General features: G+C 69.5%; 42 protein-coding genes, 1 tRNA gene and 2 pseudogenes (1 of these 45 running past the window's edge). 23 read left to right on the top strand and 22 right to left on the bottom strand.

The features are described 5' to 3' along the window. The 7 genes from asnB to G4D86_RS48755 form a co-directional block, all read right to left on the bottom strand. A protein-coding gene (gene asnB / locus G4D86_RS48785; RefSeq protein WP_164002447.1) for an asparagine synthase (glutamine-hydrolyzing) crosses the window boundary here: on the bottom strand, positions 1 to 315 show its 5' portion. The gene continues 1,665 nt to the left of window position 1, outside the view; 315 of the gene's 1,980 nt are visible here — the first part of the coding sequence; the start codon lies at positions 313 to 315; its stop codon lies off the left edge, out of view. A gap of 14 nt (positions 316 to 329) precedes the next feature. Continuing rightward, entirely contained in the window at positions 330 to 584 is a 255-nt protein-coding gene (locus G4D86_RS48780) for an acyl carrier protein (protein ID WP_164002445.1), read from the bottom strand. 85 nt (positions 585 to 669) lie between these two features. Further along, positions 670 to 1,260 carry an acyltransferase gene (locus G4D86_RS48775; protein WP_164002443.1) on the bottom strand — a complete coding sequence of 197 codons (591 nt, stop codon included), beginning with the start codon at positions 1,258 to 1,260 and terminating at the stop codon, positions 670 to 672. After that, entirely contained in the window at positions 1,257 to 1,802 is a 546-nt protein-coding gene (locus G4D86_RS48770) for an acyltransferase (RefSeq protein ID WP_164002442.1), read from the bottom strand. Before G4D86_RS48770 ends, G4D86_RS48775 begins: the two co-directional genes overlap by 4 nt. A gap of 1 nt (position 1,803) precedes the next feature. Continuing rightward, positions 1,804 to 2,658: a hypothetical protein gene (locus G4D86_RS48765; protein WP_164002441.1), complete on the bottom strand. Its 855-nt coding sequence runs from the start codon at positions 2,656 to 2,658 to the stop codon at positions 1,804 to 1,806. A 175-nt stretch (positions 2,659 to 2,833) separates the two neighbouring features. After that, positions 2,834 to 5,236 (bottom strand): ABC transporter permease, encoded by a 2,403-nt coding sequence (locus G4D86_RS48760; protein WP_164002440.1) that lies wholly within the window; start codon positions 5,234 to 5,236, stop codon positions 2,834 to 2,836. Positions 5,237 to 5,460: 224 nt separating this feature from the next. Beyond that, positions 5,461 to 6,141, bottom strand: a complete 681-nt coding sequence (locus G4D86_RS48755) for a hypothetical protein (RefSeq protein ID WP_164002439.1) — start codon at positions 6,139 to 6,141, stop codon at positions 5,461 to 5,463. A gap of 370 nt (positions 6,142 to 6,511) precedes the next feature. Here G4D86_RS48755 and hppD point away from each other — a divergent pair, with 370 nt between their 5' ends. From hppD to G4D86_RS48740, 3 genes are read left to right on the top strand one after another with little or no spacing between them, the layout of a single operon-like run. Continuing rightward, positions 6,512 to 7,585, top strand: a complete 1,074-nt coding sequence (gene hppD, locus G4D86_RS48750; RefSeq protein ID WP_164002438.1) for a 4-hydroxyphenylpyruvate dioxygenase — start codon at positions 6,512 to 6,514, stop codon at positions 7,583 to 7,585. 32 nt (positions 7,586 to 7,617) lie between these two features. Beyond that, positions 7,618 to 8,931, top strand: a complete 1,314-nt coding sequence (gene hmgA, locus G4D86_RS48745) for a homogentisate 1,2-dioxygenase (protein WP_164002437.1) — start codon at positions 7,618 to 7,620, stop codon at positions 8,929 to 8,931. A 9-nt stretch (positions 8,932 to 8,940) separates the two neighbouring features. Further along, positions 8,941 to 9,318 carry a Rieske (2Fe-2S) protein gene (locus tag G4D86_RS48740; RefSeq protein WP_164002436.1) on the top strand — a complete coding sequence of 126 codons (378 nt, stop codon included), beginning with the start codon at positions 8,941 to 8,943 and terminating at the stop codon, positions 9,316 to 9,318. Between the two features lie 9 nt (positions 9,319 to 9,327). On the opposite strand, the gene G4D86_RS48735 is transcribed toward G4D86_RS48740, so the two are convergent. Both G4D86_RS48735 and G4D86_RS48730 read right to left on the bottom strand, forming a co-directional pair. Next, positions 9,328 to 10,725: an MATE family efflux transporter gene (locus G4D86_RS48735; RefSeq protein WP_164002435.1), complete on the bottom strand. Its 1,398-nt coding sequence runs from the start codon at positions 10,723 to 10,725 to the stop codon at positions 9,328 to 9,330. A gap of 132 nt (positions 10,726 to 10,857) precedes the next feature. Continuing rightward, the gene (locus tag G4D86_RS48730; RefSeq protein WP_164002434.1) at positions 10,858 to 12,354 is read right to left on the bottom strand and encodes a mechanosensitive ion channel family protein; all 1,497 of its coding nucleotides are present in this window, start codon (positions 12,352 to 12,354) and stop codon (positions 10,858 to 10,860) included. A gap of 83 nt (positions 12,355 to 12,437) precedes the next feature. Here G4D86_RS48730 and holB point away from each other — a divergent pair, with 83 nt between their 5' ends. The 4 genes from holB to G4D86_RS48710 all read left to right on the top strand — a co-directional run bounded on the left by holB (position 12,438) and on the right by G4D86_RS48710 (position 17,594). Then, complete coding sequence (gene holB, locus G4D86_RS48725) at positions 12,438 to 13,472, top strand: DNA polymerase III subunit delta' (protein WP_164002432.1); 1,035 nt, start codon at positions 12,438 to 12,440, stop codon at positions 13,470 to 13,472. After that, positions 13,469 to 14,788 carry a DNA polymerase III subunit delta gene (gene holA / locus G4D86_RS48720; RefSeq protein ID WP_164002430.1) on the top strand — a complete coding sequence of 440 codons (1,320 nt, stop codon included), beginning with the start codon at positions 13,469 to 13,471 and terminating at the stop codon, positions 14,786 to 14,788. Before holB ends, holA begins: the two co-directional genes overlap by 4 nt. Before the next feature lie 98 nt (positions 14,789 to 14,886). Next, complete coding sequence (locus G4D86_RS48715) at positions 14,887 to 15,348, top strand: hypothetical protein (protein WP_164002427.1); 462 nt, start codon at positions 14,887 to 14,889, stop codon at positions 15,346 to 15,348. A 335-nt stretch (positions 15,349 to 15,683) separates the two neighbouring features. Further along, positions 15,684 to 17,594: a M4 family metallopeptidase gene (locus G4D86_RS48710; RefSeq protein ID WP_164002426.1), complete on the top strand. Its 1,911-nt coding sequence runs from the start codon at positions 15,684 to 15,686 to the stop codon at positions 17,592 to 17,594. Positions 17,595 to 17,711: 117 nt separating this feature from the next. Here the strand turns inward: G4D86_RS48710 and G4D86_RS48705 are convergent, their stop codons facing one another. Next, positions 17,712 to 18,524: an NRDE family protein gene (locus G4D86_RS48705; protein WP_164002424.1), complete on the bottom strand. Its 813-nt coding sequence runs from the start codon at positions 18,522 to 18,524 to the stop codon at positions 17,712 to 17,714. A gap of 115 nt (positions 18,525 to 18,639) precedes the next feature. Between G4D86_RS48705 and metG the strand changes: the two genes are divergently transcribed. The 3 genes from metG to G4D86_RS48690 are packed head-to-tail and all read left to right on the top strand — an operon-like array spanning position 18,640 to position 22,533. Next, positions 18,640 to 20,784 (top strand): methionine--tRNA ligase, encoded by a 2,145-nt coding sequence (gene metG / locus G4D86_RS48700; RefSeq protein WP_164002422.1) that lies wholly within the window; start codon positions 18,640 to 18,642, stop codon positions 20,782 to 20,784. 1 nt (position 20,785) lies between these two features. Then, entirely contained in the window at positions 20,786 to 21,760 is a 975-nt protein-coding gene (locus G4D86_RS48695) for a HEAT repeat domain-containing protein (protein ID WP_164002420.1), read from the top strand. After that, complete coding sequence (locus tag G4D86_RS48690; RefSeq protein ID WP_164002418.1) at positions 21,757 to 22,533, top strand: TatD family hydrolase; 777 nt, start codon at positions 21,757 to 21,759, stop codon at positions 22,531 to 22,533. The genes G4D86_RS48695 and G4D86_RS48690 overlap by 4 nt, the downstream gene beginning before the upstream one ends. Here G4D86_RS48690 and G4D86_RS48685 read toward each other — a convergent pair. From G4D86_RS48685 to G4D86_RS48665, 5 genes are all read right to left on the bottom strand, one after another. Next, entirely contained in the window at positions 22,520 to 24,493 is a 1,974-nt protein-coding gene (locus G4D86_RS48685) for an HD domain-containing phosphohydrolase (RefSeq protein ID WP_164002416.1), read from the bottom strand. The two genes, G4D86_RS48690 and G4D86_RS48685, sit on opposite strands and share 14 nt — an antisense overlap. A gap of 15 nt (positions 24,494 to 24,508) precedes the next feature. Continuing rightward, positions 24,509 to 26,068 (bottom strand): 3'-5' exoribonuclease YhaM family protein, encoded by a 1,560-nt coding sequence (locus G4D86_RS48680; RefSeq protein WP_205520394.1) that lies wholly within the window; start codon positions 26,066 to 26,068, stop codon positions 24,509 to 24,511. Positions 26,069 to 26,117: 49 nt separating this feature from the next. Further along, the gene (locus tag G4D86_RS48675; RefSeq protein WP_205520393.1) at positions 26,118 to 27,257 is read right to left on the bottom strand and encodes a class I SAM-dependent rRNA methyltransferase; all 1,140 of its coding nucleotides are present in this window, start codon (positions 27,255 to 27,257) and stop codon (positions 26,118 to 26,120) included. Between the two features lie 163 nt (positions 27,258 to 27,420). Then, positions 27,421 to 27,789: a hypothetical protein gene (locus tag G4D86_RS48670; RefSeq protein WP_164002411.1), complete on the bottom strand. Its 369-nt coding sequence runs from the start codon at positions 27,787 to 27,789 to the stop codon at positions 27,421 to 27,423. Between the two features lie 26 nt (positions 27,790 to 27,815). Then, on the bottom strand, positions 27,816 to 29,411 hold the full coding sequence (locus G4D86_RS48665) for an NAD(P)/FAD-dependent oxidoreductase (RefSeq protein ID WP_164002481.1): 1,596 nt from the start codon (positions 29,409 to 29,411) through the stop codon (positions 27,816 to 27,818). Between the two features lie 321 nt (positions 29,412 to 29,732). Between G4D86_RS48665 and G4D86_RS48660 the strand changes: the two genes are divergently transcribed. Next, complete coding sequence (locus G4D86_RS48660; protein WP_240360915.1) at positions 29,733 to 29,936, top strand: hypothetical protein; 204 nt, start codon at positions 29,733 to 29,735, stop codon at positions 29,934 to 29,936. Positions 29,937 to 30,029: 93 nt separating this feature from the next. Here the strand turns inward: G4D86_RS48660 and G4D86_RS48655 are convergent, their stop codons facing one another. Then, on the bottom strand, positions 30,030 to 30,725 hold the full coding sequence (locus tag G4D86_RS48655; RefSeq protein ID WP_164002409.1) for a diacylglycerol kinase family protein: 696 nt from the start codon (positions 30,723 to 30,725) through the stop codon (positions 30,030 to 30,032). Between the two features lie 78 nt (positions 30,726 to 30,803). Between G4D86_RS48655 and G4D86_RS48650 the strand changes: the two genes are divergently transcribed. From G4D86_RS48650 to G4D86_RS48625, 6 genes are all read left to right on the top strand, one after another. Continuing rightward, positions 30,804 to 33,698, top strand: a complete 2,895-nt coding sequence (locus G4D86_RS48650) for a golvesin C-terminal-like domain-containing protein (RefSeq protein WP_240360914.1) — start codon at positions 30,804 to 30,806, stop codon at positions 33,696 to 33,698. A gap of 100 nt (positions 33,699 to 33,798) precedes the next feature. After that, positions 33,799 to 34,809 (top strand): type I glyceraldehyde-3-phosphate dehydrogenase, encoded by a 1,011-nt coding sequence (gene gap / locus G4D86_RS48645; RefSeq protein WP_164002407.1) that lies wholly within the window; start codon positions 33,799 to 33,801, stop codon positions 34,807 to 34,809. 39 nt (positions 34,810 to 34,848) lie between these two features. Further along, positions 34,849 to 36,036 carry a phosphoglycerate kinase gene (locus G4D86_RS48640; protein ID WP_164002406.1) on the top strand — a complete coding sequence of 396 codons (1,188 nt, stop codon included), beginning with the start codon at positions 34,849 to 34,851 and terminating at the stop codon, positions 36,034 to 36,036. 47 nt (positions 36,037 to 36,083) lie between these two features. Beyond that, positions 36,084 to 36,857, top strand: a complete 774-nt coding sequence (tpiA, locus tag G4D86_RS48635; protein ID WP_164002404.1) for a triose-phosphate isomerase — start codon at positions 36,084 to 36,086, stop codon at positions 36,855 to 36,857. 99 nt (positions 36,858 to 36,956) lie between these two features. After that, positions 36,957 to 37,412: a preprotein translocase subunit SecG gene (gene secG, locus G4D86_RS48630; protein ID WP_164002402.1), complete on the top strand. Its 456-nt coding sequence runs from the start codon at positions 36,957 to 36,959 to the stop codon at positions 37,410 to 37,412. 86 nt (positions 37,413 to 37,498) lie between these two features. Further along, positions 37,499 to 37,580: transfer RNA gene (locus tag G4D86_RS48625), tRNA-Leu, on the top strand. 47 nt (positions 37,581 to 37,627) lie between these two features. Here G4D86_RS48625 and G4D86_RS48620 read toward each other — a convergent pair. From G4D86_RS48620 to G4D86_RS48615, 3 genes and pseudogenes are all read right to left on the bottom strand, one after another. Further along, on the bottom strand, positions 37,628 to 38,161 hold the full coding sequence (locus G4D86_RS48620; protein ID WP_420821896.1) for a glycosyltransferase family 2 protein: 534 nt from the start codon (positions 38,159 to 38,161) through the stop codon (positions 37,628 to 37,630). After that, a pseudogene (locus G4D86_RS54455) lies at positions 38,160 to 38,399 on the bottom strand (glycosyltransferase family 2 protein); the annotation flags it as partial. The gene G4D86_RS48620 and the pseudogene G4D86_RS54455, both read right to left, overlap by 2 nt. Continuing rightward, complete coding sequence (locus tag G4D86_RS48615; RefSeq protein ID WP_275899241.1) at positions 38,396 to 38,623, bottom strand: SPASM domain-containing protein; 228 nt, start codon at positions 38,621 to 38,623, stop codon at positions 38,396 to 38,398. The pseudogene G4D86_RS54455 and the gene G4D86_RS48615, both read right to left, overlap by 4 nt. A gap of 267 nt (positions 38,624 to 38,890) precedes the next feature. On the opposite strand from G4D86_RS48615, the gene G4D86_RS48610 reads away from it, so the two are divergent. After that, positions 38,891 to 41,830, top strand: a complete 2,940-nt coding sequence (locus G4D86_RS48610) for a CHAT domain-containing tetratricopeptide repeat protein (protein ID WP_164002397.1) — start codon at positions 38,891 to 38,893, stop codon at positions 41,828 to 41,830. 539 nt (positions 41,831 to 42,369) lie between these two features. Here G4D86_RS48610 and G4D86_RS48605 read toward each other — a convergent pair. Then, the gene (locus G4D86_RS48605) at positions 42,370 to 44,529 is read right to left on the bottom strand and encodes a PKD domain-containing protein (protein ID WP_164002395.1); all 2,160 of its coding nucleotides are present in this window, start codon (positions 44,527 to 44,529) and stop codon (positions 42,370 to 42,372) included. Positions 44,530 to 44,749: 220 nt separating this feature from the next. On the opposite strand from G4D86_RS48605, the gene G4D86_RS48600 reads away from it, so the two are divergent. Both G4D86_RS48600 and G4D86_RS48595 read left to right on the top strand, forming a co-directional pair. Beyond that, positions 44,750 to 48,265, top strand: a complete 3,516-nt coding sequence (locus G4D86_RS48600) for a CHAT domain-containing tetratricopeptide repeat protein (RefSeq protein WP_476705417.1) — start codon at positions 44,750 to 44,752, stop codon at positions 48,263 to 48,265. 202 nt (positions 48,266 to 48,467) lie between these two features. Then, positions 48,468 to 48,965 carry a hypothetical protein gene (locus G4D86_RS48595; RefSeq protein ID WP_164002392.1) on the top strand — a complete coding sequence of 166 codons (498 nt, stop codon included), beginning with the start codon at positions 48,468 to 48,470 and terminating at the stop codon, positions 48,963 to 48,965. Between the two features lie 49 nt (positions 48,966 to 49,014). Here G4D86_RS48595 and G4D86_RS48590 read toward each other — a convergent pair whose 3' ends face one another. Next, complete coding sequence (locus G4D86_RS48590) at positions 49,015 to 50,367, bottom strand: serine/threonine-protein kinase (RefSeq protein WP_338050655.1); 1,353 nt, start codon at positions 50,365 to 50,367, stop codon at positions 49,015 to 49,017. A 620-nt stretch (positions 50,368 to 50,987) separates the two neighbouring features. Here G4D86_RS48590 and G4D86_RS48585 point away from each other — a divergent pair. The 3 genes from G4D86_RS48585 to G4D86_RS53605 all read left to right on the top strand — a co-directional run bounded on the left by G4D86_RS48585 (position 50,988) and on the right by G4D86_RS53605 (position 56,354). Then, positions 50,988 to 52,031: a toll/interleukin-1 receptor domain-containing protein gene (locus G4D86_RS48585; RefSeq protein ID WP_164002388.1), complete on the top strand. Its 1,044-nt coding sequence runs from the start codon at positions 50,988 to 50,990 to the stop codon at positions 52,029 to 52,031. Between the two features lie 134 nt (positions 52,032 to 52,165). Then, positions 52,166 to 52,987 carry an aminoglycoside 6-adenylyltransferase gene (locus G4D86_RS48580; RefSeq protein WP_164002386.1) on the top strand — a complete coding sequence of 274 codons (822 nt, stop codon included), beginning with the start codon at positions 52,166 to 52,168 and terminating at the stop codon, positions 52,985 to 52,987. A gap of 199 nt (positions 52,988 to 53,186) precedes the next feature. Beyond that, positions 53,187 to 56,354 carry a S8 family serine peptidase gene (locus G4D86_RS53605; RefSeq protein WP_240360912.1) on the top strand — a complete coding sequence of 1,056 codons (3,168 nt, stop codon included), beginning with the start codon at positions 53,187 to 53,189 and terminating at the stop codon, positions 56,352 to 56,354. 201 nt (positions 56,355 to 56,555) lie between these two features. Here the strand turns inward: G4D86_RS53605 and G4D86_RS48555 are convergent. Beyond that, positions 56,556 to 57,467, bottom strand: a pseudogene (locus G4D86_RS48555) (IS3 family transposase); the annotation flags it as partial. Positions 57,468 to 57,671 lie beyond the last annotated feature (204 nt).

Genomic DNA, 57,671 nt, shown 5'->3' with positions numbered 1-57,671 from the left:
GTCCGAGCGGGTGCGGAACGCGTAGTGCGCGGAGAGCTGCTCGCGCAGCTCCACGTGGTTGAAGATTTCACCGTTGAAGACGACGGTGAGTCCCGTGCGGGCGTCCCGCATGGGTTGGTGGCCGCCCTCCAGGTCGACGATGGAGAGCCGCGTGTGGCCCAGGCCCACGCCGTCCAGCATCAGGGCCCGCTGCGCGTCGGGGCCGCGGTGCTTGATGCTGGCGGTCATCCTGCGCAGCCGCTCGGCGGACTCGTTCCGCTCGGCTGCTCCGGCGCCCCCGCCCGCCGGAAAGGTGAAACCCGCGATGCCACACATGGTGGTGCTCTCTCTCAGCCCACCTGCGGCAGGCGCTGCTGCTTCTTCTTCTCCACGAAGGCCACCACGCGCGTCAGCGAGTCCAGGTTCTCCGGCACCAGCTCGCGGTCCTCCAGCTTGAGGCCGAAGTCCTGCTCGAGGAACGCCACCAGCTCCATCATGCCGGTGGAGTCGATGAGGCCCTTGCGGAGGAAGGAGTCGTCGTCGGCGAACTCGTCCACGAAGAAGGTGTCGACGATGAAGCTGCGGATGCGCTCACGAGTGCTCATGGTGTTTCAGTCCTGTCTGGAATGACGTGTGGATGGAAGTGGCCGGGGCTCGGGCGTCCGCCCCGGGGTGAAGAAGGAAGGGCGCTCAGGTGCCCGACTCGCGGGCGACCAGCTCCAGGCTCATGTTGCGGGCGGGGTTGCCCATGGCGAGCGAGTCCGGTGGCACGTCCTGCGTGACGATGCTGCCGGCGGACACCACCGAGCGCGCCCCCACGCGCACCCCCGGCATGATGATGGCGCCATGGGCCACCCAGACGTCCTCGTCGATGACGATGGGCGCGGTGCGGTGCCCGTCACGGTCTCCCACGCGCACGAACGAGGCGAACATGCACCGCTCGCCGATGGAGACGGACTCCCACGCCTCCAGCGAGACGCCGTAGTTGAATTGCGTGTCCGAGCCGATGGAGAGCCGCGCGCCGGGGTGACACACCAGCGAGCTGGGCATCATGCCGCCCACGAAGGTGAGCCGGTCTCCCAGCTGAATCGTGCCCTCGTTCTGCACGCTCATGGAGCCGTACGCGGCCACGTTGCGGCCCACCGACTGCACCGAGCGGAACAGCCAGCGCGCGCGCGCCAGGGCCAACGCGCGCTCGGCGCGGGGCTCCACGGCGTTGCGCAGCCCCTGGAGGTGGTTCATCCACGTGGACAGCGGAAGTGCGGAGAGTCTCGGGTTCATCCGGCCACCTCGCGGCGCAGCACCCGGGCCGGTGAGCCGCCCACCGTCACGCGGGGAGGGATGCGGCGGGAAATCACGGTGCCGGGCGCCACGGTGGCGCCCTGCTGCACGTGCGAGCCCGGAAGGAGGATGGCGCGGCTGCCCACCGTCACCCCGTCCTCGATGACGAGCGGGACGGAAGGGGGGCGCTCGTGCCGGTTGCCCCGGAGCGGGTGGTGCTGGTTGTCCATCACCTTGCAGAAGGCGCCCAGCTTCGCGCCCGCGCCCACGGTGATGGACTGGAGCGCCTCCAGCGAGGCGCCTCCTTCGATGGCGACGTCGTCACCGAGGATGATGCTGCCGCCCTTCATCGCGTGCAGCTCGATGGGCGCCGTCCGCCCATCCAACACCACGCGGTGGCCCAGGCGGACCTCGCCGGAGCCGTGAATCCATACGCGGCCGAGCACCGTGGGGGCGTCACCCACCGCCCGGCAGCGTCGGAGCTTCAGGCGCGAGAGGAGCGTTCCCAGCTCGCGCGACAGGGGAACGGGGAGCGGGCTCATGTCACGGTGTGGCGTGTGAGGGAATGGGAGGCTGCACGGCGGGCGCCGGCAGGGCGGACAGGAAAGCGAGGAACTCCTTCGCCATGCGGGCCTGCCCCGCGGCGTTGAGGTGGCCGCCGTCATCCGAGTACGCCGGCACCATGGCCGGCCACGGCTGCCCGTTCAGCTCGTACGTCTCGGGCGTCCCGTCGGCGGCGGTGGACTCGAGCGCGGCCAGGTCGAACAGCGGCTCCTTGCCGCCGTACGTCTTGCGCAGCAGCTGGTTGAAGTTCTCTCGCTGCACATTCTCGGAGATGCCCCACACCGGCTTGCCGAGCAGCTCCTTCAACCACGCCTTGGCGCCGCGCTGCACGGTGGTCAGCGGCACGGTGACATGCACGAAGGTGGTCCCCGGGTGGCGCGCCTTCAGTCCTTCCATGGTGGCGCGGTACTTCTCGAACAGGGCGCGGGTGTCCGTGGTGCCGTTGAAGTCGATGTAGCAGAACTTGAAGAAGGCCACGTCCGCCCCCTTGGCCAGGCCCGCATCCATCAGACGCGCGAAGTCCGCAATCTTGGATTCGGGCTTCATGTTTTCGCCCACCATGGCGTGGGCGATGGTGCCGGGGGCCACCGGCTGGGAGGGGTCCTTCACCTCCACCACGCGCGGGGCGGAGGCCACCTGCTTGACGCCGTCCAGGATGTTGCCGCCCACGGACTGGTGGCCGAAGAAGATGCGCCTCTGGGCCAGCGTCTCCAACCCGCCCGACGAAGAGGCCGGGGGCGTCGCGGCGCTCGCCACGCCGTGCAGGGCCATGAGCACGATGGCCGGAAGCACCAGCGCGCTCATTCGCACAAGAAAGGTCCAGTCGAAGTGCATGCGGACTCATAAACCCGACGCTTGCCAAGCGTCAAAGGGCCAACGGTCCAGGATGCGCGTTCGATTTTTTCGGGCCTTGGAATGACGGGAGGTGAGTCGGACCCGCCCCGCCTGGCCGGCCAGAAAGCAAGCCGCCAGGCCCGGGGGGATTGACACGCCCCGCGCTGGCGGCGCGCTACTCCGAGCGCAGGGAGACGGCCGGTGACACGCGGCTGGCGCGGAGCGCGGGCAGCCAGCTGGCCAGCAGGGACACCCCGGACAGCACCACGGCCACGCCCACGAAGATGGTGGGCTCGCTGGCGTCCACGCCGTACAGCAGCGAGGCCAGCAGCCGCGTGCAGCCGAAGGCGGCCAGCAGCCCCACGCCCACGCCCACCAGCGTCAGCCGCAGGCCCTGGCCCAGCACCAGCCGCAGTACCTGCCGCGGGTGCGCGCCCAGCGCCAGGCGGATGCCCAGCTCACGCGTGCGCTGGCCCACGGTGTAGGCCATGACGCCGTAGACACCCACGCCGGCCAGCACCACCGCGAGCAGGGCGAAGGCGGCCAGCAGCCGGGCCGTTGCCGTGGGGCGCAAAAGCTGCCGGTCCACCCGCTCCGCGAAGGGGGCCAGGTCATAGACGGGCTGCTCCGCGTCCACGGCCTTCACCTCCTGGCGCACGGCCGTCACCAGCGGGGCCTCCGCGCCCCGGCCGCGCAACAGCAGCGTGACGGAGGGAATGGGCATCTGCGCCAGGGGCAGGTACACCTCCGGCCGGGCGGGGAGGGTGAGCCGGTCCGCCCGCACGTCCGCCACCACGCCGACGATGTCGTGGAACGCCGAGTCCCCGTTCCAGTCCAGCTTCACCCGCCGGCCCAGGGCCTCGCCCGTGCCGAGGTAGGCCCGGACGAAGGCCTCGTTGACGATGGCGACGGGCGCGCCCTTGTCCGTGTCCTGCGGGCCGAACGCGCGGCCCTGCCGGACGGCGATGCGCATGGTGCGGAAGTAGTCCGGGCTGGCCACGCGGTACTCGGCGAGGAAGCGCTCACCGGACTGCGGCGCGCTGCCCTCGAGGATGAAGTCCCCGTTGGTGTTGCTGTTGCCCAGGGGGGCGTCGTTGATCACCCCCGCCGCCTCCACCCCGGGGAGCGCCGCCACGCGGCCCAGCAGCTCGTCGTAGAAGGATGCCTTGCGCGCGCCGTCCGAGTACTTCGCGGCGGGCAGCGACAGCCGCGCGGACAAGAGTCCGTCCAGGTCGAAGCCCAGGTCCACCGCCTGCACGTTCTGCAGCGTGCGCACCATGAGGCCGGTGCCCACCAGCAGCACCAGCGCCAGCGCCAGCTGCACCATGACGAGCGCGTTGCGCAGCGGGTGGTGCGCGCGCGCCCCCGCGGCGCTGCCCGACTGCTTGAGCAGCGGCAGCACGTCCATGCCGGAGGTGTGCAGCGCGGGCGCCAGCCCGAAGAGCAGCCCCGCGCCCACGGACAGCGCCACGCTGAAGGCCAGGGCCGGGCCGCTCAGCTCCACCGGCGTCACCCGCAGCATGTTGACGGGCAGCAGGGTGCGCACCAGCTCCAGGCCCCAGAGCACCAGCAGGAGCCCCATCGCTCCGCCGAAGAGCGCCAGCAGCACGCTCTCCGCCAGCGCCTGCTGCATGCGCCGGCCCCGGCTGGCCCCCAGCGCCGCGCGGATGGCGCCGTCGCGCTGTCGCGCCAGCGCCCGCACCAGCATGAGGTTGGCCACGTTGGCGCAGGCGATGAGCAGCACGAAGGCCACCGCCCCCCACAGCGTCCACAGCATGGGGCGCATGTTGCCGGTGAGCTCCTCCTGCCAGGTGAGCAGCGTCACCCCGTGCGGCGCCTCGCCGGCGTCCGCGGAGTCGATGAGCGTGGCCACCCGCGCCAGGTCCGAGCGCGCCGCCTCCAGCGAGGTGCCGGGGGCGAGCCGGCCCAGCACGGACAGGTAGTGGCTGCCCTTCTTCTGCGCGTCCAGCCAGAGGGGCAGCCAGACCTCCGCCTCGTTGCCGAACTCCGGGAAGGTGAAGTCCTCCGGGAGCACGCCCGCCACGGTGTAGCTCCGCCCGTCCAGCACCACCGTCTGGCCCACCCCCGGCGTGCCCGCGAGCGCCCGCTTCCAGAAGCCGTGGCTCACCACCACCACGGAGGCCGGCTGGCCGGCCTGCGCGTCCTCGTCGGTGAAGTCGCGGCCCTGCGCCGGCCGCACCCCCAGCGTGGAGAAGAAGTTGGACGTCACCAGGCCCGCGCGGACGCGCTCCGGCGACTCCACCCCGGTGCGGTTGAGGTCCCTCAGCCCGAAGCCCGCGAGCTTCGCGAAGCCCTTGCCGTGCTCCCGCCAGCCGAGCAGCTCCGGGTCCGACACCGAGGCCTGGTCCATGTTGCCCGTCTGCTTGCACCAGACGCGCACCAGCTCCCCGGCCTCCGGGAAGGGCAGCGGCCGCAGCAGCATGGCGTGGATGGCGCTGAAGAGGACGGTGTTCGCCCCGATGGCCAGCGCCAGGGTGATGCCGGCCGCCAGCGTGAAGCCGGGGGTGCGCATCAGGGTGCGCAGCGCGTAGCGGAAGTCCTGACGGAGGGAATCCATGGCCATGTCCCAAAGCGAAGGACATGCCAGCGCCGCGACGCAAGGCAACCCCCCGGCTTTGCGGGGAGGCACACCCGTGCGGCCCGGGCGGGCTGCACGGATGCGGGAAGTCGCGTCCCGGAAATGGACAGGTGCGCCAGGGGGGACGGGCCGGGGCCGCGGCCTCGTCACCCCCGGGCGCCGGGCCGGCCGGCTGGTCCGGGGCCCGCGTACGTCTCACGACTTCAGTTCACGTTCCAGCGCGCGGCAATCTCCTCGCACGCCAGCTTCACGTCGTTCATCCTGCGCTGCTGGGCGCGGGGAGCGAAGTGCAGCCGGCCCGCGAACACGTCGAAGACGCCCACGAGGCGCGGGTCCACCGGGCCGCGCTGCTCCAGCCGCTGCTCGGCGTAGCGCTGGAGCACGGTGGCGATGTACTGCCCGGCGCGCTCGTCCAGCGGCGTGTGCTTGGAGAAGTAGAGCTTCAGCACGCCCGAGCGCATCTGCCCCTGCGCGTCCACGCTGCGCAGCAGCACCTCCGGCCGCACGCTGACGGCGACGCCCGACAGCTCCAGCGGCGGCAGCTCCACGTCCGCGGGGCTGGCGATGGCGTGCGAGGCGAGCCCGTCCACCGAGACGAGGCAGCGCTGCAGCGCCTCGGCGCACAGCGCGAGGCGGTGCGCGTCGAAGTCGGACTCCGGCGCGGCGTTCAGCAGCCGACGCTGGTGGTAGCGCAGGATGACCTCGTCGCGGCCCTCGCAGAGGAACTCGACGATGGCCTGCGAGGCGGCGGGGTAACGCAGGTACTGCGGGTCCACCGGGTGCTTCTGGCCGTGGATGATGCGCTTGCGCAGCGAAGGCGTCGCGGTGAGGTACTGACCGAGCTTGTTGACGGAGACGCGCGGGTTCTCACGGGTGGCAGTCATGGCGACCTTCCTTTTCGGCTTCGTTGTTGATGGATGCAGACTACCGGAGGGGTCTGACATTCCCTCGGCCGGCCGGAGGCAGGGCAGGGGGCCTCTGATTCCCTCCTGAGGGGTAGGAACCGGGCCCCTCTCAACCCCACCCGGACCCCCTCCAGGGCCCTCTCCAGAGGGTGCCGCGCGGCGTCACGCCGGGCCGCTTTCATGGCGCACCGCACTGTGTGGCGGGCTGACAGTCTCTGCCTGTGCTTTGTACTTTTCGCTGAGCAGGTCGGTCCCTACCTTTCGCCGCGAAGAAGCCTCCCTCAGCTGGGGGCTTCGTGGGACCTGGCGCGGCGTACCCGCGCCCAACGCGATGCGCGGAGGCGGTGCAATGGTGGACACGGCTGAGAACCCTCTGGGGCTGAACGGTTTCGAGTTCGTGGAGTTCACGAGCCCCGCACCCGAGGTGATGGTGGGCTTGCTGGAGCGGCTGGGCTTCACCGCGTACTCCAAGCACCCGACCAAGGAGCTGATCCGCTTCAAGCAGGGTGACATCAACCTGCTCGTCAACCGCGAGGCCACCGGCCAGTCCGCGGAGTTCCGCCTGGCCCACGGCCCGTCCGCCAGCGGCATGGCCTTCCGCGTGGCCAACGCGCGCGCGGCCTACGAGATGGCCCTGGAGCGCGGCGCGAAGGCGGCCGACCCGGCCCGTGGCGCGCTCGGCGAAGGCTCCTATGTGCTCGAGGGCATCGGCGGCAGCCTGCTGTATCTCGTCGACCGCTACGGCGCGAAGGGCTCCATCTATGACGCCTGGACGAAGTTCCCCGGCGCGGACGCGGCCGAGGCGAAGAACAGCGTGGGCCTGGAGTCGCTGGACCACCTGACGCACAACGTGCGCCGGGGCCAGATGCGCACCTGGTCCACCTTCTACAACCGCATCTTCGGCTTCACCGAGCAGAAGTACTTCGACATCAAGGGCCAGGCGACGGGCCTGTTCAGCCAGGCGATGATTGCCCCGGACAAGGCCATCCGCATCCCGCTCAACGAGAGCCAGGACGACAAGTCGCAGATCGAAGAGTTCATCCGCCAGTACAACGGCGAGGGCATCCAGCACCTGGCCCTGACGACGCGAGACATCTACGGCACCGTGGAGCGCCTGCGTCAGCGCGGCGTGTCCCTGCAGGACACCATCGACACGTACTACGACCTCGTCGACAAGCGCGTCCCCAACCACGGCGAGGACCTGGAGCGGATGCGGAAGAATCGCATCCTCATCGACGGCAACGAGCAGGAAGGGCTGCTGCTGCAGATCTTCACGGAGAACCTCTTCGGGCCCATCTTCTTCGAGATCATCCAGCGCAAGGGCAACGAGGGGTTCGGTAACGGGAACTTCCAGGCCCTCTTCGAGTCCATCGAGCTCGACCAGATCCGCCGCGGCGTCATCAAGGTCGACACGGGCCGCTAGGCCGCATACACGGCCCCGAGGAGGAGATACCGGTGACCACCGAAACCCAACCCGGGGCCAACCCGCGCGTTTACCTCTCCGGCTTCGGAAACGAGTTCGCGACCGAGGCCGTCCCAGGCGCGCTCCCGCAGGGGCAGAACTCCCCGCAGCGGGCGCCCTACGGGCTGTATGCCGAGCAGCTGTCGGGCGCGGCCTTCACCGCGCCGCGCCGGGAGAACCGGCGCTCGTGGCTGTACCGCATCCGCCCGAGCGCCAACCACCCCGCGTACCAGCCCCATCCGCAGGGGCTGTTGCGCAGCGGCCCCTTCGACGAGGTACCCGTCTCGCCCAACCGGCTGCGCTGGAATCCGCGGCCGGTGCCCGGCGGGCAGGTGGACTTCGTCGACGGGCTCGTCACCTACGGCGGCAACGGTGACCCGGCCACGGGCTCGGGCATCAGCATCCACCTGTACTCCGCCAACACGTCCATGGTGGACCGCGTGTTCTACGACGCGGACGGCGAGCTGCTCCTCGTGCCGCAGGAGGGACGGCTGCGCCTCTTCACGGAGCTGGGCGTGCTGGACCTGGCACCGGGCGAGGTGGGCGTGGTGCCCCGCGGCGTGCGCTTCCGCGCCGAGTTGCCGGACGGGCCGGCCTCCGGCTACGTCTGTGAGAACCACGGCGCGTTCTTCCGCCTGCCGGACCTGGGGCCCATCGGCGCCAACGGGCTGGCCAATCCGCGCGACTTCCTGACGCCCGTCGCGGCCTATGAGGACGTGGACCGGCCGACGCTGGTGGTGCAGAAGTTCATGGGCCGGCTGTGGGCCTCCCAGTTCGACCACTCACCGCTGGACGTGGTGGCGTGGCACGGCAACCTCGCGCCGTACAAGTACGACCTGGCGCGCTTCAACACCATCAACACGGTGAGCTTCGACCACCCGGACCCGTCCATCTTCACGGTCCTCACGTCGCCCAGCGAAATCCCGGGCACGGCCAACTGCGACTTCGTCATCTTCCCGCCGCGGTGGATGGTGGGCGAGCACACCTTCCGGCCGCCCTGGTTCCACCGCAACGTGATGAGCGAGTTCATGGGCCTGGTGCACGGCGTCTACGACGCCAAGGCCGGCGGCTTCGCTCCGGGTGGCGCGTCGCTGCACAACTGCATGAGCGGGCACGGTCCGGACCAGGCGAGCTACGAGGGCGCCATCAACGCCGACCTGAAGCCACACAAAATCAAGGACACGCTGGCCTTCATGTTCGAGTCGCGCTGGGTCATCCGCCCCACGCGCTTCGCGATGGAGACGCCGACGCTGCAGTCCGACTACGACCACTGCTGGTCGGGCTTCCAGAAGGCGAAGCTGCCCTGAGGCGCGTCCGTGAGTGAGGCACGGCAGCCGCCGCGGGAGCGGCTCACGGCGACTCCGCCGAACGTGAAGCTCCTCCCGCTGGCGGCGCTCCAGGACCCGGGCGCGCGCAACCTCGTGCTGCAGATTGGCGACGCGTACTTCCACGGCTTCCTGGTGCGCACCGGTGACGAGGTCCACGGCTACGTGGACCGGTGTCCCCACGCGGGGCTGCCGCTGGCGCAGAAGCTGGACCAGTACCTCACGCCCGACAAGCAGCTCATCGTCTGCTCCTGGCACGGCGCGCTGTTCCAGCCCGGGGACGGGCGCTGCGTCGGCGGCCCGTGCTCGGGAGCACGGCTCACGCCCTGGCCGGTGAAGGTCGAGGGCGGCTTCGTCGTCACGACCTGAGGCGTCAGCTCAGGCGCCGACGGCCACCGTGGCGGGCTCGGGGTGCGTCGCCGGCTCCACGAGCGACTGCTTCTCCCAGGCCCGGCTCCTCCAGCGCAGCCACATGGTGATGCCGCGCACCCACTCGTCCGCCGCGACGGCGAGCCACACCCCGGACAGGCCCAGCCCCAGCTTGAAGACGAGGAAGTAGCCCAGGGGCAGGCTCATGCACGCCATGGACAGAAAGCCCATGTAGACGGTGAAGGTGGCGTCGCCCGCGGCGCGCAGCGCGTTGATGAGCACGAGGTTGAAGGCCCGCCCGGTCTCCAGCAGCAGCCCGATGACGATGACCTGCGACGTGACTCGGAGGATGTCGCCGTTGTCGGTGAAGAGGCGGATGAGCGGCACGCGCACGAGGATGACGGCCACGTCCACCACCAGGGTGATGCCGAGCGCCCACCTCAGGCCATTCAGCGCCTCGCGAAACGCGTCCTCCGTGCGGTGGGCGCCCACGAGTCGTCCGACGAGGATGGACGTGCCCAGGCCGATGGCCAGGCTGCACAGGAAGACATACTGCGAGATGGAGTGGGCGTACTGCCGCGACGCCAGCGCCACCGGGCCGAGGAACGTCACGTAGTACAGAAACACCGTCTGGCAGGCCTGGTACGTGAGCTGCTCCACCGCGGAGGGGACGCCCACCTTGAGAATCTTGCGGACGTACTCCCGGGAGAGCGTCACGTAGTCGCGCAGCACCATCCGCACGGGGATGACCCGGTAGAGCATCCACACGAAGACGCCGAGCGCGACGGCGCGGCTCATCACGGTGGAGAGGGCCGCACCGGCCACGCCCAGCGCCGGCAGTCCGAAGTGGCCGAAGATGAGCGCGAAGTTGCCGCCCACGTGCAGCACGTTCATCCCCAGCGAGACGAACATCGACTGCTTCGTGAAGCCATACGTGCGGATGAGGCTGGAGAAGACGTTGATGAGCGCCTGGAGGAACAGGAACCCGCCCACGATGTGCAGGTACGTCGTCGCATGGGCCAGCACCTGCCCGTGCAGGTTCATGCCGCCGAGGATGCGGTCTCCGAACAGCAGCAGGCCCGAGCTGACCGCGACGCCGAGCCCCAGGTTCAGGGAGATGGCGAGCGCGGAGATGCGCGAGGCCTCCTGCGTCCTACCCGCCCCGAGGTACTGGGACACGACGATGGCCGCGCCGTTTCCGATGACCTCCATGATGAGGATGCAGATGAAGACGTACTGATTGACGACGCCCACGGCGGAGACCGCGTCATCGGACACGCCGCTGAGCATCAGCGTGTCCGCCGTGCCCATCAGCATGAAGAGCAGCAGCTCCAGGAGGATGGGCCAGGTGAGGCGGAACAGGCCCAGGTGCGGCGAGGCGGGTGACGACGCGACTGCGACTTCCATCGGGATGGGTCGACTCCGGCGGGCAGGCGCCCGGCACCCCTCGCATCTCGCATGACTGCCGCGCCGCGTCGAGTGACATCGGATGGCACCTTCCGGTGCCTGCCTCCCTGCTCGCCCGCGTGCGGCGCCGCTTCAGTCGTGCGTCGCGTTGAGCCCGAAAATCTGCCGCAGCCTTCCGAGGATGCGGCCCACCTCGGCGGGGATGGGGTCCGCGCTTCCGGCTCCGCCGGCCTGGGCCAGGGCGCGAAGCTGGGTGCGCCGCTGGGCGAGGAGGGCGGAGAGCTGCCGCGCCAGCCCGGGGTACTGCTCGAACATGCGCGCGAAGGTGGGCCGGTCCACCTCGAGCAGCAGTGAGTCCTCCACCGCCACCACCGTGGCCGCGCGCTTCTCGCCCGTCAGCAGCGACATCTCCCCGAAGTAGCCGCCGCGCCCCAGACGCGTCACCTCGGCCTGCGTCTTCCCGGCGCGCACGCTGACCTCGCCGGAGGCGAGCACGTAGAAGGTGCGGCCGTCATCGCCCTCCTGGATGATTCGCTCGCCCTTGCCGAAGCGGTGCACGACCACTTCCTGGCGCAGCCGGTCCAGGTCCTCCGGGCCCAGCGGCTGGAAGAGGTCCACCGCGCGCAGCAGACTGCGCACCGTGTCCTCGGACAGCTCCGCGTGCGGCACCTGCTGCCGCACGTGCACGGTGCGCTGCGGGTACGGAATCTCGATGTTCTCCCGGCGCAGCCGGTACCACAGTCGCGTGTGCAGCTCCTCCTTCACCGTGTCCGCCAGCGCGTAGTCCGCGAGGAAGAAGCGCACCATGTAGCGGACGCACGACTCCTCGTACGCCAGCGTGCGCGCCAGGGGCGGCGGCTCCACGAGAATCTGCGGAATCTCCCGCATCACCTCCAGCATCACCGTCTTCACCTGGTTGGGCGGCGCGTCGTAGGACAGGCCCAGCGTCACGTCGACGCCCACGGGCTCCTGGTCCTCGGAGAAGTTCTGCACCAGCTCCTTGGCCACCATGCTGTTGGGCAGGGTGATGACCTCGCGCCGGAAGGTGGACAGGCGGATGGAGCGCCAGCCGATGTGCACCACGCGCCCCGCATGGCTGCCGATGCGGATGATGTGCCCCACCTCGAAGGGCCGGTCCAATTGCAGCGACAGGCCGGCGAAGAGGTTGCCCAGCGTGTCCTGGAGCGCGAGGCCCATCACCACCGACAGCACCGCGGACGTCGCCACCAGACCGGTGAGGTCCAGTGAGAGCTGCGTCTTGAGGATGGGCACCGCCGCCAGCGTGTAAAGCGTGAAGTCGATGACGTCCCGGAGGATTTTCGGCGGCGCCGCCGAGCGCTGGCGCAGCCGCATCAGCTTCAGCCCGAAGCCCACGCTCGCGCGGATGAGGCCGAAGGCGAACGTCAGCAGCCAGCCGACGCGCACCACCTTCACCAGGACCCTGGGAGCGGTCTCCGGAAGCGCCCAGGCCACCGTTCTCAGCACCAGGAAGGCGATGAGCAGCCGGATGGCGCCGTTCAAGTCGCGCTGCAGGTGCTTGTCGTGGGTCGCCGTGCGGACCGCCAGCAGGATGACCGCCAGCAGGGCGCCCAGCGCCAGGGACAGGTTGCTCTGGAGGAGGGAAAGCAAGGCCTCCGCATGTCACCAGCGCGTTACGGGAGGGTCAAGGCAGGCTTGTTGACGGGTGCCACTCCTCCGGGGATACACGCCTCATGACGCTGGCATCGGTACAGGGACAGCCCCGCGCGATTGATGCACTCCAGGCGGCATTGCGCGGCGGCGCGGTGCACCACGCGTATCTCTTCGCCGGGCCGGAGGGTGTGGGCAAGGAGCTGGCCGCGGTGGGATTGGCTCAGGCGCTCACGTGCCCCGAGCAGCCGGACGTGGGCTGCGGCACCTGCGCGAGCTGCGTGCGTATCGCCAAGGGCCTGCATCCGGACGTCACCTGGGTGATGCCGGACGACGAGCGCGTGTCGCGCGGGCTGGCGGGGCGCTCGGACTTCACGGGCACGCCCAGCCGCGAGCTGCGCGTGGAGCAGATTCGCGGCCTCCAGGAGCGGCTGGCGCTGCGCGGCCTGGAGTCGAAGCGCAAGGTGGCCATCATCATCTCCGCGCAGGCGATGAACGTGCAGGCGCAGAACGCCTTCTTGAAGACGCTGGAAGAGCCGCCCTCGGAGACGACGCTCATCCTGGTGGCCAACGCCATGGACAAGCTGCTGCCCACCATCCGCAGCCGGTGCAGCAAGGTGCACTTCGGCCCGCTGCCGGTGGAGCTGGTCGCGAAGCGCGTGCAGGAGGAGCGCAAGCTGGACGCGGACACCGCCACGCTCGCGGCCATCATGGCCGGAGGCAGCCTGGGCCGCGCGCTGGCGCTGGACGTGGACGCACTCTCCCAGCGCAAGGACGTCGTCACCGCCTTCGAGTCCCTGCGCGGCGAGGACGCGGTGGGCCTGCTGCGCTTCGCGGAGGCGCACGGCGGCTCGCGCGAGGACGCGGAAGGGGCGCTGGAATTGCTGGTGCTGTGGACGCGCGACGTGGCGCTGGCCCGGGCGGGGCTGGAGGACGGCCTCGCGAACCGAGACTTGAAAGAATTGGCGCGCGAGGCGGCCGCGCGCTCCTCGGATGCGCTGCTGCACCGGCGGCATTCGCTGCTGGAGGGCGCGCGCGCGGCCATTGCCCGCAACGGCGCGCCGCGGCTGCAACTCGAGCGCATGCTGATTGAGCTGTTCACGGAGGCCGCACGGTGAGCGCCGAACTGGATGACGTGCTGGCGGAGGTGAAGGCGGGCAAGGTGGCGCCGCTGTACCTCCTGTGGGGCGAGGAGTTCCTGGTCCGCAAGGACGCGGACGAGCTGGTGAAGAAGCTGGTGCCGGACGCGGCCATGGGGCTCAACCTGGCCGTGCTGGACGCGGGCAGCCCGCGCGAGGTCGCGCAGGAGCTGGCCACCATGCCGCTGTTCCCCGGGCGCAAGGTGGTGCTGGTGCGAGACCCGGAGTTCCTCGCGCCGAAGAAGGGCCGCGGGGACGCGCTGGGCAAGGCACGCGAGGCGTGGAAGGCGGGCAAGCGGAAGGAGGGCGCGCGGCGGCTCCTGGCGCTGGCGTCGCGCGCGGGCTGGGGCGTGGAGCAGCTGGACCCGGGCTCGCCCGGCGCGCCGTCCGTGGAGCAGTGGAAGGACGAGCTGAACGTGGACCTGGCGGAGGCGGACGTCGCCTTCCTGCACGAGGCCGCCGCCTTCTGCCGCGAGGAGCGCATCTCCGCGCCCGAGGGCGACGTGTCCGCGCTGCTGGAGCTCATCCAGAAGGGCGTGCCGTCCGGCCACGCGCTCGTCATGGCGGCCACCGAGGTGGACGCGAAGAGCCCGCTGGTGAAGCTGGCCCACGACAAGGGCCACGTCGTCGAGCGCAAGGTGGCCGCGCGCCACAAGGATCTGGACCTCTCCGAAATCGCGAAGGAGTTCCTGGCGCCCTTCAAGAAGAAGCTCGGGCCCGGCGCGCTGGACGAGCTGAAGGAGCGCATCGGCGGCAACATCCGCCTGCTCCAGTCCGAGCTGGAGAAGCTGGCCACCTACTCGGAGGGGCCGGCAATTGAGAAGACGGACGTGGCGATGCTCGTCCACCACGCCCGCGAGGAGGAGTTCTTCGAACTGTCCGAGGCGCTGCAGAAGCGCGACTTCGGCGGGGCGCTCGCCTACGCCACGGACGCCATGGGGCAGGGCACCCACGCGCTGCAGCTGCTGGGCGCGGTGGCCTCCATCGTCCGCTCGCTCCTGGAGAGCCACGAGTGGCTGTGGCGCTACGCCGGGGGCAACCCGCCGCGCACCGCGAAGGACGTGGAGGCGCGCGTGCTTCCCCGGCTGGAGGCGGAGCTGAAGGGCACGAAGCGGAAGATGCCCAACGCGTGGGCGCTCACCTTCAGCATGAAGGCCGCGGCCGGCTACGAGCGGCGGGAGCTGCTGGGCGCGCTGGTGGCGTGCGCGGACGCCGACCTGGCGCTCAAGTCGTCCGCCAATGGACGGCTGGTGATTGAGCGGCTGCTGGCCACGGTGTGCCTCCGCGCCGCGTGAGCGCTCCCCGGGGAGAGGGGGGAGGGGACGCCGGCCCGGCCCCCACCCCGGCACTTCCGGGTGCATGCGCGCCCGGGTTTCGGTAGAGGAGGCCCGCCATGGCGGACAAGCGTCGCTTCGACCTCTTCGCGGACTTCCTCGTGTCGCGCTTCGCGGCCCCTCGCGTCTTCGACGTCGCGGGAGGGCAGGGGCGTCTCAACGAGGCGCTGACCCAGCGCGGCCGCGCCGTCACGACGTTCGACTTGCGGCACAAGCACCTGCCCGTCACCTACGCCCAGCGCATCTTCACCCTCGACGAGCCGTGCGAGGCGGAGCTGGTGGTGGGCATGCACCCGGACGGCGCCACCCGCGTCATCATCGAGTACGCCGCGAAGCACCGGCTGCCCTTCGCCGTGGTGCCGTGCTGCTCGGACAACGGCATGCCCTACAACCCGTGGATGCGGCACCTCGCGGAGCTGGCCCGCTCGGCCGGCTTCGCCACCGTGGAGGAGGTGAAGCTCTCCATGGACGGGCGCGCCCGCGTGCTGGTGGGTGAGCCGGGCCCCGAAGTGTCCGGCTGAGGGCATTTGTCACCCATGTAAAGTTGCAAGCCAAAGCAGTTCTCGACTATAATTCGCGCCTGCCCTCAAACCAGACACCCATACTTCCGGTGTGTCGTTTGGGAGGACAGTGCTGGAGGGCTGAGTTCCAGAGTGAAGGGACTCGTTTTCCGGGCTTTTCTGTAAATACCCCATACATTCGCGCGGTGCGGTGAGCGACATCCGTGTGCCACCGGAGGGCAGGCAGGTGCGGGGCTTATAGAGTGCATCGCGGGGGCTCAAGGCGTTGGCCCGAACCGTGCTCATGGGGGAGCGCCCGCCAGCGCCCCGCAGGCGGGTTCAAAGGAGCTCCCCCCTTGGTTCGAACCCGTATCCTTGCCGCCCTCCTGGTCCTCCCCCTGACCGCTTGCGAGATGAGCGGCGACGCGACGTCTCAGGGCTCGCAGAAGACCGACGAGCTGTCTGATGTGACGAGCTCGCTGGCCTCCATGCCCGGCGCCGAAGTGGTGGGCCGTCATGATGACGGCGTTCCCTTCCTCATCCGCGGCCGCCTGGGCACCGTGGACAGCGCCGTCCGCGGCTTCGCGGGTGCGGACTCCGTGCGTGCCGTCAGCTCCATGCTGCCGAGCATCGCCGGCTCCTTCCGCCTGCGCGCCGAGGACCTGGTGGTGAGCCGGGTCAGCGTGGACGAGCAGGGCTTCACGCACATCCGCTACAACCAGACGAAGAACGGCCTCCCCGTGGTCGGCCAGGAGCTGGCCATCCACCTGGACCCGGAAGGCAACATCGTCATGGCCAACGGCTCGGCCCGTGACGGCGAGTTCGGCGTGCCCGCGACGGCGCGCATCGCCGCCCAGTCGGCGAAGACGGCCGCCCTGCGCAACACCGTGGGCACCCGCCTCGAGATCGACGGCCAGCCCCGGCTCGTCTACCTGCGCGCCGGTCAGGCGCAGAAGCTGACCCTGGCCTACGAGGTGGTGGTGACGGGTGAGGGCGCGCAGCTGCCCATCCGCGACCACGTCTTCGTGGACGCCACCACCGGCGTCGTCGCCGACCGCGTGACGGACATCCACTCGGCCCTGAACCGCGCCGTGTACAGCGCGAACAACGGCAGCAGCCTGCCGGGCACCCTGCGCCGCAGCGAGGGCGGGGCGACCACGGGCGACGCCCACATCGACCAGAACTACGACCAGCTCGGGTTCACGTACAACTGCTACAAGACCATCTTCAACCGCGACTCGTACAACAACGCGGGCGCGCAGCTGAAGAGCTCGGTGCACTACAGCACCAACTACGTCAACGCCTACTGGAACGGCAGCCAGATGGTGTACGGCGACGGCGACGGCGTGAACTCCGGCATGCTCGGCAAGGACGCTGACGTGACGGTGCACGAGCTGACCCACGCCGTGACGTCGTCCGAGTCCAACCTCACGTACTCCAACGAGTCCGGCGCCCTCAACGAGGGTATGTCCGACATCTTCGCGGCCGTTTGCGAGTCCTGGTCCACCAGCTGGTCCACCAGCGCGGACGTGTGGATGATTGGCGAGGACATCTGGACGCCGGGCACCGCGGGCGACGCGCTCCGCTACATGGCGAACCCGACGCAGGACGGCTCGTCCAAGGACTACTACCCCGAGCGCTACACGGGCACCTCCGACAACGGCGGCGTGCACTGGAACTCGGGTATCGCCAACCTGGCGTTCAAGCTGCTCTCCACGGGTGGCACGCACCCGCGCGGCAAGACCACGGTCAGCGTGGCGGGCGTGGGCGTGGAAGTGGCCGCTCGCATCTTCTACAAGGCCAACACGGACCTCTTCACGGCGTCCACCACCTTCGCCCAGGCGAAGACGTACACGGTGACGGCGGCGCAGCAGCTGGGCTACAGCACGGCCATCCAGGACTCGGTGACCAAGGCCTGGGAAGCGGTGGGCGTGGGCGTGACGACGCCTCCCCCGGCCTGCACCCTGCTGACCAACGGCGTGGCCACGACGGGCATCTCCGGTGCGGCGGGCTCGCAGAAGTTCTACTGCATCGACGTGCCGGTCAGCCGCGCTTCCTCGTTCGTCCTCAGCGGCGGCACGGGTGACGCGGACATGTACGTGAAGTTCGGCGCGGCCCCGACGACGTCCTCGTACGACTGCCGCCCGTACCTCACCGGCAACGCCGAGACGTGCAACATCGCGGCGAAGACCACCGCGGGCCGCTTCTACATCATGCTGAACGGCTACTCGGCCTACAGCGGCACCTCGCTCAAGGCGACCTACTAGCCTGATGCGAAAGACGGTGGGGCCGGGCGGCTGAAAGCCCGGTCCTCGCCGCAAGGATTCCGCCTCCGGGGCCTCGCGCCTCGGGGGCGGTTTCGTTTTGGGGACCTGCTCCGGACGTCAGCCGGTGGCGGCCTCGTCAGCCGGCGCGAGCAGTCCGGTGACGTCCTTCCACGGGCCCTGGCAGGGCGCCGCTTCCGTGGACAGGTAGTGCCCCACGCGCCCCGGCGCGAGCGTGACGATGGCCGACGAGCGCGTGCCATAGGCGGGCGTGTGGATGCACAGCGCCTGGAGCCGCTGGAGGAAGTCGCGCGGCAGGTCTTCACCGGTGGCTGGCACCGGGATGTCCTCGAGCGCCGGCAGCGTCGCGTCCGCCAGCAGGGCCTTCAGCCCGGCCTCCAGCTCCGGCCACGGCCGGTGCGCCACCTCCGCCGCGAGCAGCCGGGCCCGCTCCACCTTGGGCAGGGCAGGGGAGTCCAGCACGTCATTGGGCAGCACGTGGATGCCGGGCGGCACGTCCTCCCGCCGGAGCCGCTTGTCACCCGGGCGGGCATAGGCCACCCGGAGCCGGCGCGCGTCCCCGTAGAGGAGGTTGAAGGGGAGGAACTCGTCTCCGGGCAGGGTGTCCAGGTAGCGCTCGATGGCCTCCACGCTCCCCGCTTCCAGGGCACGCAGCACCACCTCGCCCCGCGAGCGGGGGGCCGGACCCTGGCCTCGCCCGCCCCTCTGGTTCGTCAGGCCGACGAAGACTCCTTCGTTGGTTACACCCATCCACGTCCCACCGCGCTCCACGTCGCGCCCACCCACGGCGCGAGGGGATTCCCGAAGCACCTGGGGGCCGGTGGCGGGGCGGGCGTAGAACTCGTCCCGGTTGGCCGCGAGCACCAGCGGCCACTCCGGGTGGACCCGGTTGAGGATGACGATGGTGCACATACGTTTCCGGTCGATAACATCTCCGGTCCCTCGGCGCATTCGTGCGCGGGGCCCTCACGCCGTCGATGACCTCGGCCACCCGAGCGGCTAAGGTCCGCCGCCCTCAGGAGAATCCATGGCTGAGAAAATTCTCGTCACCAGCGCGCTGCCCTACGCGAACGGCCCGGTCCACATCGGCCACGCCGTCGAGTACGTGCAGACCGACATCTACGTCCGGTTCCTCCGCTCGTGCGGCAAGGACGTCGTCTACTTCTGCGCGGACGACACCCACGGTACGCCCATCGAGCTGAGCGCCGCGAAACAGGGCCTCAAGCCCGAGGAGTTCGTCGCCCGCTTCCACGATGAGCACCAGCGGGACTTCCACGACCTGGACATCCGCTTCGACTACTTCCACTCCACCAACTCGCCGGAGAACCGCCACTACGCGGAGCTCATCTACGCGCGGCTGAAGGACAAGGGCGACATCGAGCGGCGCGACATCGAGCAGGCCTACTGCGAGAAGGACCAGCGCTTCCTGCCGGACCGCTTCATCAAGGGCACCTGTCCCAACTGCAAGGCGCCCAACCAGTACGGCGACTCGTGCGAGGTGTGCGGCAAGGCGTACAGCTCCACGGACCTGTTGGACCCGCAGTGCTCGCTGTGCGGTACCTCACCGGTGCGCAAGAGTTCCGCGCACCTGTTCTTCAAGCTGTCGCGCCACGCGGACTTCCTCCAGTCCGTGCTGCGCAAGCCCGGCTTCATCCACCCGGGCCTCGCCGCCCAGCTCCAGGGCTTCTTCGGCGGCTCGGGCCTGGCGGACTGGGACATCAGCCGGGATGGCCCCTACTTCGGCTTCGCGATTCCGGGCGAGACGAACAAGTTCTTCTACGTCTGGCTGGATGCCCCCATCGGCTACATCGCCACCACGGAGAAGTGGGCGAAGGAGACGGGGAAGGCGAAGAGCGCGCTGGACTACTGGGATGCCGGCAGCGACGCCCGCATCATCCACTTCATCGGCAAGGACATCGTCTACTTCCACGCGCTGTTCTGGCCCGCGGTGCTCAACGTGGCGGGCTTCAAGGTGCCCACCGAGCTGAAGGTGCACGGCCACCTCACCGTCAACGGCGAGAAGATGTCCAAGCGCCGCGGCACCATGGTGCCGGTGCGGGACTACCTGGACCAGCTGGACCCCAGCTACCTGCGCTACTTCTACGCGGCCAACCTGGGCGCGGGCGTGGAGGACCTGGACCTCAGCCTCAAGGACTTCCGCGAGCGGGTGAACGGCGAGCTGGTCAACAACGTGTGCAACCTGGCCAACCGCGCCCTGTCGCTCCTGGCCGGTCCGCTGGAGAAGCGGCTGGCGCCGGGCCGCGCCGAGGGTCCGGGCCGCGCGCTGGTGGAGTCCGCGCTCGCCCGCGTGCCCGAGGTGCGCGCCGCGTTCGACAAGCTCGAGTACCGCAACGCGATTCGCGCCATTACGGACATCGCCTCGGCGGCCAACGCCTTCGTCCAGACACAGGCCCCGTGGGCGGCGGTCCGCAAGCCCGAGACGGCCGAGGGCGCACGCGCGGACCTGTCCGACGTGGCGGACGTGGTGTACCTGTTGGGCGCGCTGCTCGCCCCGGTGACGCCGCGCCTGTCGGAGAAGCTGTTCGCGCAGCTGGGCGCACCGGCGCTGACGTTCCAGGCGCTGGAGGGCGCGAAGTACCCGCTGCTGGACCGCAGCCGTCCCACCGGCACCCCGGAGCCGCTCTTGCCCCGGCTGGAGCCGGAGCGCGTCAACGCCATCATCAAGACCCCGGAAGGCGCTCCGCAGGCCGCGGACGCGAAGCCCGCCGGGGGCAAGGAGAAGAAGAAGGTGGAGAGCGACAAGAAGCCCGCCGCCGCGCCGCAGCCCGCGAGTGCCGGTGCCACCCAGGCCTCGGCCGGGGCGGGAGCCGGTGAGGCGCCAGGGGAAATCGAGTACGCGGACTTCGCCAAGGTGGTGCTCAAGGCGGGCCGCGTGGTCGTCGCCGAGAAGGTGAAGGACGCGGACAAGCTCCTGAAGCTCACCGTGGACCTGGGCGAGCCCACGGGCCCGCGCACCATCGTCTCCGGCATTGCGGAGGCGTACGCGCCGGAGGCCCTCACCGGGCGCCGCGTGGTGGTGGTGGCCAACCTCAAGCCGCGCAAGCTGCGGGGCATCGAGTCGCGCGGCATGCTCCTGACGGCCGGCACGGGCGGAAAGGACCTGTCGCTGCTGGACCCGGGCGACATGCCGCCGGGCAGCGAGGTGAAGTGACGTGACGGACTGGCGCGCCGAGCGCGACCGCGCCCTGCTGACGCTGGAGCGCGAGAAGCGCCCGGCGCTCCGGGCCGAGGCCGCGGACCAGCTCTATCACCTGGCCCTCGAGTCCCCGGCGCGCGCGCCCGACTTCACCGACGTGCTCACCCGGCTGCTGACGGACGCGCAGCCGGAGGTGCGCCGCTCGGGGGTGGGGCTGGCCGCCGTGGTGCTGCCCCCGGAGGAGCTGTCGGGCACGCTCATCTCCCGGCTGCGCGACGACGAGTGGCTGGTGCGCCTGGAGGCCACCGGTCGGCTCGCGGACCTGGCGCGGCCGGAATTGCGCGGGGCGCTGGCGAGCATGCTGGAGGACCCGATGCCCGAGGTCCGCTTCGAGGCCGCGCGCGGCATCGCCGCCCTCAAGCACCCCGCTGGCCTGGACATCCTCGTGGAGGCGCTGGACGCGGACCTGCTGCGCTTCCGCGCCCTGGGTGCGCTGGGCGAGCTGGAGGACCCGCGCGCCCTGCCCGCGGTAAAGCGACTGTTCCGCCGCTGGCTGCTGCCCGCCTTCGACAAGACTCAGGCCGCGGGTGTGCTCGCGCAGCTGGGGGACCCGGAGGGCGTCACGTACCTCCTGCAGCGGTCCCGGAAGAAGTGGAGCCAGGACCGCGCGCTGGCCGTGGAGCTGTGCGGCGCGGTGAAGGCGCCCGGGGCGCTGGAGCGGCTGAAGGAAATCCTCGAAGACGCCAAGGACGAGTGTCGCGGGGCCGCCGCGCGTGGGCTGGGGCGGCTGGGTGACGCGCGGGCGCTACCCTGGCTGCTCGCGCTGCTGGACGAGCGGGGCGCGGTGGAGGACTTCCGCCTGGACGCCGCGGACGCGCTCTGGCGGCTGGGCCTGCCGGAGGGACGCGAGCGGGTGCGCGCCTCCATCCCCACCTTCACCTCACCCGAGGCGCGCACCGAGCTGGAAGAGCTGCTGTTGGAGGAGACATGAGACTCGTCGATGCCCACTGCCACCTCGAGGTGAAGGACTACCCGGACGTCATGGTCATCCTCGACGGGGCCCGCGCCGCCGGCCTCGTCCACGCCATCGTGGTGGGCCAGTTCCACGGCCCGGGCGACTGGGGCAACGCGCTGGAGCTGGCCGCCGCGCACCCGGACTTCCTGTCGCCCACGCTGGGCATCCACCCCCACGAGGCCGCGCGGGCCACCGAGGCGGACTTCGCCACGCTGGAGGCCACGTGCGCCCGGCCCGAGGTGCGCGCGGTGGGGGAGGCGGGCCTGGACTACTACTACGACCACTCGCCCCGGGAGGTGCAGGCCACCGTCTTCCGGCGGCAGTGCGCCCTGGCGCGCCAGCTGTCCAAGCCGCTGGTGGTGCACGTGCGCGACGCGCATGACGACTGCGAGGGCGTGCTGCGCGAGGTGGGGTTGTCCCGCGGCGTCATCCACTGCTTCACCGGGGACACGGCCGCGGCGCGGCGCTACCTGGACCTGGGCTTCTTCCTGTCCCTGTCCGGCGTCGTCACCTACAAGAACGCGCAGGCGCTGCAGGACGCGGTGCGCTTCGCGCCGCTGGACAGGCTGATGGTGGAGACGGACAGCCCGTACCTCGCGCCGGTGCCGCACCGCGGGCGGAAGAACCAGCCCGCGCACGTGGTGGAGACGGCGCGCAAGGTGGCGGAGCTGAAGGGCGTGACGCTGGAGGAGGTGGCGGCCACCACCACCGCCAACGCCTCCGCCCTCTTCGGGCTCAGCCTGGGCTGACGGCGCCGGCCAGGGCCAGCAGGTCCTGCAGGTCCTGGTCCATCTGCGGCACGTCCAGCAGCAGCGCATCCGGGTCGTACTGGAAGTCCGCCTGCTTCAGCTTCAGCAGCGCCTGCAGGGCGGGCTCGCCGGAGTGGCCCCCGAAGGAGGCGAAGACGACGCGGCCGCGCTCCAGGTGGAGGTAGCCCTCCAGCGTGTGCTGGCGAAGGTGCAGCCGCCCGTTCTTGAAACCTCCGGCGAGCGTGCGCAGCAACTCCTTCGGAGGCAGCTCGTCGAAGCTGCCCCGCACCACGCGGCCCGGGCCGTTGTGCAGCACCCGGTCCTCGAGGAGGTTGCCCACCGCCTTGGCGATGACGCCCTTCTCGCCGGGCGCCAGCACCGCCGAGGCGCCCGCCATCACCAGCCGCTCGCGCGTGGCCGCGTCCGGCTCACCCACCACGGCGATGGGCAGCCCCGCCGTCTCCGGCGTCGAGCGCGCCTGCTGGAGGATGTCCATCACCTCCTGCTGTCCCAGCCGCAGGCTCACCACCAGCACGTCGCAGTCCTGCCGGGCCAGGCCGTCCTGCGCACCCTCCATCGTGGACAGCGCGTGCGCCACCAGTCCGTGCTTCAGCACCGCCTCCAGCAGCTCGCCGCGCGCCGCCTCGTCCGGCTCCACGACGAGCACCTGCCGGCCCTCGCTCTCCAGCCGGTGGCGCAGCAACTCGCCGCTCTGGAGCTGGATGACGATGTCCGCCACCACCGGGTCATAGAGCACGCCCTTGTTGGTGCGCAGGTGCTCCAGCGCCTGCTCCTTGGTGAAGGCCTTGCCGTGCGCGTTGCCCGGGTTCTTCGTCAGCTCCAGGAAGCTGTCCACCGCGGCGAGGATGCGCGCGCCCAGGGTGATGTCCTCGCCCTTGGCGCCCTGCGGGGTGCCCGAGCCGTCCCAGGCTTCATAGAGCTGCGCGAGGATGGTGTTCGTCTGCGTGGGCAGGTGCACCGTCTCGAACAGCTTGGTGGGCGCCCGGCACGCCTGCTTCGCCTGGGCCTTCCAGTCGGCGTTGACGGCGTTGCTGGCCAGGGAGAAGTGGCGCTCTGACGGCTTGCCCAGATCGTGGAGGTACGCGGCGATGGACAGCGCCGCCAGCTCCTTGTGCGGCATGCCCATGCGCTGGCCGACGATGCCCGCCTGACGCGCGAGCTGCGCGGAGTGGCCGCGGTGGCGCTGCCGGTCCTGCTCCAGCAGGCCCACGAGGATGCCCAGCGTCTCCACGTAGTCCGCGTCGCTGACGATGCCGCGGGGCCCGCCCGGTTCGCGCCGCTGGGTGGAGGGGCGGGCGGCCGGAGTGGCGCCGCTGGGGCGGTGCACCCGCAGCCGCGGGTCCGTCTCCATGCGGTAATTGAGGCTGCTCAGCCCCGTCATGGTGCTGCGGCCCGAGGTGGTGGTGCGGCTGTGCTCCGCGGCCCCCGTGCGGGACGGGACGGGGGGGCTGACCTGCGCGCCCGGAGACTCCAGCAGCGCGGTGAAGGCGGTGGGGTCGCCGTAGTAGTGCTTGCGGATGGCCGCGGCGATGGCGCCGCGCAGGCCTACGTACGCGTAGACCTCGGACATGCCGGTGACGAGCGCAATCTCGTCCATCAGCGCCTTGTTCTGCGGCTCCGCGGCGACCACGGAGAGCAGCTTGCGCTCCGGGTCCACCGCCAGCGGCAGCACGTTCTGCGCCTCGGCGAGGCGCACGGGGAGCCGGTCGAGCACCTCGGTGGCGATGCGGGCCTTGGCCAGCTTGTCCGCGGTGACGAAGCGCGTCTGGAACTCGGCGGCGAGGAAGCGCAGCAGTCCCGCTTCCTGGAGCAGCCCCAGCTCCACCAGACAGTCCCCCAGCTTGTGGCCGGTGATCTTCTGGTGCTCCAGGGCCTGCTCCACGGCCCCCGCGTTGACGAGGCCGGCCTCGATGAGGCGCTCTCCCAACTTCTTCGCCATGTGCCTTCAGCTCCCTCAGCTCTCCGAGGAACCCTCGCCGTCCTTGGCCGGGGCCACGGACGTCAGCGCGCTGAAGGGCTTGAAGGTCAGCTCGCGGGGCAGGGAGTTGGCGTCGCGAGGCGGACGCTCCTCGCGCGGAGGCCGCGGCGGGCGCTCCTCGCGGGGGGGACGCTCCTCGCGGGGAGGACGCTCCTCACGCGCACGCTCCTCGCGGGGCGGACGCTCGCGGCGCGGCGGGCGCTGCGGCTGCGCACCCGCCTCGGCCGGGGCCGGGGCGGCACCCTCGGTGGGCGCGCCGCCCTGGGGCTTGTCTCCGCCCTGCTCACGGGGCGGCCTGTCGCCCCGGGCCTTGCGCTTCTCCTCGCGCGACTTGCGGCGGCCACCACCACCCTCCACCGGGGCGCGGCCCCGAGAGGTGGGCGCGGGGGCCTTCCACAGCTGCCGGTCATAGTGGCGCAGCACGTCCGTCCACTTGTCGTTGGGGTCGCGCTGCATGGCCTCCAGCCACGAAGAGATGCGCGAGTCCAGCGAGTCCAGCGCGTGGACGATGTGCGCCTCCAGCGTCATCGGCACCTTGGGGCTGCCGTACTCGAGCTGGCCGTGGTGGGCGAGGACCAGGTGCGTGAGGTGCTGCTCCAGCAGCGGCGGGAAGCCGGGGATGGCCAGCGTCTTCTCGCGAATCTTCTGCGCCGTCATCACCAGGTGGCCAACGAGCTTGCCCTCGTCGGTGTAGTCGAAGCCCTTCTCGGGAGAGATCTCCGCCACCTTCATCACGTCGTGCAGCAGCGCGCCGGCCAGCAGCAGGTCGCGGTCCGCCATGGGGTAGTGGTCCGCCACGCGGAGCGTCAGCCGCATCACCGACAGCAGGTGCTCGGCCAGCCCTCCGCGCCACGCGTGGTGCACGGCCTTCCCCGCGGGCGCAATCGGCAGGCCCGCGGCAATCTGCGGGTCGTCCAGGAAGGCCAGCAGCAGCTGCTTCACGTGCGGGTCATTCACCCGCTCGGACACCATCTCCCGGATGAGGCCGGCGGCGCGCGCGCCACCCGCGCCGTCCCGGGCACCCTCACCACCCTTGCCCTCCTTTTGCTCGGCGGCGGCACGGGCCTCGCCCCGGTCGGCCTTCTCGGCCTTCTCGGCGCGCGGCTCGCGGGCCTCGGGGGCCTTGGCCTCCGCGGCGGGCTTCTCCTCGGGGGGCGGGGCCGGAGGCGGCTCGAACTCCTTGGGGTCCAGCGGCTCCGGGTCCAGGCGCTCCACGGCCTCGACGACGACCTGGGTGCGGCCGTGGAAGTTGATGACGCTTCCCTGCACCAGCACGAAGTCTCCGGACTGGAAGGCGGGCTCCAGGGCGTCCACCTTGTCGAAGATGCGGGCATCCACCTCGCCGCTCTTGTCGACGAGGGTCAGGGCGAGGAACACCTTGCCACTGCGCGCGGTCACCTTCTCCTTCTTCGTGACGCGGAAGACGGTGTTGACGCGGTCCTTCTCGCGCAGGTCCGCCGCGTACACCTTGCGGACGGTCTCCACGGAACCCTCCGGGGTGGGGGTGGCGGTCTCGGGCGTGTTTTCGTTGGTCATTTCGGCGGCGGACACTAGCACCAGGAAGGCACTTCCAGGGGAACTCGCGTCAGCTGACTTCCAGGGCCAGGGCATCGAGGTAGTCGGACCCGGGGGAGCCGACCAGCGTGGGGTGGTCCGGGGGCAGGCCCAGGCGGACCAGCCGGGTGCCGATGCGGGCCTCCGCCTCGCAGGCGGTGGCCACCAGCTCGTCGAAGCCGCCCAGGGCCAGCGGCGGGTGGTAGCCGACCACCAGCAGCTTCCCGCCGTGCCGGGTGCGCCGCAGGGCGTGGCGCAGCTGCTCCACGAACTCGTCCTCGGACGTCACTCCGGGTGTGTCCAGGAGGACCAGGTCGAAGGTGTCGCGGAGCGCCCTGAGCACCTGGAGGGGCTGGCCCGTGTCCACCGTGGCCCGGCCCAGCAGGCCATTGGCCTCGGCGTTCTCCCGGGCCAGGTCCGCCGCGTCCGTGCTCCGGTCGAAGGCGAGAATCTGCCGCGCCCCATGCAGGCCCGCGTGGACGAAGAGGCCACCCACGTTGCAGCACGCGTCCAGCACCCGGCCGCCGTTGGCCATGCGCGCCACGAAGCGGCGCAGCTCACGCTGGTCATAGTGGTAGCCGGTGCCCAGCCCGTAGGTGAGGTCCACGGTGAAGCGCGCGCCCAGCTCCAGCAGCCGGCACCAGCGGGGCGGGGTGCCGTAGAGGACGTGGGCCCGCTGCGTGGGCAGCCCCAGCGCCTTGCGCCGGGGCGAGTCGTTGCGCAGCAGCACCGAGCCGGCGCCCGTCACCTCCACCAGCGCGCGGGTGATTTCCGAATGCCGCGCGTCCATGGCGCGGGTGAAGGTCTGCACCACGAAGTGGGTGTCGTACCGGTCCACGATGAGGCCGGGCAGTCCGTCCCCATCATCGTTGACGACGCGGCAGAAGCGCGGGTCGTCCACCAGCCGGCCGCGCCGCTCGAAGGCGTGACGCAGGTGGCGGGGGACGAGTCCCTCCACGGCCTCGTCCGGCTGGCCCAGTCGTCGCACCGCGTACGAGGACTCCAGGTCCACGTCGCCCAGACCCAGCACCGAGCCATCCTCGTCCCGGAGCTGTACGGGCTCCCCGGGCTGCGGCGTTCCCTCCATCGAGACGATGTCCTCCCGGCGAAGCCAGGGGGCACCGTGGCGGAGCCGGCGTGCGGCGTCCCGGGACAGATAGGTGCTGAGCAAGGTGTGTCCTCCCTCTCTCGGTTCCCCGCGGGCACCGGTGCCCACGGGCGTCCTCCCAGGGGAGAACATGCGCCGTCGGTCGCCAGCTTGCGGCGAGCGCCGGGACGCCGCGCGGCAGGGCAGGCAGGGGAGGGAGCGAACCGGCCGGACCCAGCCGCCGGAATCAGGCCCCGGATGACGGGCGCTTGAACGCCTTGAACGTCACCCGGGTGAGGATGAAGCTGGCCATCAGCGCGAGGACGATGCCCAGCAGGCGCAGGTTCCAGCTGTCGCGGAACAGCAACGACAGGGCCAGCCCCCCCAGCAGCACCACGCCCAGGACCATCAACGCCTGCCCCCGCTGGGCGGCCCCGGAAGACGCGCGGCGCGCCTGGGCGAGCGTCGGGAGGCTGCCCGCCTTGCGCCACTTCGACGAGTCCTCCGCACGAACCTCGTCCTCCGGGTCCACCAGCCCCTGGAGGTAGGCCTGCTCGACGTCGAGAAGGCTGGGGTAGACCAGCTCACCGTCCGGCGTGCGTACCACGTAGCGCATGGGGACCCTCCTACCGGGCCGTCCGCTCAGGACAGCTCGGTGGCAATCTGCTCAGCGACGCGCAGACCATCAATGGCGGACGATACGATGCCGCCCGCGTAACCACACCCCTCGCCCGCCGGATACAGCCCCTTCAGGGACACCGACTGCAAATCTTCCCCGCGCGTAATCCGCACGGGCGACGAGGTCCGGCTCTCGATGCCGATGAGCTTGCCCTCCTCGCTGATGAAGCCGCGCATCTTCCGCTCGAAGGTGCGCAAGGCCTGCTTGATGGACTCGGTGAGCCGCTCCGGGAAGAGGCGGTTCAGGTCCGTGTGCGCCAGTCCCGGCCGGTAGCTGGTGCCGCCCGGGTCCTTCTTCACGCGCCCGGCCAGGTAGTCCGGAATCGTCTGTGCCGGAGCGTAGAAGCGCCCTCCGCCCAGCTCATACGCCTTGGACTCCCAGTGGCGCTGGAACTCCAGGCCCGCCAGCGGTCCGCGGAAGCCCTCGCGCTCGAAGTCCGCCACCGACACGGAGACGACGATGCCGGCGTTGGCGTACTTCGCGTTGCGGCGCGAGTTGCTCATGCCATTGGTGCACTGCAGGCCGTCCTGCGTCGGCGTGGGCACGACGATTCCACCGGGGCACATGCAGAACGAGTAGACGCCGCGCACCTCGCCGTCCACGTCCAGGTTCTCCGCCAGCTTGTAGTCGGCCGGAGGCAGCTTGGGATTCTTGGCGGCGCTGCCGTATTGGATGCTGTTGATGAGCGCCTGCGGATGCTCGGCGCGGAAGCCGAGCGCGAAGGGCTTGGCCTCCACGCTGACCTGGCCGTCGGCGGCGAAGCGCTCGTACAGCTCACGCGCGGAGTTGCCCGGGGCGAGGATGACGCGGTCGCTCTCCAGGGTGCGCCCGTCGGCCAGCTTCACGCCCGCCACGCGCCCGTCGCGGTAGAGGAGGTCCTCCACCCGCTGCTCGAAGTGCACCTCGCACCCGCCCGCGATGAGCTCCTCGCGCAGCTTCGCCACCGCGCCCGGCAGCAGGTCCGAGCCGATGTGCGGCTTGCCCTCGATGAGGATGTGGTCCGGCGCGCCGTACTTCGCGAAGGCTTCGATGACCTTGCGCACCATGGGGTGGTTGATGCGCGTGGACAGCTTGCCGTCCGTGTACGCGCCGGCGCCGCCCTCGCCGAAGTTCATGTTGCTCTCCGGGTCCAGAGAGCCGTCGCGCATCAGCTTCGCCACGTCCTTGCGGCGCGTCACCACCTCGCGGCCGCGCTCCAGGAGGATGCTGCGCACGCCGCGCTCCAGCAGGCCCAGGGCGGCGAACAGCCCCGCGGGCCCGGTGCCGATGATGATCGGCCAGCGCTCCGGCGCCTTCACCGGGGGCAGGACGTCCGGAGGCGGCGGGGCCTCGCCCACGTCCGGGGGCAGGCGGCCGGGCTTGCGGCCGGGCGCCAGCTCCACCTCCAGCGTGTAGATGTAGCGGGGGCTGCCCTTCTTGCGCGCGTCCAGCACCGAGCGCACCACGCGCACGGAGGCGAGGTCGGAGCGGGTGACCCCGAGCTTCTCCGCGGCGCGCTGGCCGAGCAGCTCCTCCGGCTCGTCCAGCCACAGCCCGATGTTGTTCACCCGATACGCCATTGCCATTCGCTCCTGGTGGGGGCGCGTATCTCTCCGCACCCATGAAAGATTGCAAGCACTTGAAACCACGGAGCCTCGTGGGGCCCTCGCGGGTGCGAACCCGCTGATGCACCCCCCTCCGCCATCCCCCCGTGCCGACGACAGGTGCGTAACAGTCTTCGCACCCTCCGGGAGCCCATGCCGGGCGCTGGTTTCCTTCAACCCCTGGGAAACGCTGGGGAATCCGTTCGGAAGAGAACGTCTGGCACGGGGGTTGAAGTGTTGACGCCGCATGCTTATGCGGCGACCCCCTCTCTTCGCCGCTTTCTGGAGGCAATCACTGTGAGCACCGACCAAAAGGGCACCCGTATCCTGGCGCGCACCTTCTTCAACCAACTGCGCGCGAGCGGCTACACGCCGCACCAGGTCATCGGCATCGCCACGGAGCTGCTCGACCTGGTGACCGCGGACCTCAAGGAAGGCGACAAGCCCGTTGCCGTCCAGCCAACACAGGAGCAGGGCTCCGAGTGGCGCCAGCGCGCCTGAGCAATTAGTCTTCGGACCATCGACCCCGCGGGCGCGCGGGCTCCGGACTGGATTCGGGGCTCCCGCCCGCGCGGAGGCAGTACGGAACCGGCGTCAGCCGGTTTTTTTGTTTCCGCTGACCGGCGAATCAGTCGTCACGGAGGCCGAGGAGCGCTGCTCCCGCCTCCGCTGGTACGCAGCCGCGCCGGCCACGACAATCAGTCCTCCCGTCAGCGCGCTGAAGACCATGCTGGCCGTCCCCAGCGCCAGCAGTGCCAGCAGCACGAAGGCGCCCACGAAGGCGGCCACGTCCACCGCGACGGGGCGGCGGTGCGGTAGCACCAGGGCGATGACGCAGGCGGTGAGCGGCAGTCCGAGCTTCACCTGCCGGACGATGGCGTCGGTGCTGGTGCGGACCGTCTCCCAGTTGCTCACGAGGATGGCGGCGAAGATGACCACCGTGCCCAGCGCCAGCACCAGCACGCCCGCGGCGGCCGCGTCCTTGGCGAGGCGGGCCTTCTCGTCGAACTGCTGGACGGCCAGGTCCACCAGGTGCTCCAGGGCGCTGTTGAGGATTTCCGCGAAGAAGATGAGGAGGACGCAGAAGATGAGCGTCACCTTCTCCGCGAGGCCCAGCGGAATGCCGCTGCCCACCAGTCCCACCAGCACGCCCGAGATGAGGTGGACGCGCATGTTGCGCTGGTGGACGACGGTGTGGATGAGGCCCGCCCACGCGTGGCCGAACGAGGCGAACAGCCCCGAGCCCCGACGGGGAGGGAAGGCAGAGGGTGGCCGGACAGGAACGTTCATCGGAGATTGAAGGGGCGCGCACCCTAGCACCCACGGGTCCGGTTGCCGCTCGGGGTTGAAGGGGTATGGTCTGACCCCGTGAAATCCGCTTCCTACTACCGTTACCGGGCGCGCGTGGGGTGCGCGGCCCTGGCCCTGCTGTTGACTGCCCCCCTGGCCCGGGCCGAAAGCCCGGCTCCCGACGCGCTCCTCGACGAGGGGGCCTGTGGCCTGGAGCCGCCCGGCGTCGAGTACCTCCCGGCGCCCGGCCCCCGGGCCCACGAGTCGCGCCGGTGGTCCGCGTCGGAGCCACCGGTGGTGCGGCGCGAGGAGCGGGGTGGGGTGGTGCGCTCGGCGCTCTCCGGCGTGCCGCAGACGCGCGTGCGCGGTGGGGCGCTGTCCGGGAAGGTGGTGTACCTGAGTCCCGGCCACGGCTTCTACCGGAGCGCCCCGCTAGACAGGTGGGCCACGCAGCGGCCCAACACCTGGGCGGTGGTGGAGGACCTCATCTCCGCCGAGGTGCTGAACCAGTACCTGCTGCCCATGCTGACGGGGGCGGGGGCCACGGTGGTGCCGGTGCGCGAGCCGGACCTCAACTCGCGCATGGCCCTGCTCGACGCGGGGCAGGAGGGCTACACCGAGACGGGGGAGGCGGCCCTCTTCCAGGACTCCACGCAGAAGGGGTGGGGCACGCCGCCCCTGCCCATGGGCAACGCGGTGGAGCCCTTCACGCTGGGCACCACGCGCGTCATGTCCACCGCGCGCACCGCCACCGCGAGCGCGACGTGGGCGCCGGACGTCCCGGCGGACGGCAACTACCATGTCTACGTCTCCTACGGCTCGGACCCGGCGCGGGCGACGGACGCGCACTACGTGGTGAAGCACGCGGGCGGGGAGAGCCACTTCCGCGTCAACCAGCGGCGCCACGGCGGCACGTGGGTGCTGCTGGGCCGCTTCTACTTCAAGGCGGGCCGGCACCCGGAGGCCGCGTCGGTGGTGGCGATGAACGACACGGCGGAGGGCGGCACGGTGTCGCTGGACGCGGTGCGCTTCGGCGGTGGCCGCGGCCTCATCGGCGACGCCGAGGTGGCCGCCCTCGACAGGCCCCGCTACGAGGAGGCCGCGCGCTACCACGTGCAGTTCAGCGGCGCGCCGGCCTCCGTGTACGCGCCCACCGGGGCCAACGCGCTGACCAACGAGCGCAACGCGGACGTCACCGCGCGCCCGCGCTTCGCCGCGTGGCTGCACGAGGAGGGCGAGGACGCGGTGTACCTGGCGTGGCACACCAACGCCGGCACCACCGGCACCGTGACGGGCACGGAGGGCTACGTGTACGGGCCCAACCCGGTGGACGGCACGCTCAACTTCACCGGCGTGGCCGGCAGCGACGTCATGGCCCGCGCGCTGCTGGATGAAATCGGGAAGGACTTCAAGCGCGAGGTGGACCCCAACTGGCGGGTGCGCAGCCTGCGCTCGGCCAACCTGGGCGAGGTCAATCCCACGCACAACCCGGAGATGCCGTCCGTGCTGCTGGAGATGGCGTACCACGACAACATCACCGACTCGAACCGGCTGAAGGAGCCGGCCTTCCGCCGCGTCGCCGCGCGCGCCATCCTCCAGGGCCTCATCAAGTACTTCGCCGCGAGGGACGGCCAGCCGGTGCGGCTGCCGCCGGAAGTCCCCGGTGCCGTCGCCGCGAGCAACGGCGCGGCGGGTGCGGTGGAGGTGCGCTGGGCGGCCCCCGCCGCCAACCCCGACGAGGAGGGCCACGACGCGCCCACCGGCTACCGCGTCTACCAGAGCGCGGACGGCCTCGGCTGGGACGACGGCGCCGAGGTGACGGGCACCTCCTTCACCACCACGCTGGCGCCGGGCACCGTGCGCTACTTCCGCGTGGCGGCGGTGAGCGCGGGCGGGGAGGGCTTCCCGTCCGCCACCGTCGGCGTGCGCACGCCGACAGGGGCCCAGGCGCCCGTGCTGCTCGTCAACGCCTTCGAGCGGCTGGACTCGTCGCAGGTCTGTGCCGAGGCGCTGGATGCCTATGACCTGCAGGCCCCGGTGCGCCTGCTGGTGGAGGCGATGAACGACGGCACCTACGTGCGCCGTCACGGCGAGGCGCTGGCGTATGCGAGCACGGCGTTCGACAGCGCCACGAGCGCGGCGCTGAAGGCGGGCCTCATCTCACTGACGGCCCCGTACACGGTGGTGGACTGGTTCACCGGCCGGGGCGGCGAGGACGGGGCGAGGCCCACGCGCCAGGAGCAGGACGCGCTGCGCGCCTTCGTTACCGGCGGGGGAAGTCTGATGTTGTCCGGCAGCCAGGTGGCGTCCGCTCTCGCGGCGGGAGGAGCGCAGGACCAGGCCTTCCTCGCGGACATCCTCCGCGCGTCGCTGGGCACTGGCTCGGCGCCGCTCGCGGTGGAGGGGCTGGCGGGCGGCTGGCTCTCGGGCCTGCCCGCGGCGCTCCTGGATGACGGGACGCACGGGGCCTACCCGGTGGGCGTGACGGACGTGCTCACCCCCGCGTCGGGTGGCGCGGCGGTGCTGCGCTACCTGGGGACGGACCTGGTGGCGGGCGTGTCCTCCACTCCGGGCGGGCAGGTGCTGCTCCTGGGCGTGCCCTTCGAGGGCATCGTCAGTCCGGCGCGGCGCGCGCAGCTGCTCTCCGCATTCCTGCTGCACGTGGGGGTGCTCACGCAGCTGCCTCCGCCGCCCGCCGAGGACCCGGGCGGTGCGGGCCCTGGCCTGCTCACCGCCTGCGTGGCCGCGCGTGGGGTGGACCCGCATCCGCCCGCGCCGCCGCCACCACCGCCTCCTCCGCCGCCTCCTCAGCCCGTCGTCCTGGAGGAGCTGCCGCAGTTCTACTATCCGCTCGGCGACTCGGGCTGCGGCTGTGGGGCTGGAGGGGGAACGGGCTCCGGTATCGGCCTGTTGCTCGGGCTGATTGTTCAGCTTCGGCGTGCGCACCGTCGCAAGGGCGACGCGAAGCGTTGACTCGGAGGGGGCGGATGCCTACGGTCGGCGCCCTCGAATTCGACGTGAAGTGACGACACGCGTGGGCACTCGCGCCCGCGCCCTGCAAGGAGACTCGAACATGGCTACCCGCATCGCCATCAATGGCTTCGGTCGCATCGGTCGCTGCATCCTTCGCGCTGCCCTCAGCCGCAAGGAGGACCTCGAGATTGTCGCCATCAACGACCTCGACAAGCCCGCGGCGCTGGCCCACCTGTTCAAGTACGACTCCGTGCACCGCACGTGGCCGGGCACCGTGAAGTCCACCGAGAAGGGCATCGTCGTGGACGGCAAGGAGATTGCCGTCACCGCCGAGAAGGACCCGACGGCGCTGCCCTGGAAGGGCATGAACGTGGACGTGGTGCTCGAGTGCACCGGCCGCTTCACCGCGCGCGACGGCGCCGAGAAGCACCTGAAGGCGGGCGCCAAGAAGGTCATCATCTCCGCCCCGGCCAAGGGCCCGGACCTCACCATCGCCTACGGCATCAACCACAACGAGTACGACCCGGCCAAGCACCACGTCATCTCCAACGCCTCGTGCACCACCAACTGCCTGGCGCCGCTCGCCAAGGTGCTGGTGGACAACTTCGGCGTGGAGAAGGGCCTGATGACCACGGTCCACAGCTACACCAACGACCAGCGCATCCTGGACCTCACCCACGACGACATGCGCCGCGCCCGCGCCGCCGCGCTCTCCATGATTCCCACCAGCACCGGCGCCGCGAAGGCCATCGGTGAGGTGATTCCGCAGCTCAAGGGCAAGATGCACGGCATCTCCGTGCGCGTGCCCACCCCGAACGTGTCGCTGGTGGACCTGACGGTGAACACCACGAAGAACGTCACCGCGGAGGCCGTCATCGAGGCGTACCGCAAGGCCTCGGAGGGCTCGCTCAAGGGCATCCTCCAGTTCAGCGACGAGCAGACGGTGTCGGTGGACTACAACGGCAACCCGCACTCGGCCATCTTCGACTCCACCAACTGCTTCGTGATGGGCGACAACATGCTCAAGGTCATGGCCTGGTACGACAACGAGTGGGGCTTCTCCAACCGCATGGTGGACACGGCGAAGTTCCTCGTCTCCAAGGGCGTCTAGTTCCAGGGCGTTGAAGGGCACCGAGAGGGAAGGACCGAGATGATCCGCTACATCGACGACCTGCAGTTGACCGGGAAGCGCGTCTTCATCCGCGTGGACTTCAACGTCCCGCTGGAGGGCCGGCGCGTGACGGACGACACCCGCATCCGCGAGGCGCTGCCCACCATCAGGCGCGCGCTGGAGATGGGCGGGAAGGTCATCCTGGCCTCCCACCTCGGCCGGCCCAAGGGCCCGGACCCCAAGCTGTCCCTCGAGCCGGTCGCCGTGCGGCTGGCCGAGCTGCTCGGCGGCAAGCACGAGGTCATCCTCACGGATGACTGCATCGGTGACGGCGTGAAGAAGCAGGTGAAGGAGCTCAAGGAGGGCCAGGTGGTCCTCCTGGAGAACCTGCGCTTCCACAAGGAGGAGGAGGCCAACGACGAGACCTTCGCCCGCGAGCTGGCCGCCAATGCCGACGTCTACATCAACGACGCCTTCGGCACCGCGCACCGCGCCCACGCCTCCACGGCGGGCATGGTGCCCTTCGTGAAGGAGAAGGCCGCCGGCTACCTGATGCGGAAGGAAATCGAGTACCTGGGCAAGGTGCTCAAGAACCCGGAGAAGCCCTTCGTGGCCATCCTGGGTGGCTCGAAGGTGAGCGACAAAATCAAGGTCATCGAGAGCCTGCTGCCCAAGGTGGACGCGCTGCTCATCGGCGGCGCCATGGCCTACACGTTCCTCAAGGCGCAGGGCGTGGAGGTGGGCAAGTCCCGCGTGGAAGGGGACAAGCTGTCCCTGGCCACGCGCATGCTGGAGGCGGCGCAGCGACTGAAGGTGCCGCTGGTGCTCCCGGTGGACCACATCGTCGGCACCGAGCTCACCGAGAACAGCGTGGCGAAGGAGACGCCGGACAACGCGATTCCTCCGGACATGATGGGCCTGGACATCGGTCCCAAGACGCGCGCCATGTTCGCGCAGCACATCCGTGACGCGCGCACCGTGGTGTGGAACGGGCCCATGGGCTTGTTCGAGGTGAACAAGTTCGCCGAGGGCACCCGCTCGGTGGCCGCGGCCATGGCCATCAACACCCAGGCCACCACCGTCATCGGCGGCGGCGACAGCGCGGCCGCGGTGGAGCAGATGGGCTTCGCGGCCAAGATGAGCCACGTGTCCACCGGCGGCGGCGCCTCCCTGGAGTTCCTGGAGGGGCGTGAATTGCCGGGTATCAAGGCGCTGGAAACGCGGTAGGCTGCGCGGCCGCAACGCAACCCGTATCCACGCCCCCGGGGGGACACATGGCCGCCGCAGCTCGTCGTCGGAAGATCGTCGCCGGCAACTGGAAGATGAACAAGACGGTGCCCGAAGCGCTGGGCCTCGTTCGCGAGCTGCGGAGCATGGTGGCTCCGCTGGGTGATGCGGTGGAGGTGGTGCTGGCGCCGCCCTTCGTGGCGCTGCAGCCGCTCCACGTGGCGCTGGAGGGTGCGCCGCTGCAGCTGGCGGCGCAGAACTGTCACTGGGAGTCGTCCGGCGCCTTCACGGGCGAGGTGTCCGCGCCGATGCTGGCGGAGCTGGGGTGTGCCTACGTCATCGTGGGGCACTCGGAGCGCCGGCAGTTCTTCGGCGAGACGGACGAGATGGTGAACAAGCGGGCCCGGGCGGTGCGGGCGGCGGGGATGACGCCCATCATCTGTGTGGGCGAGACGCTGGCCGAGCGCGAGGCGAACCGGACGCTGGAGGTGGTGGAGCGCCAGGTGCGCGGGGCGCTCTCCGGCTTCGACGCGAAGGACGTGGGCACCTTCGTCCTGGCGTACGAGCCGGTGTGGGCCATTGGGACGGGGCGCACGGCCACGTCGGCGCAGGCGCAGGAGGTCCACGCGGCGATCCGCGGGCTGCTCGGACGCCTGTACGACGGGGAGACGGCCGGGCGGGTGCGCATCCAGTACGGCGGCAGCGTGAAGCCGGACAACGCGGCGGAATTGCTGGGGCAGCCTGACGTGGATGGAGCGCTCGTCGGCGGGGCCAGCCTGAAGGCGGGCGACTTCGCGGCCATCGTCAAGGCAGCGGGTTAGATCGGCAGGACTGGTACTGGCGGGCGGAAGAAGTTGTCACCCGTTCGCCAGTTTGTGTAGGGTGCGCCTCCTTCTCACGGAACGTCTGGAAGAATCGCCATGCTCGCTTTCGTCACGATCGTGCACGTCCTCGTCTGCGTGTTCATGATCTTCGTCATTCTGCTGCAGCCGGGTAAGGACGCGGGCATGGGCTCGGCCCTGGGCGGCGGCGCGGCCACGAGCGCTTTCGGCGGCCGCGGCGCGGTGACGTTCCTGAGCAAGCTCACGGGCGTCTGCGCGATGCTCTTCTTCTTCACGTCGCTCGGCCTGTCCTTCGTGGGGCTGCGCTCCTCGGTGGCGGCTGGCGGCTCGGTCGCCGCGCCTGCTCCGGCGCAGACGGCTCCGGCCACGCCGGGTGGTGCCCCTGCTCCGGGCGCGACGACGCCTTCGTCTCCGGCTCCCGGCAGCGTGGAGCAGCCGCGGGGCGAGACGCCGGTGCCTCCTCCCGCCGAGGGTGCTCCGGCTCCGCAGGGGGCGACGCCTGCCCCCGCGCCTGCTCCGGCTCCGGCGCAGTAGCTGTCAGGAAGAAGCCGGCTCACGCGTCGGTTGAGATTGTCGTTGCGTGAGTCGGTGAGGTTCGGTAGATGGAGCGCGCAGCAAATGCCCAGGTGGTGGAACTGGTAGACACACCAGCTTGAGGGGCTGGCGCCGCAAGGTGTGCGGGTTCGAATCCCGCCTTGGGCACTCCGGAAGAGGCCCCCGAGTCGAAAGACTCGGGGGCTTTTTTCGTTTCAGGGAACAGGCAGGTTCCCGAAGTGCATCTCCGCCGAGGAGTCTCCAGGCGGCCGGTTGAGGCTCGAGACGTACCGGTCGGTCTGCATCCGGCATCCCTTCCCGTAGCGGAACAGGGTCCGGATGAAGTCGGCCAGGCCCGGACGGTAGTGGTGCTGAACGACGGCCTCGGGGCGATAGTTCAGGACGTATCCGCGCTCCAGAATCTTGAAGCACAGTCCTGGGTCTTCCCCACCCGGTTCGCGGACGTCTTCATCGAAGCCACCGACTTCTTCGAGGACGCTTCGCCGGAAGGCACAGTTCGCCGTGACGACGTAGAGGTAGCGGCCCTCATGCAGGTAGGGGTCGAGCAGCTTGTGGTAGCTGTAGTAGCGGCTGAACACATCGCTGCCGACCGCCAGCGTCCGTCCACCCACCCCCGCGACCCTGGGCGAGGCATCCCGCAGATGCTGCGCGAGCTCCCCCGCCCAGGTGGGCCTCACGACACAGTCGTTGTCCGTGAAGGCGACGAAGGGGTATCGCGATGCCGCGATTTCGCGCGGCGGCGGGACCGCTCCTCCTCGGCTGACGTAGACACTCGATGTCCAGGCGGCTTCCGAACTCTCTCGCCAGGGCGCTGACGGGTTCTGGTGAGGCGTCGTCGACCAGGATGACCTGGAAGCGTTCCGGTGACGCAACCAGTGATGAGAGCAACTGGCGGGTGAGCTCCGACCGGCCGTAACAGGGGACGACGAGCGTCAGGGGCAGTGTGTGACTTTCGGCCGGGCTCATGAGGCCGCCTGCTTCCGATGGCAATTCAGCATTCCGCAGTTCCGGCGGCATCGGGCCATCACGCCACGTGCCTCGGTCGCGAGGCCTGACTCACACAACTGGCGCAGCGACGACTGGCGCACGTTGCCGAGCGCACGGCCATTCAGGATGTCGCGCATGAAGAAGCAGAGCTGCACGTTGCCGTGCTGATCCACCATCATGTCTTGCTCAGCGCTGCCACACACCTGCTCGCCGATACGAGATCACAAAGTCTCTCAAGCCAGGGCTCGGGAACGTCGTCTACCGGGGAGGGGCCTGGTACAACGACACGTTCTCCGCGTACCTCGCGAACATCTCGGCCGGAGATCCGACGCAGCGTGACGTCACTCTCGGCGTGCGTGTCTGCGCTTCGTTCTCTCCGCGGTAGTCCTCTGCCTCCCCAGCAAAGCCCTCGTTTGTAACGTTCAGCAGCACGAGCGTTGTCTAGGGGGACACGCGCTCCAGGGGGGGGCATGCAGCAGGTTCTCAGGTGGACGACGGTGGCCGTTCTCTGCTGGGCGGCGGGATCGGTGGCCGGCGACGAGCAGGTGGATGCCCGGCTCCAGCAGGCTCGGACCGCCTATGCAGAGGCGGCGAAGCTTCGGGATGCGGGCAGGTACGCCGAGGCCCTTGCTCAGGGGGAGCAGGCGCTGGCGCTGCGAGAGGCCGTGCTGGGGAGCACGCACCCAGACGTCGCCTCCTGCCAGGACCTGCTCGGGACGCTCCACGAGCTTCGGGCGGACTATGCCCGGGCGGAGCCGCTGCTTCAGCGGGCGCGCGAGCTGCGGGAGATGACCCTCGGCGAGAATCACCCCGCCTTCGCCGCTTCGCTCAACAACCTGGGCAACCTCTTCACGGACCAGGGCCTCTACGGCCGTGCCGAGCCCCTGTACCAGCGTGCGCTCGCCATTCGGGAAGTGGCCCTGGGCAAGAACCATCCCGACGTCGCCGATTCGCTCAACAGCCTGGCCCGCCTCTACGCGAGACAGGGGTTGTACGGCCGTGCCGAGCCCCTCTACCGGCGTGCGCTGACCCTTCGGAAGGCAGTGCTGGGCAAGGACCATCCGGATCTCGCCCGGACGCTCAACAACCTCGCCAACCTCTATAGGGAGCAGGGGCAGTGTGGCCTCGCCGAGCCGCTCTACGAGCGCGCACTCGCCATTCGGGAGTCGGCTCTCGGCACCCACCATCCCCTCGTCGCCACCTCCCTCAACAACCTCGCCAGCCTCTGCCGGGAGATGGGGCAGTACGGCCGCGCGGCGCTCCTCTACGAGCGTGCGCTCGCCATTGACGAGGCGGTCCTCGGCGAGAAACACCCGGACGTCGCCCGGACGCTCGACAACCTCGCTGCGCTCTACGCGGACCAGGGGTTGTCTGCCCGCACCGGACCTCTCTGCAAGCGTGCACTGGCCATTCGGGAAGAGACCCTGGGCAACAACCATCCCGACGTCGCCTATTCGCTCAACAGCCTCGCCGGCTTCTACATGACCCAGGGGAAGTACGGGCTTGCCGAACCACTCTACCTGCGCACACTTTCCATCCGGGAAGCCGCGCTTGGCCACAACCATCCCCTTGTGGCGGAGGCGCTCAACAACCTGGGCCAGCTTCGGCTCGCCCAGCAGCGCCTGGCTGATGCCCTGCCTCTGTTCTCGCGCGCATTTGCCATCTCCGAGAAGCGCCTGCGCCAGGAGGCTCTGGACTTCTCCGAGTCCCGTCTGGACAGCTTCCTGAAGTTCCTGCGGGCTGACGAGGAGCGACTGTACGCGCTGCTGCGCGCCCACCCCGATGACGTCAACGTGCAACGTCTGGCGCTCAGCGCCGTACTCCTGCTCAAGGGCCGCTCCATCGAAGAGGCCGCCGACACTTCCCATACCGTCTATCGGAGCCTCGGTGCGGAGGACCGTGAGACGTTCAAGCGCTTGCGCGACCTGCGCACGCAGCTTGCCTCCCTGGCGCTCCCAGAGGTTGGGGCTCTCAACTCCGCCAACCATCAGCAGCGCCTCAAGGACCTCGCCGAACAGGGTGATGACCTCGAAGCCTCCCTGGCCAGGCACTCCGCCCCCCTGCGAGCGTTGGCCGCGCTGCCGGCTCCCGCGGACATCGTCGACCGTGTCGCCCAGGCCCTGCCCGAAGACGGTGCCCTCGTCGAGTTCATCGCCTACGTGGACCGCCCACTCGTACCCCAACCCGTCGTATCCAAACCACATCTCCGCTACCTGGCGCTGGTGCTCTTGCCTGACTCAATCATTCGCACCGTCGACCTGGGCCCCGCCGAGCCCATCGACCTCGCCGCCTCGCGCCTGCGAGACGCCATGGCCAACCGGGAGGCCGCCTTCCATGCGCACTCCAAGCTCCTCTACCAGCTCGTTTTTCAACCCCTGCTTCCGTTGCTGGGGAATGTCCACCACCTCCTTCTCTCGCCGGATGGACAACTGGCTCTGGTGCCCTTCTCCGCCCTGCATGACGGCTACCAATTCCTCGTGGATGACTTCGACTTCACCTACGTGAACTCCGGCAAGGAGCTGCTTCCTCGGTCCCAGCGGCCAGTCCCCGCTTCCTCCGTGGTCGTCCTGGCCGACCCGGACTTCAGCGCTCCGCTCCAGTCTCCCACGTCCTCCGCGGAAGAGGCTCCCGCACGTGCCGAGCGGACCACCTCATTGGCGCGCTTCTTCTCCACGCGGCGCGAGGAACTGGCGCGACGGGACTGGAGCCTCATCCCCCTGCCAGGCACCCGTCAGGAGGCAGAGGCCATCCAGCGGCTGCTGCCCCAGGCACAGCTCTTCCTGGGGCCGTCGGCCACCAAAGAGCGACTGCTGCAGATGCCTACCCCCGGCATCCTCCACCTGGCTACCCACGGCTTCTTCCTGGAGGACGCCCCCGCGCCCACGAATACTCGCGCCGTTGGCAGCGTCGGTTTGCTGAGCGAGGACCCTCATGCCCCGCGCCCCCCGGACCCGCTTCTTCGCTCCGGCTTGCTCTTCGCGGGGGCGAATGCGCCTACGCCCTCCACCTCCAGTGCCTCTCAGCCGCCGCCCGAAAGGGCGCTGGCAACGGCGCTGGAGCTGGCCGGCCTCAACCTGTGGGGCACTCAGTTGGTGGTGCTGTCCGCGTGCGACACCGGGCGAGGCGATGTGAAGCTGGGCCAGGGCGTCTACGGGCTGCGGCGCGCGCTCGTGGTGGCGGGGGCGGAGACGGTGGTGATGAGCCTGTGGAAGGTGAGCGACGACGTCACCCATCAATTGATGGAGGCCTACTACCGCAAGCTGCTGGCGGGGCAGGGGAGGGCCACTGCGCTGCGCGAGGCGATGCGCGAGCTGCGGCGGACCCAACCTCACCCCCACTACTGGGCACCGTTCATTGCCATGGGCAAGGAGACGCCCCTGCGCATGCTCGAGTCCAAGGCCCAGGAGTAACGATAACGAGTACCGCAGGAGCCCATGGCGCAGGCGGTGGGCTTCTCGGCAACGGATGCGTATTGGATTGCCGCCTATGACGAGGCGACGGACCTGGGCATCTTCCAGCCGCTCGGTATGTATGGCCAGCCCGTTCAGGGCGACTGCACCAACAGCAGCCATCGACGGCTTGGTCCGCACCAGCTTCGACACCGGAGAGGAGCCGTCCGCGCCCAGGCGCGTCGCCAGGGTCAACAAGGTCGCATGCGACCGTGGATGGGGCATGTTCCCCGGCGCAACGTGCTCGCTCTGCGCCGAGGCGCTCTCCACCCGGTTCGAATCTCGCTCTGGCTTCTGCTGCAGGGTGACGCACACCGTCCGCGGAGCCCTTGCGCGTGGGCCACGCTGTAGGACGTGGTCCTCGACGCGTGCAGGTGTCGGCGGACGCGGAGGCGCCACCGGAAGCGCGGCTGTACGAGGCACAGCCGGCTTCCGGTGGGCCCTACAGGTACTGAAACCCAAGCCCCTACGCGGAGCCCCTCGCAAGGGGCTTCGCGCGGTCAGAACGTGACGATGCCGTAGTCGTTCAGCAGTCCGGAGCTCGGGTCTGCCTGCACCACCACGATGAGCTTGTCCCCCGCCGCGGAGTAGAAGACGAAGCGGCCGAAGCCGTCGTAGGCGGTGCCGTTGGCCTTGAAGGCGGGCAACGCAATGCTCCGCTCGAAGCCGAGGGCGTCGGGCAGGTAGAGGCGCACGGACTTACCCGCCGAAGGCTCCCAATAACTCGCCTGCACCAGCGCGATGCGGTTGGCCGCGGTGGAGTGGGTCAGGTGGCGGATGCTCCCCGCTCCGGAGAGCGTCCCCGAGTAGGTCATGTCCTCGGCCCTGACGTCGGAAGCCCGGAAGGTGTTGCCGCAGGCCGTGAAGATGCGGCCTCCGTCCTCGGAGAACCAGAGCTCCCCGCACACGCCACGCTCGCTGTTGTAGGGCGCGCGGTAGAGCATCCGGGCGGTGCCCCGGCTGATGTCGTACTTCTCCATTTCGCCGGAGTAATAGGAGTTGGTGGCGCCGTAGATGGACGTCCCATTGGGATGCAGGCGCGCCCGGGTGCCGGCGTAGAGCGACCAGTCGCTGCTCAGCGTCTCCACGCCGGTCGCCAGGTCGACGCAGTGGATGGACACCCAATACGACGGGTCCGAGCGCGGAAAGGCATACGCGAAGCCATTCCCGGCGAGGACGACGTCGAAGTCCTCGCTGGTGACGGTCACCGTCTTCACCAGCTGCGGCGTGGCGAGGTCGACGTAGGAAATGCTCGAGGCATGGCCCACCGCCGCGAACTGGCCATCCGGTCCCACGCTGAGCGAGATGGGCGCCGCGGGCAGCGCGACCGAGGTCTCCGTCTGCGTCGCCGGCTCGTAGAGGTAGAGCGCGTTGGGGTTGGTGGAGACCATCACGAGCCGGTCGAGCGCCTTGCTGTACTCGGCGTCGGTGACGCGGTGGCCGAGCCCGCTGACGAAGGGCGCCTGGGCCGTGATGACCACCGTGTCCGCACGGCTCGCGGACCGGCCGTCATCCACCACGAGCGCCAGCTCGTAGCTTCCCTCACGGTCCAGCGCTAGGGAGGGCCTCTGGGTATCGGCCTGTTGCAGGGTGGCGGTGCTGCCGTTGGGCCGGCGGGTGATGGTCCAGGCGAAGGTGAGGGTGTCGCCGTTCTCGTCATGGCCCTGTCCCTGCACGCTCACGGACGAGCCCGCGACGATGCTGCGGTCGGCACCGGCGTCGGCCACGGGTGCCCGGTTCTGGGCAATCACGGTGAGGTGGGTCGGCGCGGAGGGGCGCATGCCGTCGCTGACGACGAGCGCGACGACGTAGTCGCCCTCCAGGTCCGGGGTGAAGGTGGGCTTCACGGCGGCTGCATCCGCGAACGCGGCGGCGCTGCCCGTGGGAACCGAGACGAACGACCAGGTGAAGGTGACCGGTCCCCCCGTCGAGGCCGAGCTCGCGCTGCCATCCAGCGTCACCGGCCTGCGGCTGAGCACGGCGCGCGACGCGCCCGGGCGCGCAACGGGCGCGGTGTCCCTTCCGGAGAGCGTGATGAAGGCTGGCTCGGACTGGTGCGTGCCGTCACTGACCACCAGCCGGAGCACGTAGGCGCCCTCCAGGTCGGGGGTGATGGAAGGCTTCGCGGCGGACGCCTGTGAGAGCGTGGCCGTGCTGCCGTGCGGAGAGGAGACGACGGTCCACGAATAGGTGAGCGTCTGGCCCTCCGGGTCGGTGCTCGCGCTGCCGTCGACCTCCACGGCCAGTCCCACCAACACCTCCAGGGAGGAACCCGCACGGGCCACCGGCCGCAGGTTCTCGGGCGGAGGGGGTGGAGCGGGCGTCTCGGCCGACACGATGACGGTGTCCGGAAGGCTCTCCAGGCACCCGTCCGAGACGACCAGCGTGGCCGCGTAGAGGCCCGGCACGTCCGCAGTGAATGTGGGCTTGCTTACGGTGGCGTCCGACAGCGCCGCATGGCTGCCATTGGGAGTCGTGGACAGCGTCCAGCGGTAGCCCTGGGCGGTGGACGCCGAACCATCGAGCGCGACCCGCGCGCCCGGAATGACGAGCTGCCCCTCGCCAGCCTGGGCGACGGGAGTCGCCTGCGCCGCCGTGCACTCGCCCGGAGGCTGCGGTTGAGGCGCAGGCGGAGGCGTGGACCCTCCGCAGGCACTCAAGAACGAAGCTCCCAGGAACGTCAGGAGAAAATACATACGGAGTTGTGTGAATCGATTCATGACTCGCCCCCTGTGAAACGGGCGCCCAGGAGGGCGCCCTCGAAGTCACTGCACGGGCTCGAACGAACCGCCCGCGTAGATAGGGAGCCGGTGAGGCGGGAAATGATGCATGGAAATACGTCTGGGAGGGGAGTCGGCGGACTCCGTGAAGATTTTTTGAATGATTCTCCAGAATCACGTCTCTCTGAGGCGGAACGTTGAGCGCTCAATGGCTGCTCATCGGGAACATGGGGGAGACATGCGGTCGGTTCACGGGTGGATGCTGACGGTACTCCTGTGCTGTTCATCGGGCGTGGCGTTCGGGGAGGAGCCAGCAGACTCTCGACTGGGGGAAGCGCAGGCGGCCTCAGATGAGGCGAGCGCGTTCTGGGAGGAGGGCAGGTACGCGGAGGCCCTCGAACGGGGCGAGCGTGCACTGGCGTTGCGGGAGGCCGTGCTGGGGCGCGTCCACCCGGACGTCGCGGGGGGACTGGACTGGCTCGCGGCGCATCACCTGCTTCAGGGAAACGCCGCCCGCGCCGAGCCGCTCCTGCTGCGCGCGCTGGCCATTCGCGAGTCAGTCCTTGGCGAGCACCACCCCGATGTCGCGCAGACGCTCAACACGCTCGCCACCCTCTACGGGGCCCAGCGGTTGTTTGCTCGTGCCGAGCCGCTCGTCACGCGTGCGCTTGCGATTCGGGAAGCATCCTTCGGCAGGAGCCATCCCCTCGTCGCTGAGTCGCTCAGGGAGCTCGCGGCCCTCTACTTCGCCCAGGAACTCCATGGGCGTGCCGAGCCCCTCCTTCAGCGCGCGCTCAAGATACGAGAAGCAACCCTCGGCAGGCATCATCCGGAGGTTGCTCAAACGCTCTACGACCTTGCCCGCCTCTACCTCCAGCAGGGATTGTACGGCCGGGCCGAGCCGCTGTACTCGCGCGCACTGGCCATTCGGGAAGCGGCACTCGGCAAGAGCCATCCCCTCGTCGCCGAGTCGCTCTCCGGCCTCGCCAGCATCTACATGATCCGGGGATTGTACTCTCGCGCTGCGCCGCTCGACGCACGCGCGATGGCCGTGAGTGAAGCTGCCCTCGGAAAGAACCCTCCCGATGTCGCCGGGTCGCTCACCCGTCTCGCCAATCTCTATGGGGAACAGGGACTGTACGCTCGTGCCGAGCCGCTCCTGATCCGCGCGCTGGCCCTCCGAGAGGCGGCACTCGGCAAGAGCCATCCCCTCGTCGCCGAGTCGCTCTCCGACCTTGCCAGTACCTACCAGGGTCAGGGGTTGTTCCACCGGGCCGAGCCGCTCCTGCGGCGTGCACTGGCCATTCAGGAAGTGAGCCTCGGCGGGAACCATCCCTACGTCGCCTGGGGGCTCGCCGAACTGGGGCACCTCTACCTGGCCCAGGGACTGTATGGCCAGGCGAAGCCGCTCTATGAGCGCGTGCTGTCCATCGCGGAGGTCACCTTCGGCAAGGACCATTTCTACGTCGCCTGGGTGCTCGGCCGGCTCGGCAACCTCTACGAGCTGCAGGGGTTGTACGACCAGGCGGAGCCGCTCTACGCGCGCGCGCTGGAGATTCTGGAAGCGGTCCTCGGCAAGAGCCATCCTTCCGTCGCCAGGCCGCTCATCGGTCTCGCCAACGTCTACCAGTCCCAGGAGTTGTACGGCCAGGCAGCGCCGCTCCACCTGCGTGCGCTGGCCATTCGAGAAGCGGCCCTCGGCAAGCACCATCCCGAAGTCGCCGAGTCGCTCATCCACCTGGGGGGCCTCTACTCGGCCCAGGGGCTGTACGGACAGGCGCAGCCACTCTACGAGCGAGCGCTCGCCATTCTGGAGGTGACCTACGGCAAGCGTCATCCAAGTGTCGCCGCCACGCTCAACCACCTCGCCGTAGCCCGGTTGTCCCGGAATCGCCTCGATGACGCCCTGCCGCTGTTCACCCGCGCCTTTGCCATGGTCGAGCAGCGCCTGCGCCAGGAGGCGCTGGTCTTCTCCGAGCCGCGACTGACCCGCTTTCTCCAACTGCTGCGCGGCGACGAGGAGCGGCTCTATGCGCTGTTGCGCGCCCATCCCGACGACGTCCGCGTGCTGCGCTTGGTCCTCGGCGCCGCACTTCTCTTCAAGGGCCGCTCCGTCGAGGAAAGCGCCGGCATCTCCCGTACCGTCTACCGGGGCCTGGGCGAGCAGGACAGAGACACCTTCGAAAGGCTGAGGGGGCTGCGCACCCAGTTGGCGCAGCTGTCACTCCAGGGGCCCGGCTCGCTCCCGCTGCCCGTCTACCAACAGCGCCTCGAATCACTCTCAGAGCAGGGTGCGGCCCTCGAAGCCGACCTGGCCCAGCGCTCCGCACCGCTGCGTGCGTTGGCCGCCCAGCCGGCTCCTGCGGAGATTGTCGACCGTGTCGCCTCCTCCCTCCTCAAGGACGGCGCCCTCGTCGAGCTCCTCACGTACGCGGACCGCCCGCTGGTGCTCGAGCCCGGCGCACCCGAGCCCCAGCGCCCCGGCCCGTTGCGCTACCTGGCGCTGGTGCTCTTTCCCGACGCCACCATCCGCTTCCGGGACCTGGGCCCCGCCGAACCCATCGACCGCGCCGCCTCGCGCCTGCGAGACGCGCTGGCCAACCGCGACGCCGACTTCCAGGACTCCGCCCAGGCGCTCTATCAGCTCGCCTTCCAACCCTTGCTGCCGCTGCTGGGCACCACCCGCCGCCTCTTTCTCTCTCCCGACGGGCAGCTCGCCCTCGTGCCCTTCGCCGCGCTGCACGATGGACACCAGTTTCTCGTGGATGTCTTCGACGTCACCTACGTCCCCTCTGGAAGGAGTCTGCTGTCTCGCCCCCTGGAGAGCGACGCCCCTGACTCCGTGGTCGTCCTCGCAGCCCCGGACTTCAGCGCGCGCTCTTTCTCGAAGGGGACCCCCTCCGCGGAGGCCGCGCGCTCCGGTCCTGACGGGCGCTTCTTCTCCACGCTGCGAGCAGACCTGGCGTCACGCGCGTGGGCCCCAACCCCCTTGCCCGGCACGCGCCAGGAAGCCGAGAGCATCAAACGGCTGCTGCCGCGGGCCGAGCTCTTCCTGGGGGCGGAGGCCACCAAGGAGCGGCTGCTGCACCTGCCTCCCCCAGCCATCCTCCACCTGGCCACCCATGGCTTCTTCCTGGAGGACGCGCCTCAGTCCCCGGATTCTCGCGCCGTGGTCCACTTCGGGGCGCTGGGTGAGGACCCCGCGGCTCCGAACCCTCCGGACCCGCTGCTGCGCTCTGGCCTTGTCCTCGCTGAGGCACCTGTTCCGGTGCCCGTCGGCAGCAGTCCCGGCGCACCTTCGTCTGACAGCGCGTTGGTGACGGCGCTGGAGTTGGCGAGCCTCAACCTGTGGGGCACCCAGCTGGTGGTGCTGTCCGCGTGCGACACCGGGCGCGGCGACGTGATGCTGGGCCAGGGTGTGTATGGGCTTCGCCGGGCCTTCCTCGTGGCGGGTGCGGAGACAGTCGTGATGAGTCTATGGAAGGTGAACGACGACACCACCCGGCAGTTGATGGAGTCCTACTACCGCAACCTGCTCGCGGGGCAGGGCCGGGCCACCGCTTTGCGCGAGGCCATGCTCTGGCTGCGGGCCACCCGGCCGCATCCCCACGACTGGGCACCCTTCATCGCGCTGGGCCAGGACGCTCCGTTGCGCGAGCTGGGGACCCGCCAATAGGCGCTGGAGCCTGCCCTGTTGATGTGAGTCTCTGAAGCCATGCACCAACAGGCGTGTGAAGATTTCGCTGCATGATTTTCCAGCTCGCTGGCTCATTCCAATCGAGTGGGGGAGCTGAACGAAGTCTCATCGAATTCCCTGCTCATGCCGTACCGGGGGGCGGGACATCCGTTCCCTGGAACACATACAGGGGGATGGAGCCATGCCGACGAAACTCACCGCAGCGCTGCTGATGCTGATCTGCGGGTGCTCGACCACCGCGACGATTTCCCGCATCAATGGAGCGGCTTTCGACGCGAAGATCACTCACAGCGATCGCGAACTGCTCTTCTTGAAGACGGAGGGTGGACCGGAGGTCGCCATCCCCAGGAAGGAGGTCGCCGACATCGACCATCCCGGAAACGGCACCGCGGTCTTCGGCGGGCTGCTCAGTGCCTATGGTGTGCTGAACATCGCGGCGGGGATTGGGACGTGTAGCGAGGTCGGTGGTGCGTATTGTGTCGGCACCTTCCTTCCCGCCGCGATCGGCCTTCCGATGCTCATCTGGGGCCTGAGGACCTGGTCCAACTCCACCAGCGCGGCGGAGAACCAGTCCACGTCCGGGTACACCGGTGTCGTGCCTTCCCCGGCTCCCGCCTCGCCTTTCGACTTCTCGCCTCCGGCCGACAGCCGCAGGGTGAACGCCCTCCGGACGCGGTGAGGCCCAACCGACGCAATGGGGCTGGTGTCCCCGGGCCTGAATCAGATGGCTATCGCCCATCTAGGCGGTTCACGGGACGCGACGTGGGGACGCGCGTGGGGAGGAAGACGGGCACGTAACAGGCGCCCTTGTACGCGTAGGAGTCCGTGTCGCACTCCTTCGTGTCTGCCACCACGCGATGCCAGCAGCCGCCGTTGATGGGGACCTGCAGCCTGCTGGGGCAGCGGCCGCTGGCATCAGGCCGGCGCTGCCCTGGCAGGGGCTTCGGTGGCACCTCCAGGGCGATGCTCGGCCATGCGGACAGTGCCGGGGACAGAGCCACCGGAGCCGTCAGCGCCGAGTCCCCGACGGCCACGGTGCCGCCATCCTTCGAATCCTCGGTCGGCGACACCTGCGCCATCCCAGGCTCCTTCTCGGTCAGCGCGCTCAGCAACCAGCCGGCTCCGAAGGCCAGGGTCACTCCCAGGCTGGCCGCCCTGGGCCAAGACCGCCGCGCGCGCGCACGTGCTCGCGGCACGGCGGGTGGGGGCGGGCTCCTTGGGGCCACGGGCCTCGGCTTCTCCCGAGCGAAAAGGAACACATCCGCTTCGGAGGCAGCCTCGTGCGCGGCCTGCTCCAAGGCCTCGGCCAGCTCGCGGGCGCTGCCTCGTGCCTCCGGGCTCACGGAGAGCATCCGGGACACCAGGGCACTCAACTCCGCGCAGCAGCGGGCGTTGATGGCTCTTGGCGGCCGGGGACCGGGGCCATCCACGCGCCAGATATGAGACGCCTCGTTCCCCGGGTCCGTCGCGGGCGGGTACTCGCCCGTCACGAGCCGCCAGGCGGTGATGCCCAGGGCAAAGACATCATCCGCCGGTCCGGGCGCGTAGGGCGCGGCGGCGTTGAGGGCGGAACGCCACGCCTCCGGTGTGCGGTAGGCCGGCGTCCCGGGAGGGAACGCGCTCCAGGTCAGCCTGGCGGCGCCAGCGTAGTGCCCGGAGCCGAAGTCGGTCAGGAAGACCTGGCCGTCCACCTCGCGCACCAGCACGTTGTCTCCCTTCACGTCGCGGTGAACGCCTCCCTCCGCGTGCGTGGCCTCCAGGGCCCGCGCGAGGCTGGCAAGGACCCGGAGCACCTGCCGGGAGGTGGGTCCGTGCACTCGCGCCCAGTCATACAGCGACAAGCCATCGATGAGCTCCATGACGAAGTAGGGGTAGGCGAGGCCCTCCGCGGGCTGCCAGCTCCCGTGGTCCACGAGACGTGGGACGCTCGGGTGGCGGATGCGTGAGAGCAGCTCCACTTCCCGCGTGAAGCGCTCATTCCCGGGGTGCAGGGACAGCTTGAGGGCCACGGGCCCCCGCGCCGCCCTCCCGATGGCGAGGTAGACGGCGCCGTAGGCTCCCTGGCCTCGCTGCTCCACCACGCGCCAGGGGCCTATCCGGGCTCCCAGGGGAAGGCGTGCCGGATTCAGGTGGCCAGGCGGCATGGTGGGGTTCGCGAGGGGGAACGTGGTGGGCACTGCTCGCGAGGACACTACCCCACGAGTAGGTCCGAGTCAGCCTCGTCATCCACCCGAGAACCTGTCGCATACCCATCTCGCTTCCCTCTGCTCCGACATCCCGGGACTGACTGGCCAGACCTGCCCCCCCGAACCAGACCTGACCAGCCAGCCCCGTGGGCCCCACGCCAGCTCCACCGGATAGGGCCTCGCGAAAGGCCTCCGAAAGCGCCCCCGCCAGCGGATGGAGCCGGCGACCTGGAAAATCATGCAGAAAATCTGCAGCTCGTGTGGCTGGAGGCCCGCGATATGGGCTCGGGGTAGGCTGGAAGGGGACCCGCACTGGGCCATCTTGGACGGTGAGTGCCCAAAGGCACTGCACCGCCCCTGTTCCGGCCCGTCAGCAGCCCTTCAGGCCCCGTCAGCAGCCCGCCCCTTCTTCTCCTCACCAACTTCCACCCTCAACAGGGCCCCTATGCGGTCCTATACTCGCGCAGGCTGGAGGCCACTGGTCAGAACCAGCAATTCATCCCCCTGGACCATCCGTGAACGAATCGCAAATTTTCGTAAGCCACGCCTCTCCCGACGTAGCCCTCGTTGACGCGCTACGCGACCTGATGGTCGTTGGAATGGGTGTGCCGCAAGAACGCATCTTCTGCACTTCTCTCGAAGGGACTGGGATTCCTGAAGGCCAGAGCTTTGTCCCGTTCATCAAATCAAAACTCCAGACGCCTGCTCTGGTGCTCATGGTGGTGACCCCCAGTTATTACGAGAGCGCGTTCTGCCTTTGCGAACTCGGCGCAGCATGGGCGATGGCGCACAACTCATTCCCGCTCATGATCCCGCCTGTTGACTCCGACAACCTGAAGGCCGTCCTTCATGGAACACAGGTCGGAGAGCTTACGAACGAAAAGGCGCTGGACCGCCTCTTCGACCGCGTCAAAGACGCTCTGAAAATAAAGGGTGTGCCCACAGCGACGTGGAATGTGAAGCGCGACCAGTTTCTCAAGAAGCTCCCGCGTCTTCTAAAGGGGCTCGCCGGGTTCAAGAAAGTTGACTTCGGGCAATACGAGGCGATGCGACAAAACTACGAGGCGGCCTCGGAAGAACTCGCAACGGCCAATCAGCGCATTGAAGAACTGGAGGCGCAGATTGAAGAGATTGGTAAGCTTAAAGACAAAAAGGAAGTCGCGAAGATTCAGAGGCGGGGACAGAGAGAGTCCGAGTTGCTCGATGAGTTGACCGAGACTGCGAGAGAGCGCCTAGCCCGGCTGCCGGACGTCGTCATTGAGGCCATGTACTACCAATTCTCAGGAGGCCACCTTGCATGGCCCGGATTTGGTGAGGAAGAGAAGAGAGCCGATATGCGCCGAGCAGTGGAGAACACGTATCTCGTGGAAGGCGATCGTGTGTGTACGTTGAACGAGCGCGACCCTGCGGTCGCCAAGGCGCTCGATGCTGTGCAGGAAGTCGCTGTCTTTCTTGGGAATGCATCGGAAGAGCTCACCGACGAGTTCACCGAAGAATACGACTTCGAGCCACGGATTGATTCGAGACGATTCTGGCAGGCGCGCCTCGGCCTTAGCTAGAGCTGGGGTGAAACGGGCCAGAATTGGAGTTGCGTCACGTCGAAGCAGCTGAATCTTTTGATCTCCGCGTTAGGTGCAGAGCGGCGAGGACTTCAGGCCATTGTTTTCTTGGCGGCTGCGCGGCCCTTGGCCGGGTGCAGTCGAAAGTTCTCACTCATCCACCCCTGCGCGAGTTTGCCGAGCGCGCCGTCACGTTCTTCTCCGCCGACGCGCGGTTCACGGGACTGCTCGCGGGCGGCTCGGCGATTTCCCGGAATGTCGACGCGTACTCCGACCTGGACCTCATCCTCGTCGTCCGGGAGGAGTCCCGCGCCGAGGTTCTCGCCCAGCGGCGCGAGCTCGCCGAGCGGCTCGGTCCGCTCCTCTATGCCTTCACCGGTGAGCATGTCAGGGAGCCCCGGCTGTTGATCTGCCTCTATGGCAGCCCGATCCTCCACGTCGACCTGAAGTTCATCACCCTCGCGGACCTTGCCCACCGCGTCGAGGATCCGCTCGTGCTGTGGGACCGCGATGGGAGCATGGCGGAGCACCTCTCCCGGAACACGGCGCGCTGGCCCGACCGGGAGCCAGAGTGGTTCGAGGAGCGCGTCTGGGTCTGGCTGCACTATGGGGCCACGAAGCTCGGGCGGGGTGAGTTGCTCGAGGTCATCGACCTGCTCGCCGCCCTGCGGAGCATGGTGCTCGGTCCCATGGTCATGCGCCGGATGGGCGTCGACCAGCGCGGCGTGAGGCGGCTGGAGGCCCTGTCACCCGAGCTCGCCGGACGTCTGGCGACCACCCTGGGCGCGCACTCGCGCGAGGCTTGTGCGACGGCGCTGCGGCAGGCGCTCCAGCTCTACCTGGAGCTTCGCGAGGACCGGCCCCCGACGAATCGCCGTCCGACGCACGAAGCCGAGGTCCAGGCGTATCTCGACAGTGTGCTCGCCGGTGTGTCGAAGCCCCTGGCGACGGAGTGAGCTGGGCGCAGGACACCCGTCGGACATTCGCACCCTTGTGATATCTGCTTTCCCCGTGATTCCGTAAAGCACTGGCGGAGCCCCGCCTCTGCGGACTTCTCGAGGGGAACTCATGCACGCTGTCCGAAGAAGACGCGTCCCGGCCCTGTGGACCGGGGCGTTCGTAACGCTGTTCGCGGCTCACGCCCAGGCGCAGTCCATGAGAGCGGACCAGTTGTTGGGAGCTCCAGGCGCCACCAGCACGGACTGGATTCGAGCCCTGCCGCCCGTTCCCGCCCATGAGCTGGGACCCGTGCTGCCCTCGGCCGCGCCCTCCTCGGGGCCGGGCCTGGAGGTGGCGTATCCGAAGGTCGCACCGTTCCAGGGTGAGGTGCAGGAGCCCGTGAGGCGGGAGAAGGAGCTGCGCGTGTCCCTGCGTGAGCGTCCGTCGCGCATGGCCCTCGTCCGGCTTCCGGAAGACGACCTCGCCGGCCAGCGGGAGCGCGTGCAGCGCACCCTGGGTGCTCTCGCATGGCATGAGCTCTTCTACGGCTGGCACTTCTTCGAGCTGCCCGAGACGCTCTCCCCGGCCTCGGTCCGAGGCCTGCTCCAGGGCGTCAACGCGGACATCGTCTATGTCCCGGACGAGCCCCAGGAAGCCGCGGTCATCTGGAACGACCCGTTCCTGTCGACGGGCGCGTCCTGGCCCCAGAACCAGTGGTACCTCTACAACGTCGGGCAGCGCACCAGCATCACCGGGAGCCCCTATGACTTCGACATCGACGCCGACGAAGCCTGGGACGTGACGCTCGCCGCGCACGGCCGGGGCCAGTTCTATTTCTCCACGGTCGCGGTGGTGGACACGCAAGTCGACCTGGGTCACGCGGACATGCCGGATTTCGTCGGCGCCTGCACCCTGGCGAACGCCTGGTCCGACACGCGCTGCCTGCCGCCTGAGACCGCGCGCACGCATGGCACGGCGGTTGCGGGGCTCATTGGCGCACGTGCCGGCAATGGCTACGGAATGTCGGGAGTGAACTGGGCCGCGCGGATCCTCGCCTTGAATGTCTCCCTGGCCTCGGACCCTGAGCGGAGCTTCGGCTACTACCAGGTCATCAACGCCATCGACTACGCCACCCGCAACGGCGCGCACATCATCAGCTATTCCGGAGGCAGCCGGAGCGTCTTCCAGAACAATGACAACGATGCACTCTACGCGGCCATCCGTCGCGCGGGAGAGCGCGACATCCAGTTCATCGCGGCGGCGGGGAATGACAATCTCAACCTCGACTGCGGAAATGCCTCCTGCCAGGTCTCTCCCGCGGGGATGAATCTCTACAACCTATGGACGGTGGCCGCGGCGGATGACAACTTCAACCGCTCCCACTTCTTCACGGAGGCCAATGGCACCGTCCATGCCTCCAACTTCGGCGCGGCTTCCGTGGACTCCGCGGCGTTTGGGAGTGATGCCTTTGCCGGCAACGGCAGCGACCTGGTCTCCCTCTTTCCTGGCAATCGGTTCGCCCCCTTCAACGGGACCTCCGCGGCCACGCCGCTCGTCAGCGGCGTCGCCAGCCTCATCAAGAGCCTGAGGCCGCAGGCCACGCCGTACGTCTATCAATCGTGCTTCGGTTATACGATTGCTCCGCAGCTCAATGGACTGATGCGCTACCCCGGCGTCATCAATGCGAAGGTCGCCGCCGACTGCGCGCTCACCCTCGGCGAGCAGACGCCGCCGCCCGTCTTCGATGTCGTCAGCCCGGCGCACTACGCGCGCCTCAACCAGACGCCCTACCTCACGTGGCAGGCGGCCCCGGACTTCTATGTGAACTACGACGTGTTCCTGGACGGCGCCTTCTACGCCCGTACGGGCGGCACCGCGCTGAGCCTCACGAACGTGAGCGACGGCACCCACCGCTGGTACGTGCGCGCGGTGGATGCCTACGGCAACTGGCGCAACTCCACGTATGAGTACTACTTCGTGCTCGACCGGGTGCCGCCCACCGCGCCCGTGCTCACCCTGCCTGGGGACGCTCTGTACGTGACCAACCCGCGTCCCGCGCTGCGCTGGGAGCACGCCACCGACGCCAGCGGCATCTCCGGCTACCAGGTCATCATGGACGGCGTCAGCACCGGCAACATCGGTGCCGCCGCGGGGTACAACTGGCCCACCGCCCTGAGCGAGGGCCGTCACTCCTGGCGGGTGCTGGCGTGTGACACGCACCAGAACTGCACCAGCTCCTACACGCGAAGCTTCTACGTGGACTCCGTGGCCCCCACGTACCCCACGCTCACGAGTCCGGCTCATGCCTCCTTCATCGCCACGGAGCGCCCGACGTTCACCTGGTCCGCGTCCACGGACGCGAGCTCCGTCTCATATCGATGGAGCCTCGACTCCGGCGCGCAAGGCGTGACCACCCTCTTGACGTCCTACACACCGTCGGCGGGCCTGACGGACGGCTTCCACTCCTGGACGGTCCAGGCCTGCGACACCGCGGGCAACTGCTCGACCACCGGCGCCCGCACGTTCACGGTGGACACCTTGGCGCCCCTCGCGTTCTCGATACAGGCTCCCGCGGAAGGCGCGCTCACCGCGACCCGGCCGCTGTTCTCCTGGCAGTCCGCGCAGGACGCCACGGGCGTCACGTACCAGCAGCTGCGCATCGACGGCGGAGCCGCCATCACCCTGGGAGGGAGCGTCACCTCCTATGTCCTGACTGCCAACCTGTCACCGGGCGTCCACTTCGTGACTGTCACCGCGTGTGACCGCTTCGACCACTGCGGGTCGACGCCGGTCCGCTCGTTCGAGGTCGTCGGAACGCAGCCCACCGCTCCGGTGCCCCTTGCCCCCACGGGAAGCAGCCAGGTCGCCACCCCTCGACCCGAGTTCTCCTGGGCCCCCGCCACGGACGACGTGGGCATCGCGTCGTATGTCCTCGAATGGAGCGGGGGCACGCCGGTGACGCTCGGGGGAGCGGTGACGCGGTACACGCCCACGGTGAACCTCGCCGAGGGCGCCCACACCTGGCGGGTCACCGCCTGCGATGCCAGCGCGCAGTGCACGAGCAGTGTCTGGGCGTCCTTCTCCGTGGACCTCCAGGCGCCGACCGCGCCCTTCCTCATGGCGCCGTCTCACGAGGAAGTCGTTTGGGAAAATCCTCTCTACATCTTCGAGTGGGTGCCCTCCTACGACGACCAGCACTACGTCCAATACACGGTGGTCATCGATGACCAGGAGTACGCAGTCACCAATTCGGACTCGGTGCTCTACCTGGAGGCGTTCCTGGACTACGCCGAGCACACGTGGTTCGTGAGGGCGTGCGACCTGGCGGGAAACTGCGCGGACTCTCCCAGCCAGGTCTTCACCATCCGGCCCTACATCAAATGATGCAGTGAGCAGGACGGCCGGGGCGCGGCGCCAGAGCACACGGCGCGCGCCGCCGGGCGGGACGGGCGGCCCCTTCCCGGCTTCCTGTACTCCTGCGCCGCTTCAGAGCCAGCGGCGCGTGCGCTGCGCGTAGCGCAGGTAGTGCTCACCGAACCGGGCGCGCAGCATCTTGAGCTTGCCCGGGCTTCGTGGACAGGTGGGTTATGCAGCCTGCGGCACCTGTAAGGCAGCCCGCTCGAACTCGGCCGGGCTGATGTAGCCGAGCGAGGAGTGCCGCCGCTGACGGTTGTAGAACACCTCGATGAACTCGAACAAGGCGGACTTCGCCGCTGCGCGCGTGAGGAAGTTCACCCGGTGCACCAACTCCGTCTTCAGCGTGGAGAAGAAGCTCTCGACGACGGCGTTGTCCCAGTAATTGCCCTTGCGGCTCATACTGCACCGAATGCCTCGAGCCGCCAGCGCTCGCTGGTAGTCCTCGCTGGCGTACTGACTGCCGCGATCTGAGTGATGCAGCAGCCCCTCGGGAGGACGTCGTCCCTTGAGAGCCATTTCGAGTGCAGCCAGTACCAAGTGCCGGTCGATGCACTCCCCCATGGCCCAGCCGATGATTCGACGGCTGAAGAGGTCCATGACGACGGCCAGGTAGAGCCAGCCCTGGCGCGTGGGCACGTAGGTGATATCGGTGGCCCAAGCACGGTCGGGTCCGGGCGGTTGGAAGTCTCGCGCCAGGACGTTGGGAGCCACTGGGAGGTCGTGCTTGGAGTCAGTGGTGTGCACGAAGCGCCGACGCCTCCGGGCCCTCAGTCCCTTCTCACGCATCAGCCGCGCGACCCGGTGGCGACCGACGTGCTCGCCCTGGGCCTTCAGCTCGGCATGCACCCGCGGGCTGCCGTAGTTGCCCCGGCTCTGCTGGTGCACCTGCCGGATGCGCTCCGCCAGGACCGCATTGGCCTTCTGCCGCGCCGACTCCTCCCGCCCCTCCCAGGCGTAGTAGCCCGCCCGGGAAACGCCCAGCACGCGACACAGCAGCGCTACCGGGTAGTGCGCCTTCTCCGTCTGGATGAAGCCAAACTTCACAGGCTCTCCTTCGCGAAGAAGGCCGCCGCTTTTTTTCTACACCGGCAAATATGGCCTGAGCCCCGGGTGTTGCCCTTCTGAGAGGGGATACCGCCATGGCTCGAACGACTGCTCGCCCCGTTGCAACCCGTGAGGTGAGGGTCGACAGCGAGCGCCGGCGCTGCGAGGCGTGCGGCACGCGGACGCGTGCGGATTGGCGCTCGCGGCGCTGCGTGACGACGCTCACCGGCTGCGTGGGGC

It is taken from the genome of Pyxidicoccus caerfyrddinensis (assembly GCF_010894405.1).
GTDB lineage: Bacteria > Myxococcota > Myxococcia > Myxococcales > Myxococcaceae > Myxococcus > Myxococcus caerfyrddinensis.
The sequence above is the reverse complement of the archived record's forward strand: the minus strand, read 5'-3'. Positions and strand labels throughout refer to the sequence as shown.

Excerpts from the sequence above, each read along its gene's own strand:
- G4D86_RS48780 (WP_164002445.1), bottom strand. The coding sequence starts at position 584 with ATGAGCACTCGTGAGCGCATCCGCAGCTTCATCGTCGACACCTTCTTC.
- G4D86_RS48775 (WP_164002443.1), bottom strand. The coding sequence starts at position 1,260 with ATGAACCCGAGACTCTCCGCACTTCCGCTGTCCACGTGGATGAACCAC.
- G4D86_RS48770 (WP_164002442.1), bottom strand. The coding sequence starts at position 1,802 with ATGAGCCCGCTCCCCGTTCCCCTGTCGCGCGAGCTGGGAACGCTCCTC.
- G4D86_RS48765 (WP_164002441.1), bottom strand. The coding sequence starts at position 2,658 with ATGCACTTCGACTGGACCTTTCTTGTGCGAATGAGCGCGCTGGTGCTT.
- G4D86_RS48760 (WP_164002440.1), bottom strand. The coding sequence starts at position 5,236 with ATGGATTCCCTCCGTCAGGACTTCCGCTACGCGCTGCGCACCCTGATG.
- G4D86_RS48755 (WP_164002439.1), bottom strand. The coding sequence starts at position 6,141 with ATGACTGCCACCCGTGAGAACCCGCGCGTCTCCGTCAACAAGCTCGGT.
- hppD (WP_164002438.1), top strand. The coding sequence starts at position 6,512 with ATGGTGGACACGGCTGAGAACCCTCTGGGGCTGAACGGTTTCGAGTTC.
- G4D86_RS48735 (WP_164002435.1), bottom strand. The coding sequence starts at position 10,725 with ATGGAAGTCGCAGTCGCGTCGTCACCCGCCTCGCCGCACCTGGGCCTG.
- holB (WP_164002432.1), top strand. The coding sequence starts at position 12,438 with ATGACGCTGGCATCGGTACAGGGACAGCCCCGCGCGATTGATGCACTC.
- G4D86_RS48715 (WP_164002427.1), top strand. The coding sequence starts at position 14,887 with ATGGCGGACAAGCGTCGCTTCGACCTCTTCGCGGACTTCCTCGTGTCG.
- G4D86_RS48705 (WP_164002424.1), bottom strand. The coding sequence starts at position 18,524 with ATGTGCACCATCGTCATCCTCAACCGGGTCCACCCGGAGTGGCCGCTG.
- metG (WP_164002422.1), top strand. The coding sequence starts at position 18,640 with ATGGCTGAGAAAATTCTCGTCACCAGCGCGCTGCCCTACGCGAACGGC.
- G4D86_RS48690 (WP_164002418.1), top strand. The coding sequence starts at position 21,757 with ATGAGACTCGTCGATGCCCACTGCCACCTCGAGGTGAAGGACTACCCG.
- G4D86_RS48685 (WP_164002416.1), bottom strand. The coding sequence starts at position 24,493 with ATGGCGAAGAAGTTGGGAGAGCGCCTCATCGAGGCCGGCCTCGTCAAC.
- G4D86_RS48680 (WP_205520394.1), bottom strand. The coding sequence starts at position 26,068 with ATGACCAACGAAAACACGCCCGAGACCGCCACCCCCACCCCGGAGGGT.
- G4D86_RS48670 (WP_164002411.1), bottom strand. The coding sequence starts at position 27,789 with ATGCGCTACGTGGTACGCACGCCGGACGGTGAGCTGGTCTACCCCAGC.
- G4D86_RS48665 (WP_164002481.1), bottom strand. The coding sequence starts at position 29,411 with ATGGCGTATCGGGTGAACAACATCGGGCTGTGGCTGGACGAGCCGGAG.
- G4D86_RS48655 (WP_164002409.1), bottom strand. The coding sequence starts at position 30,725 with ATGAACGTTCCTGTCCGGCCACCCTCTGCCTTCCCTCCCCGTCGGGGC.
- gap (WP_164002407.1), top strand. The coding sequence starts at position 33,799 with ATGGCTACCCGCATCGCCATCAATGGCTTCGGTCGCATCGGTCGCTGC.
- G4D86_RS48640 (WP_164002406.1), top strand. The coding sequence starts at position 34,849 with ATGATCCGCTACATCGACGACCTGCAGTTGACCGGGAAGCGCGTCTTC.
- tpiA (WP_164002404.1), top strand. The coding sequence starts at position 36,084 with ATGGCCGCCGCAGCTCGTCGTCGGAAGATCGTCGCCGGCAACTGGAAG.
- secG (WP_164002402.1), top strand. The coding sequence starts at position 36,957 with ATGCTCGCTTTCGTCACGATCGTGCACGTCCTCGTCTGCGTGTTCATG.
- G4D86_RS48610 (WP_164002397.1), top strand. The coding sequence starts at position 38,891 with ATGCAGCAGGTTCTCAGGTGGACGACGGTGGCCGTTCTCTGCTGGGCG.
- G4D86_RS48600 (WP_476705417.1), top strand. The coding sequence starts at position 44,750 with ATGATTCTCCAGAATCACGTCTCTCTGAGGCGGAACGTTGAGCGCTCA.
- G4D86_RS48595 (WP_164002392.1), top strand. The coding sequence starts at position 48,468 with ATGCCGACGAAACTCACCGCAGCGCTGCTGATGCTGATCTGCGGGTGC.
- G4D86_RS53605 (WP_240360912.1), top strand. The coding sequence starts at position 53,187 with ATGAGAGCGGACCAGTTGTTGGGAGCTCCAGGCGCCACCAGCACGGAC.